Source organism: Haloferax larsenii (genome assembly GCF_024730625.1).
Taxonomy (GTDB): Archaea; Halobacteriota; Halobacteria; order Halobacteriales; family Haloferacaceae; genus Haloferax; species Haloferax larsenii.
The window spans coordinates 2,859,354-2,913,825 of the sequence record NZ_CP078063.1 but is presented as its reverse complement, the minus strand read 5'-3'; the positions used below and the strand labels follow the sequence as shown (position 1 = coordinate 2,913,825).

The window sequence follows — 54,472 nt, the reverse complement described above, 5'->3', positions numbered from 1 at the left end:
GTCGTATTCGTACCGGCGAAGGAACCGCTCGTTGCCGCCGGCGAACTGTTGCATGCTCATAATATCTCTAACCCAAGGTTAGTGTTTATGGTATTAATATCTTTCGCCGATGAATCGGGTGACGGGGTGGGGAATCCCTAATTTCAGTTGTATTGCGGTTCACACCAGATTCACCTCAATTCGTAGTTCGTGATGGGGTCATGTCAAACTAGTGGCTCGACATAGACAGGTCCGCGGCGAGAGCGCACAGCGCCGAGAAAGACGACCACAATCCCAGAAGCGCACACTCCCAGTCGAACGAGGACACAACTCACCGTATCGCCCGATTGGTGGGGGGAACTCACCACGTCGTAGGGGTTTATTCACACAGCGGCCACACGTTCATACATATGGAGACTGCGACGGTTGACCACCACGGACGGACGACGAACTATCGCATCCGTGACGCGGGCGGCGACGACCCGACGATTCTGTGTATCCACGGCAGCGGCGGCGCATTGGGCGCGTGGCGCGGACAGTTCCGACTGGCGAGCGATTACCCTGTCGCCGCACTCGACCTCAGCGGCCACGGAGAGAGCGACGACGTGGACGCCGATGCGGGGTACGAAGCGCTTTCGGCCTACGTCGACGACGTGGTCGCCGTCGTCGAGGAGACGGGTGCGAGCGTCCTCGTCGGAAACTCACTCGGCGGTGCCGTCGCGATGACGTTCGCTCTGGAACGCGACATCGACCTCGACGCGCTCGTCCTCGCAGGAACCGGGGCGAAGCTTTCGGTCCTCCAAGACCTGCTCGAATGGCTCGACGACGACTTCGACAGGGCGGTCGAGTTCCTCCACGGCGACGACCACCTGTTTCACACGACCGACGAGCGGTTCATCGAAGGCTCGAAGCAGGCGATGTACGACGCGGGACAAGCAGTCACCAGTCGCGACTTCCGGTCGTGCCACACCTTCGATATCCGCGACGAAATCGACCGTATCGACGTGCCGACGCTCGCGCTCGTCGGAGAACACGATAAGTTGACGCCACTGAGCTATCACCAGTACCTCGCCGACGAGATGCCGGACTGCGAACTCGCGACGATAGAAGACGCTGCGCACCTCGCGATGCTCGAACAGCCCCGCGCGTTCAACGCGGCCGTACAGGACTTCCTCGACCGGCGAGTCTGAACGCGCTCTCGACGCTCGATTTCGACGATTCCCTCAGTACAACTCGTCGAGGTCGTCTTCGACGTGGCTGTGTTCTTCGGCTGGGAAGTCGCCGGACTCGACGGCGTCGCGGTAGGAATCGACTGCGGACTCCATCTCCGATTTCACGTCGCCGAACTGCGCCGCGAACGGCGGGACACTGTCGCCCATGCCGACGACGTCGTTGATGACGAGCACCTGCCCGTCGCAGTCGGGTCCGGCACCGATACCGATTGTCGGGATGTCGATTGCCTCCGTGACCTGCCGTGCGAGGTTCGCGGGGACGTGTTCGAGGACGAGCGAGAACGCGCCGGCCTCGGCGTGTGCCTTCGCGAGGTCCATGATTTCGCGGGCGTCGTCGCGGTCGGTTCCCTGTCTGCTGAGTCCGAGTTCCTTCACGCGCTGCGGCGTGAGACCGAGATGCGCCATCACCGGGATACCGAGTTGGACGAGGCGCTCGGTCAGTTCGACGGTGTGGGGGCCGCTCTCTAATTTGACCGCGTCGGCGTCCGCCTCCTTGAGCATGCGGCCGCAGTTCTCGATGCTCGCAGCCTCGTCTACGCCGAACGAGAGAAACGGCATATCGGCGACGACGAGCGCGTCGTCGGTCGCGCGGGCGACTGCCGCGGTCCGGCTGTGCATCTCTTCGACCGTGACTGGCAGTGTCGAGTCGTAGCCGAGCGATGCGTTGCCCATGCTGTCGCCGACGAGGATGATGTCGATTCCGGCCTCGTCGACGATGCGTGCTGTCGGCGCGTCGTACGCCGTGAGCATTGTGATTGGCTCGTCTCCAGCCTTCGCCCGAAGGGAACGTACCGTGGCCATAGTTGCCATTCATCCGTCCGGGTTATGAGCGTCCCCCTTTGTCGACGCGACGCCGGGCAGTAGTGGGACCGAAGCACGCAAACTGTGGTGAGAGAGCCGAAGCGTGCAAACTTGGGGTAGACGAGTAAGATAGGATTATACCGATTGCAGCCACTCCATTGAGGCACGTATGCCCTCCCTAACACCTGCGCGCCGTGGGGTCTCTCCAGTCATCGGCGTCGCACTCATGCTGGTCGTCGTCGTCCTCCTCGCGGCTACCGTCGGTATCATGGTCACAGGATTCGGCGACACGCTTCGCGAACCACGACCGCACGTCGCGTTCGACGTGGCGTACCATCCTGACGGGGAGGGAAACAGCGGAAATGGGGCGTACATCAATATCTCCCACGACCGCGGCAGTTTCGAAGACGGCGATAGCGTGTTCGTCGTCGACGACAGCGGCAACCGACTCGCGTGGGAGGACGTCTGGACCGGCGGCCCACAGGTCGGGCCGGCTGGAGAGTACGCCCACATCGATGGCGAGGGGTCAGACAGTGTGCTGAATCCAATCTGCACCGCTGGACAGCACTACCGTGTCATCATCGAGTACGAAGACGGCTCGTCACAGATACTCGTCGACTACGAGATTCCGTCCGACCCGACATCGACCAGCAGCAACTGTTGAACTCGACGCGCTCCGAGCGACGGGAATCGGCACGCATTAGCCCCCACCGTGATACCACTACCCGTGCAACCTGTCGAGCGCTCGAATCCCGACGGTGTCGACTACGGCTGGGTCATGCAGACGACCTTCGTCACGACGATTCTCGTCGGCTCCCCAATCGTCGCCCTCCTCTCGTTGAACGCGACGCTCCCGACGTGGGGCGACAAAGCCGAGTTCGCCATCCGTGTCGGTGCTGTCATCTGGTTCCTTACCGCAATCGCCGTGTACGTCTACGCGAAGCGAACCGATGCAGGCGACGGCGGCACCAAGCCGGACGACGACATCAACCCAGAGAAGGCCAGTAATCCGGACAGTACCCCGACCACCAGCGAGTCCGAATCGGACGCGAAGGCGGACGCCTGACGGTACGTCAAGGCGACCCGCTTCCCGAGGCTGTTCTCTCCCATCGGCTGGCGACTCCCGGAAACTCTTTCACACGATACGGCGACGTTCGCGTATGATAGACGAGACCATCGAGGAGATTCGCGAGATGCAGACGCACAGCTCCTCGGTCGTCGCCGTCAAGGCAGCGCAGTCGCTCGCGGAGTTAACCGAGCGCGACTACGTCACCGTCGAGGAGTTCGAACGCGACCTCGAACGGAACGTCAGCGCACTCAAGCGTGCGAACCCATCGCACGCCTCTCTCTACAACGCCTTACAGGAAGTCCTCAACGACGTGCAGGGCGAGGCCGACGACATCGACGAGGCGCGCGAACGAACGCTTTCGACTATCGACCGCGTCGTCGAAAAAGTCGAGACGGGCAAACACCGCGCTGCGAAGAACGCCGCCGAGACGTTCGAAGACGGCACGACGTTCCTCACGCACGACTACTCCTCGACGGTCATGGAGGCCGTCGAACTCGCCGTCGAAGACGGGGCTGACTTACACGCGTACGTCACCGAGGCGCGGCCGCGCTTCCTCGGCCGGAAATTCGCCCGCGAACTCGCCGCCATCGACGGCGTCGAGCCACACCTGATGGTCGACGGTGCCTCGGGACTCTTCCTCCCGAAGTGCGACCGCGTCGTCATCGGCATGGACTGTATCGTCGACGAGACGCTCTACAATCGCGTCGGTACCTTCCCGCTCGTCGCCGCCGCGAACGAAGTTGGCGTGCCCGTGACTGTCGTCGGGTCGAGCGCAAAGCTCGTCGATGGCGGCTTCCGCTTCGAAAACGAGATTCGGTCGCCCAGCGAGGTCATGCTCGAACCCGTCGAGGGCATCGAGTTAGAGAACCCCGCCTACGACGCTACGCCTGTCGACCTCATCGACGAGGTCATCACCGACGAAGGCGTCGTGGAGTACTAACCGAGGTCGCCATTCGGGGTCTGTTTTTCAGGAGTCTCTGGTAGCAACCAGTTACCCCTGAAGTTGACTTCACAGGTGGGTAGCTTCCGTTGAAACCTGGCGTGGTTCCCGTGAAGCAATTGGTGAACAACTAAATGCCTCGGCGTATCTTATTCAGATACGATGGCACACAAACCCCGGAAAGAGAACCACGACGATGAGGGTCACGAAGAGTTCGTCCCTCAGGAGGTTCTCGACGGGATCGAAGACTTCGTAGAGGGACGCGTGTCCTCGAAAGAAGACATTGCCAGTGTCCTGAAATTCTGAATTCGGGAGTATTTTTTAATTTGTTATCGTCGGCACGTGTTGAGTGAGTTCCGTTCCCCTCAATAGTGAAGAGACGGTCGCGATATTCGCAGACCAGTTCACGAAATCACTTGGTGGTCTCGATGCAACGGAACAGCGACGCGTACTCAAGAAAATCCGTCGTGTGTTGGAGAGCGATACCCCATCTCGACACGTCTACGAAATTCCGACCGGGTGTGACACGCTAGAGATTTTTCGCGAAGGGAACATCCTCCGAATCTACGGCAAACTCGTTCTCGGCGTGCCCAAGGACAACAAGGAGTACAACATCTTACATCTGTTTTACGTAGACAAGCACAAGTACCGCCAACGAGACCTCGTGCGGTTCGACGAGTTGGCGGAGAGAGCACTCAAGCAAGCGACCGTTATATCGTCGCTACAGCGGATAGAGGAGTATCTAACATCGAACAAAGCGCTCGACGCCGGTGATGTCCAGCAACTTCTCGACGAGGGCAACAGCCTCTCCTGAAAAATCGGTAGACAGAGGAATCCCATCGCGCGTTGGCGGCGCGGGAACAGATACTGCTGGCGACGCGTTGTTTCTCACCTAGTCCAGACTGACCCACTCGCCGCTGTCGTCGGAGCGCTCGATTGCGTCGAGAATCTCCTGTACTTCGTAGGCTTCCTCGAACGAGGGAGAGAACTCACTTCCCTCGGCGGCCGCCGACAGGAACTCGTAGTTCTCGTGGACGAAAGTGTGCTCCCAGCCGATGACGTGGCCCGGCGGCCACCAGTGGTCCACGTAGGGGTCGGTTTCGTCGGTGACGAGCACGGTTTCGTATCCGCGTGAATCACCCGTCATGACCTCCAGTTCGTTGAGGCGTTCGAGCGAGAACTTCAGACTCCCGTCCGAGCCCTGAATCTCGATGGTGTGGTCGTTCTTGTGGCCGTTGGCGAAGCGCGAGGCCTCGAACGACCCGACCGCGTCGTTTTCGAACTCTGCCTGCGCGGTGTAGGCGTCGTCGACGGTGACGGGCTTGTACTCGTCCGTGCCGGGAACCGGGCGCTCGTCGACGAACGTCTGGAGGTGTCCAGAGACGCGTTCGATATCGCCCGCAACCTCGCCGACGAGGAAGCGCACGAGGTCCACGGTGTGCGCGCCGAGGTCGCCGAGCGCCCCGGACCCGGCGTACTCCTTCTCCATGCGCCACGCCCACGGTGCCTCGGGGTCGACCAGCCAGTCTTGCAGGTAGCGGCCGCGAACGTGGTGAATGTCGCCGAGTTCGCCGTCTTCGATGAGGTCTTTCGCGTACTGGATAGCCGGGACGAAGCGATAGTTGAACGCGCATCCGGCCACGCCGTCGGCGTCGCGGGCGGCGTCGCGCATCGCTTCGGCTTCATCCAGCGTCGGCGCGAGGGGTTTCTCGCAGAAGACGTGCGCCCCTGCTTCGAGCGCCGCAATCGAGGGTTCGGCGTGGAGGTGGTTCGGCCCGAGGTTGTAGAACACGTCCACGTCGTCGACGACGTCGCGCCAGTCGGTCGCCGTCGATTCGAAGCCGAATCGGTCGGCGGCGTCGGCGAGCGCCTCCTCGTCGCGGCCGATGATGACCGAGCGTTCGACGTCCGGCGCGTCGGGGAAGAACATCGGGAGGCGAGCGAGCGCGTTGGAGTGCGCTTTGCCCATAAAGCGGTAGCCTAAGACGCCGACTGTGAGGGGTTCAGACATGCAGAATCACTCCGCCCAGTAGGCATCGCCGGGTTGCGTCTCGAAGACGGCGCGGTCGAGCACGTCGACGGCCTTTTCCAGCCCCTCGTTCGAGGACGTGAGCGCGTCTTCGTGTTCGATAGAGAGCGCACCCTCGTAGCCGACCATCCGGAGCGTCGAGACGACGTCTTTCCAGTGTTCTTCGCCGTGGCCGTAGCCGATAGACCGGAAGAGCCACGAGCGGTCGGCGGTGTCGGCGTAGGAAGTGGTATCGAGGACGCCCTTGACGCGCGATTCGGACTCGTACACCTTCGTGTCCTTCGCGTGGAAGTGGTGGATGGCGTCGTGTTCGCCGAGGAATCGAATCGCGTCGGTGATGGAGATATCCTGCCAGTAGAGGTGCGAGGGGTCGAAGTTCGCGCCGATGCGCTCGTTTGTCGCCTCGCGGAGTTTCAGCATCCCCGTCGGCTCGTAAACGAGCATGTTGGGGTGCATCTCGATTGCCATGTCGACGCCGTGGTCGTCGGCGTATTCGGCGAGGTCGGACCAGTAGTCGATGGCGACGTCCCACTGGTACTCGTGGGCGTCGGCGTGCTCGGTCGGCCACGGGGCCGTAATCCAGTTCGGGACTTCGTCGTTCGGGCCGCCCGCGGGCAGGCCGGAGAAACAGGTGACGGTGTTCACGTCGAGCGCGTCGGCGAGTTCGATAGCCTCGCGGAGTTCCGTGTCCGCCTCGGCCGCCGTCTCCTCGTCCGGGTGAAGCGGGTTGTTGTGGGTTGCCAGCGCGCTAATCTGCATGTCTCGGCCTTCGACGGCCGCGAGCAGGTCGGCCTGTGCGTCTTCGTCGCCGAGGACTGCTGTGCGGTCGACGTGGTCTTCGCCGGGCCAGCCACCGACACCGAGTTCGACACCTTCGACGCCGATACTCGACAGGTAGTCGAGCGCGTCGTCGAGGGATTCGTTCCCGAGCGGGACAGTGAGCACTCCGATGTACATACACAGACATACTACTACGAAGCGAATAAAAATTAAGGATACGAGCAAAGTCGGTGCTGCACTCCGAGAGCGTGGCGCGTCGGGTACGGTCTCTCGTTTCTAGCGTCGGAGGAACTCCGAGAGGCGTTCCCGGAGCCCAGCCTCTTCACCGAGTCGGAGATAGTACGCCGCGCCGCCGTCTTCGTAGTAGCCGTCGATGCGTCGACGGACGGTAAAGCCGAGATTTTTGTAGAATTCGAGCGCGTTCGTGTTCGTCGTGCGGGCGTGGCAGGTGACGACCGGATGATTGTTGGCGACTTTGGCGACGAGTCGTTTCCCGTGGCCTTCGCCTCGTGCCTCGGGAGAGACGGCGAGAAAGAGAATGTAGCCGTCGCGTCGTGTGGAGGCGAACGCGACGAGCGTGTCGTTTTCGAAGAGAAGATACGTGGTCGAGCGGCGATAGGCGTCCATAAAGAACCCGCGGCGTTGTTTTAGGAGTCCCTCGTCGACCCGGATGACCTCCTTGAGGTCCCACGCCTCCTCGGCGTACGCTGTCTCGCCGGGCCCGTCGACCCGTATCTTCACGTTGACGCTCACAAATCGAGGTAGCCGGAGGGAGAATATAACTCCACCGTCCGTGTGAACGGCGCACACGATGTCTGTTTACGCTGCCTCCCGCCGACCGAAAAGACGAGGGGTGCCTGTCACCGACGAGTCGGTATGAGCTTCACACTCCGGGAACACACTGCCGACGTGGCCGTCGAGGCGGCGGGGGACAGCCTCGGCGACGTCTTCGCCGCAGTCGCAAACGGTCTCACGGCCGCGATGTGCGACGAGGTTGCGGCCACCGGCGACCGATTCTCGCTTTCCGTCCGCGCCGAGAGCAGAGAAGCGGCGCTGTTCGACTACCTCGACGAACTCATCTACGAGCGCGACGTGCGCGGCGTCCTCCCCGCCGACCACGACGCGACGGTCCGACAAGAGGGAGCCGAGTGGGTCGTCGACGCCTCGGCGCGCGGCGTCCCGTTCGCAGACGTGACCGCCCGCGACGTGAAAGCCGTCACGTACTCCGAGATGCGACTGGAAGAAGGCGACGACGGGTGGGACGCGTACGTCGTCTTCGACGTGTGAGTACGGTCCGCCCGCAACCCGCTTGTTTTCTGGCCCTCGACCCACCCGACTCGTGACGGAATCCTATTGAATCGCCATCTCGAACGTTCGGATATGACCACACGCGAGTTCGGAGACATCGAACTGCGACGAGTTCGCGAGCACGTCTGGGAGATTCCGCAGGAGGGCGAGATGAACGCCCCGGCGCGGGTGCTTGCCTCCGAGGCGCTGCTCGAACAGATTGGCCAGGACAAGACGCTCGAACAGTTGCGAAACGCGACGCACCTGCCGGGCATCACGAACCACGCCATCTGCATGCCCGACGGCCATCAGGGGTACGGCTTCCCCGTCGGCGGCGTCGGTGCGACGGACACGACAGACGGGTGTATCTCGCCGGGCGCGGTCGGCTACGACATCAACTGCGGCGTCCGCATGATGACGACGAACCTCACCTACGAGGACCTCCAAGGGAAGGAAGCGGAACTCGTCGAGGCGCTGTTCGATGCCATCCCGAGCGGTCTCGGCGGCGGCGGTGTCGTGACCGGCGACGCGGAGACTATCGACGACATTCTCGCGCGCGGGATGGAGTGGGCGGTCGATGCGGGCTACGCCACCGAAGACGACCTCGCACACTGCGAAGACGAAGGCTTCCGCGACGACGCGCGCCCCGAGTTCGTCTCGCAGAAGGCCAAAGACCGCGGGCGCAATCAGATTGGCAGTCTCGGCTCCGGCAACCACTTCCTCGAAGTCCAGCGCGTCACCGACGTGTACCGCGAGGACGTTGCCGAGTCGTTCGGGCTCGAAGCCGACCAAATCGTCGTCCTCATCCACTGTGGCTCTCGCGGCCTCGGCCACCAGACCTGTACGGACTACCTCCGGCGCATCGAGAAGGAACACGCCGACCTGTTCGACGACCTGCCGGACAAGGAACTCGCCGCCGCGCCCGCCGGGTCGGAACTCGCGGAAGAGTACTACGGCGCGATGTGCGCCGCCATCAACTTCGCGTGGGTGAACCGACAGCTCATCATGCACCGCACGCGCGAGGTGTTCGCCGACGTGTTCGACCGCGACTGGCGCGAGATGGACATGCGTCTCCTCTACGACGTGGCGCACAACATCGCGAAGAAGGAAGTCCACGAGGTTGACGGCGAGGACCGAGAACTCTACGTCCACCGCAAAGGTGCGACCAGAGCGTTCCCCGCGGGGCGACCCGAACTTCCACCAGCGTACGCTGACGTCGGCCAGCCTGTCATCATCCCCGGCAGCATGGGTGCCGGAAGCTACGTCCTCCGCGGCGGCGACTCCTCGCTCGACCTCACGTTCGGTTCGACGGCCCACGGCGCGGGTCGGCTGATGAGCCGAACCAAGGCGAAACAGGAGTACTGGGGCGAGACGGTACAAGAGGAACTCCGCGAGCAACAGAAAATCTACGTCAAGGCGCAGTCGGGCGCGACGGTGGCCGAAGAGGCACCCGGCGTCTACAAGGACGTCGACGAAGTCGTCCGGGTCTCCGACGAGTTAGGCATCGGTGACAAGGTCGTTCGGACCTTCCCCGTCTGCAACATCAAGGGCTGAGTTCGAACGCCCCCGGTTCGGCGGTTCTCAGACCGCCGCCGTCGCGGCCGCCGCCCGGCGCTTGTAAAAGTAGTACGCGAGCGCCGCGAGGCCGACGAAGACGGCAGTGACGCCCTCGCCGACGGCACCGCTACCGCCGGAGAGGAACGACGAGACGACGCTCCCGAGACCGAGTGCGAGCAACAGCAGTCCGCCGCCGAGAATCCACGCCCGCGAGTCGCGGTCGGCGTCGGCGTACTGGCCGCTCTCGATGAGCGCCATCTCCTTTTTGTGGTCGAGGTAGACGGCCACAGCGCCGAATCCGAGGATTGCGATTCCGAGGAGGACGAACGGTGCGAAGAACAGCGCGTCACCGATACCGGAGGCGGTCTGAAGTGGGAACATACCAGACTATCGCTACGTGACGTCTTGAATTACCAGTGACAGTCGCTATCTCGGGGAGAATCCGCCGGGGCCGCGCGGCCCAGTATCCGGCCCCCGTGGTCCTGTCGGACCCTGCCCGCCGATGACGACGTAGTCGCTCTCGGGAACTGACTCCACCTCCCGCCCGTTTTCGTACCGTACGAACGAGAGATAGAAGTCGCGACCGCACGGCGACGCCAACCCGGGATTCTCCACGTCGTCGGCCTCGCTGACTACGTCTGTCCACGTCAGACCGGGCGCATCGCTCTCGCCGCAGACGAAGTGGACGCCGTCGGCGTCGTCCGCCTCGAAGTCGTCGTCCGGGTCGACGTACGCCCACCCGGCCAGCGGATACGGCGTCACCGACTTGTCTGCGAGGTAGCCGTCGCGTTCGACTTCGACCACCGCGCCGCAGTGCGGGCAGTAGTACGAGACCGGATATCCCATATTCGGGTGGTAGGAGGCAGCGGGCTTAACCCACACGGCGGGTCGAATCCCAATTCTCCTGAGGTTTATATTCGAGTCCGCGGCCAGCCACCTCGTGCGTTGACCATCGCCGCGGGGCGGACTGCGGGTGTGCGGCACACCGCTTCGCGGAGCAGTCGTGCCGCCTGTTCGCCCTCGATGCCACCTGCAGAGACGTCGATTCAGACACCAGACGGGCCGTCGCCGACGTACCTGAACGCGACACCGGCGCGTTCGGCAGTCACCTCGTCGCGAGCGGAATCACCGACGAACACCGCCGAGTCGGGGCTAACACCCATCTCCTCCAGCGTAGCGAGCAGCGGTTCAGGGTCCGGTTTCTCGGTTGCCACGGAGTCGCGGCCGACGACGGCATCGACGTGGGGTTCGAGTTCGTGCACGTCGAGCGCGACACGGCAAGCATCCTCTGCGTTGAGCGAGCAGACGCCAGAGGGAACACCGTCTTCGGGGAGGTGGTCCGCAAGCGGCAGGCGGTCTGATGTCCACGCGCCCTGTCGTTCGTGTGCTGCGAGTTCGCGTTCGAGGTCGTCGCGAACGCCCTCCTCGTCGGCCACGTCGAGCATGCCCCAGAGGTCCATCGCGTCTGCCTCGACGCCAACCTCGCGGAGAACGAGCGCGGCGTCTCGGGCCGCCTCGTCCCAATCGACACGGAGATTGACGAGCGTACCGTCGAGGTCGTAGACGACGGCGTCGAAACCGGAGAGGTCCGGGAGCGTCATTGCCCGGTCTAAGACAGCGGAGAAAAAAGGCGCTTCGGGCGAGTCGTCGACTCAGTCCAGGAGCGACCGCGCGATAATCTCCTTTTGAATCTCGCTCGTGCCCTCGTAGATGGTCGTAATCTTGGCGTCGCGGTAGTAGCGTTCCACGTCGAAGTCGGTCGTGTAACCGTAGCCACCGTGGACCTGCACGGCCTCGTTGGTCACGTCGACAGCGGCCTCGCTCGCGTAGTACTTCGCCATCGCGGCGGGCGTGCGCGGGTCCTCGCCAGCGTCAGCGACGCGGGCGGCCTCACGGACCAGCGTCCGCGCGGTGTGGACCTGCGTTCCCATCTCCGCAATCTTGTGGCGGATGGCCTGAATCTTCGAAATCGGCTTGTCGAACTGCTCGCGTTCGTTCGCGTACTCGACCGCCTCGTCGAGCGCGGCCTGCGCGAGACCGGTCGCCTGCGAAGCGATACCGATGCGGCCACCGGTGAGGATGTGGAACGCGGCAGAGAGACCGCGACCTTCCTCGGTGAGCTGATTTTCCGCCGGGATGCGCACGTCGTCGAAGAGAAGCGCCGTCGTGTCGGAGGCGCGAAGCCCCATCTTCTCTTCTTTCTTGCCGACTTCGTAGCCGGCGTCCTCGGGGACGAGGAACTGCGTGACGGAGCCGGGGTCCTCCGGGTCCGTCTTCGCGAAGAGGATACAGACGCCACCGCGCTGGCCGTTCGTAATCCACTGTTTCTTGCCGTTGATGACGAACTCGTCACCCTCGCGGCGCGCGACAGTGGACATCTCCGCCGGATTCGACCCTGCTTCGGGTTCCGAGAGTGCAAACATCCCGACTGGGCGGCCGTCGGCCATCTTCGGGAGCCACTCTTCTTTCTGCTCGTCAGTCGCGAACTCGGCGATACACTCGGTCGCGAGACAGTGGACCGAGAGAGCGGTCGCGACGGCGAGTTGGCCGTAGGCGACCTCCTCGTTGACGACGGAGTACGTCATTCGGTCGGCACCGAATCCACCGTACTCCTCGGGGACAGTCAGTCCGGTCAGGTCGAGTTCGGCGAGACCGTCCCACACCTCTTCGGGGAACGTCTCCGTCTCGTCCGCCTCGCTGGCGGTCGGGCGAATCTCCTCGACCGCAAACTCGCGGACGAGGTCGCGGATGGCCCGCTGCTCGTCGGTCAGCGCGATGTCGGACCCTACTGTTACCATGGTCTCTTCTACGAACCATAATTGAAAAAGATGAGTGAATTGTCCCGCGACGGGTTCAAAATCCGACAGTGATGGGCGCTATCAGTACTCGTGGAGGAACGCGAGTACCTCGTCGGCGGTCGCGCCGAGCCCACCGCCCTGTGCGAACGTCGGGCCGCCACCACCGCCGCCACCGAACTCGTCTGTCACGTCGTCGACGATATCGCCCGCCGAAACGTCACCCGCGCTGGCGACGACGACGAATGGGGCGTTCGAGCCACCGACGGCGACGAGGACGTCTGCCTCGCCGCGGGCGTCCTTCGCGGCCTCGCCGACATCGTTCGCTTCGAATCCTGCGACCGACCCGACTTTCCACATTCCGTCGTCGCGTTCGAGCGTCTCGAAGTTCGCGAGGCGCGTCCCGAGTGTCTCTGCTTTCAAATCGGCAAGTTCGTCTTCGAGCGCGGCGCGCGACTCGACTGTCTCGGCAGCGACGTCGCCAAGGGCTTCGAGGTTCGTACCGAGCGCCCGCGCCGCGTCGTAGGCGGCCGTCTGGAGTTCCGCGCGGTGGTCGATGGCCGACGGGCCGACGGCGAGTTCGACGCGCGTGAGTCCTTCGCCGGGGTTCGAGCGACCGAGGACCTCCACGGGACCGATTTCGATAGTGTTCGAGACGTGAGTTCCGCCGCAGGCACCCCAGTCCCATCCCTCGACGGTGACGACTCGAACCTCGTCGGCGTCGGCGAAGACTCCTTCTTCGGTCTTCACGTTGAACGCGATTTCCTCGCGCTCTCGCGCTTCCGCGACCGGAATCTCCTCCCACGACACCTTGCGAGAGTCCCAGACTGCGCGGTTGACCAGTCGCTCCAGTTCGACCAGTGCTGCGTCGTCGACGTCCGTACTCGTCTCGAAGTCGACGCGGACTTTCTCCTCGGTGATGTCGAAGCCACCGTATCCGAGGTCGTCGAAGATGTGCCGCGCCGCGCCATAGAGGACGTGACTCGCGGTGTGCGCCCGCATGCAGTAGGTTCGGTAGTCGTCGTCGACGACGCCAGTGACGTCGTCCCCAACATCGAAGGTGGGAGTCTCCGCGAGTTCGTGGACCACAACGCCGTCTTCCGCGTAGACGTGGGCGAGTTCGACACCGCCGAGGACACCCCGGTCGGCGGGTTGTCCGCCGCCTTCGGGATAGAAGTACGTCTCGTCGAGGACGACAGACCGCTCGTCGACGCTCGTGACCGTTGCCTCGAATGCCCGGACCTCCGGGTTCGACGGTGCGAGAGAGAGTGGCATGGGAGCGTCGAGACGCCCGAGAAAGAAAAGTCGTGCTACTCGTCGACGAGTGACACGTCGAGGCGTTCTTCGAGCGCGCGAATAACCGACCCACCGACGTTCGCTCGCGTCGCCCGTCCCTGTTCGATTGCGAGCAGTTGCTTCTCGTCGAGTTCGAGTTCGTCGGCGAGTTCGGCGAGTTGGAGGCCGGCATCCTGCCGCGCGGATTCGACTACGCCGCCGTAGCCGGAGACGAGGTACGGAAGCCGGTCTTTCTCGTAGTTCGTCCCTTCTTCTTCCCAGTGTTTCGAGTCGCCCTTGGCGCTGTCGTACATCTTTGCGGTCCGTTGGGCGGCGCGTTTGCGACGGTTCTGCTCGGAGTAGTCGCGGGAGGACGACGACTTCTCGCGCTTCTTCTCAGCGTGGCGGTTGTCGCCGTGCGGTGCGCAGTCAGAACAGACGAGTAAGTCGGCACCAGCGACGTTCGCGCGCCGGAGTTTCCCCGTCGTTCGGCCGCAGAGTTCGCAACTATCGCCGTCGGAGCCGCCTCCACCCCGATTCGTCGAGTACTTCGCCATGGGGCGTGTTACTCGTTCGACCCTTTTAAACTCGCGGCCCCGGACGGGGCAGGTGATCGACCACTGTGAGCACTTGGCACTCTGACTACTCATCAGTAGGTGGCGACAGAACAGCGTCGTCACTGTCTTTTGCCGTGGTATTGTGTTGGTCTCTGATGAATCACTGGACGGCGGCGGGTCATTCATTAATTCAAAGGAGTTGACACGGGGGACTGTCAATGACTATGTCCAAAACCTCCGGCTTCACGATCAAAGCAGCCAAGTTGGAGACTGAGGCGAAGTCGCCGCCCTCGAAGGGGATGGTGGCTTCGCTGACTACGCTCTTGTATCGCTGCACAGTCTGTAAATACACTTTGATGGGTCGTACCGCAATGCTCTCGACCTGCCGAGCGAGATACCGCTATTTGTGGGGAGATCGGTCTCGAAGAGGTCAATCTCCCTGATCACTCGGCGTTGGACAAGACATTTGATGGGTTTCAGTGAAGGTTTGGTGAGTGCTGCTCCAACGAGAGTCGAAACTGCACGACCTCTCGGATAACGCCGCCACTGATGCCACATTTTTGACCGCGAAAACAATAGTAATCACTACTGCCGCCGCACGGATTATCGCGTTCAGATGCTCAAAGCGACGGCTCTCGTCGATAATCAGACCCAAGCTGTTCTGACGTTCATTGAACGACCGAGAAAGCTCACGACACACAACTCGGCCGACAGGTCGCCTCCTGCAACGCAGGCGACCTGCACAGCCTCGCCGCGAACAGAGGCTACGACAGGATGCAGTTACGCAAAAAACTACGGGAAGATGGCTTGAAACCGGTGATTAAACGTCTATCACCAGGCACATCGACCGCGCGAACAACGCGCGAGTCGATGGACCTCGCTACCGCTAGGTGTGTGAAACCATCTTCTCGTCGATCAAGTTCGCGCACGGAGATATTCCGTGCGTGCGCAAAAGTGCAGAGAATTTCGTGAACTTGTTTTGAAATATGTCGTTCACGATATCAATCGTGCCGCAACATAGCCAAATCAACCGCAGTATGGCGATTCACCAGAACCGAAATTTGTGGCGACTTCTCGCTCGCAGACGGGGCCAGCGACAGTGTTGAGGTCACCGCCGGGCTGACGCTCCGAGCCTGTGCGGACCCGTGTCCTGGCTTCACGTGTTCGTACTGCTTGCCGTTCTCGGCAAACATGAGCGGGAACGTCACGCCGCCCGAACTCTGAGACGCGACACCGTGGCCGAAGTGATACTCTGACTGCACTGTATTTCCACGAGACGAAGCGACGGATTCTCTCCGAGTCCGTGCCCCTCCGTCACGCTTAATGATATTCGGCAGACACTCAGAAACAGTGGTCTCCGTAGCGGCCGCTGTGGTTGGTGGTGCACTCACACTGCTGTGTCTGTACTACGCATACCGGTTGACGAACGCCATGCGGCTGTACCGCTCCCTGTCCGGGGTCATCCCTGATGAGTCGCCCACCATCGTCGACGGCGAGCGGGTGACGGTCGAAGGAGACGTCACGGTCGACGAGGAGGCCCCTGCGAGCGACCGCGCGACCGACGGGTTGTCCGCCCCGGTCGGGATGTACGTCTGGCAGGCAGCGTTCCCGCGGAGCGGACAGAAGGTGATCGACTTCGAGAACAGGACAACAAGACAGGCGAGAGCGACGTTCGCCTCCGGCGTCGAGTTCGGATCGTTCACCGTCGCGACCGAGAACGGGGAGCTCCGGGTCGACCCGGAGTGGCTGCGAGACACCCACGACGCCGACCAGCTGGCGGAGGTACGGCCGGTTGGCTTCCTCCCGAGCCGGACGTGGCACGTCTACCTCTGGAATTCGCCGTACGTCCAGCTGGCCGACCACTCGACTGAACTGCCGCTCGAACGGCTCCGAGGCGTCATCGACGACGACCCGGACATCGATCTGAAGAACGACTACTTCCTGTCGAAGGCTGTCCCCGAGGGGACCCAACTGACGGTTCACGGCGAACTGTCCGTCGACGCGGGGACGCCGACCATTCGGGGGAGCGAGAAGACGCCGCTTTTCCTCTCCGACGGCGGCGTCGACGCGATCCGCCGTTCCCTTCGGGGTCGGGCGCTCACCTACGGCGTCTATCTCGCGTTGGCGGCGGCGGCCACCGCGGTTTCGGTCGTCGCCTTCTCCTGAGCTGTCGGCACCGATTGCGACGCCGGAAGGGCAGCGGCACCCGCGCCGGTCATGGCTCGTTCGCCACCGACCTCACTCGCCGGTACTCGTGATACAGTACTGTGATTTCGTGACAAAATCAACCACAGTATGGCGATTCACCAGAAACTTGTGACGGAGAAGAACCCACAGAGAGGTGTCTCTCAGGGGCGTAGTGATCGGAAGGATTGTGCGTGGGTGATGTCCGTGTAGGGACGTCACCTGCATCATTCGGCGGCTACGCCGCCTCATTGCGGACTTTCAGTCCGCACATGCGATGCGTGGGACCGGATTTGAACTTCCGAGACTCGTTTCACTCGTCTCGACGTTCGCAGTCGGTATACCGACTGCTCACCGGCGGACCGCTACAGGACAGCGCCCTCAACGCTACTGGTGAATTACAGAAAGGCCCACCGAGAGGCGTCTCTCAGGGGCGTAGTGTTCGGAAGGATTGTGCGTGGGTGATGTCCATGTAGGAAATCACCTGCATCATTCGGCGGCTACGCCGCCTCATTGCGGACTTTCAGTCCGCACATGCGATGCGTGGGACCGGATTTGAACCGGCGGACCTCTACAGGACAGCGCCCTCAACGCTGCGCCGTTGGCCTGGCTTGGCTACCCACGCTCGCTGTGTCTTGCTGCACTCTTCGTTACCCCGCGGTAATTTAAATGACTTTCCTTTCGACGCGGCAATGTCGGGCGTTTGCAGACGCCGTGGGACTGCGTTCGGACAGAACGATTTTGCGTACGCAGGCCTCCAGTACGGGTATGGAGTTCCGTGCCCGCAACCACGTCGGCGGCCTGACTGCCGCGCTTTCGGTCGTCTCGCTCGCGCTCGTCTTCGGTGCAGTTCTCGGGGCGATTCCACGCGCAGCCATCCCGCACGCATCCGATGAGGTGCTGCGCGCGATTCCGCACGTGAACGCCGTCATCAGCACCACCGCTATCGTGACGATTCTCGCCGGGATTCGGTTCGTCCGACGCGGCGAGATAGCGCGCCACCGCCAGATGATGCTCGCTTCGTTCGCCCTGTTTGCGACGTTTCTCGTCCTCTATCTCTACAAGGTCGTCGTCCAGGGGACGACGGAGTTCCCCGGGCCAGAGACAGTCTACCAATTCGTCTACCTCCCGACGCTGGCGATTCACATGCTTCTCGCAATCGTCTGTGTCCCCGTCGTCTACTACGCCCTGCTCTTGGCGATGACGCGCCCCATCTCCGAAGTGTTCGGAACGAACCACGCTCGGTTTGGACGTCTGGCGGCGTCGCTGTGGCTCGTGTCGTTCGTCCTCGGCAACGTCGTCTACCTCCTCCTCTACGTACTCTACTAGCCTGCGTGTAGGGAGAGTCCCGTCTGCACCGTGGCGCTGGTGGAGTGTCCGTCACCGCGCGCGGTGAGCAGGCGGGAGTGGTACGTGGACGCGACCGGCAGGTCACTAAGACGAAGGCGCTCGAACAAACGTAAGAGAGACGAGCGCCTCGTCGGTGTCGCACTCCGTACTCCATCCCAAAACCCGGTCTGGATGGGCTGAAGTACGATTCCACAGACGGACGCATGGGTGAAGAAACGCCGCGTTGACTATGCTATCGTCGAATTCGTGACCGTCTCGATGGGTGATAGAATGTCGTAGCGGGAGCGACTCGGGCCCGTGAATCGCGTCAGTCGCTGACCGGTACGTCGACACCGACAGCAGGGCGGGTAACGTCGCGGTCGGTCGTTTCGCCGTCGATGTCGTACGGGTACTCGCCGGTGACACAGCCGAGACACAGGTCTGCGCGGGACTTCCCGAGCACCTCGGAGATGGCGTCGATAGAGAGATAACTGAGGCTGTCGGCGGCGATGGTGTCGCGGACGTCCTCGACGGACTTGTCCGAGGCGATGAGCTCTTCGCGGGTGGCCATGTTGATACCCATGTAGCACGGCGCGACGATAGGCGGGGCACCGATACGCATGTGAACTTCCTCTGCACCCGCCTCGTAGAGAAGTTCGACGAGTTGGGTCGAAGTCGTCCCGCGGACGATGCTGTCGTCGATGAGCGTGACCGACTTTCCTTTGACGGTGCTCTTGATGGGGTTGAGCTTCAGGCGCACGGCACGCTCGCGTTCGTCCTGTGTCGGCATGATGAACGTCCGGCCGACGTAGCGGTTTTTCATCAGGCCCTCGGCGAACTCGACGCCTGCACCGTCTTCCTGTGCAGCGTCGGCGTAACCGGAGGCGAACGCCCGCCCGGAGTCGGGGACGGGCATGACGACGTCTGAATCTACACCCGCTTCCTCCCAGAGTTTGCGACCGAGTCCGCGACGGACTTCGTAGACCAGCGTGTCGTTCATCACGGAGTCGGGGCGCGCGAAGTAGACGTGTTCGAAGAAGCAGTGGGCCGTGTTCTCGCGTTCGACGAGTTGATACGAGTCGAATCCGGAGCCGTCGGGAGACAGAACGACGAGTTCGCCCGGTCGAACGTCGCGGACGAGTTCTCCATCGAGTGTGTCGATGGCCGCAGATTCGGAGGCGAGAATGTAGCCGTCGTCGACTTTGCCAATACAGAGCGGGCGATTACCCTCGGGGTCGCGCACGCCGAGGACTGTCTCGTCGTGCATGATGGTCAGCGCGTAGGAGCCGTGGATACGCTCCATCGTTCGCTTGACAGCACGGACGAGGTCTTCTTCGAGGAGGTTGCGCGCGAGGTCGTGAGCGATGACTTCGGTGTCGCCCGTCGACGTGAACGCGTGCCCGTGATTCTCCAACTCGTCGCGCAGTTCGTCCGCGTTGACGAGGTTCCCGTTGTGTGCGAGCCCGAGCGACCCGGACTTGAACGAGACGGCGAACGGCTGCGCACAGGACTTCGTCACGTCGCCGGCGGTTGGGTACCGAACATGACCGATGCCAGTCGTCCCCTTCAGCCCGTCGAGGTCGTCAGGACCGAACGCGTCGCCGACGAGGCCCATCTGGACGTGGCTGTGCTGTTGAAACCCGTCGTGGGTGACGATGCCTGCCGACTCCTGTCCCCGATGTTGGAGGGCGTATAGGGAGTAGTACAGGGGTCGTGCGGCGTCTCGACTGTCGAGTGCGACGCCGACGACGCCACACTTCTCAGTCAGTCCGCCGATGTGGTGGGAGTCGTCCCGCCCAGTTGCCATACCAGATGGTAGGGAATCCATGGGGTAAAAAACCCGTCCTTATGCAGTAACCACGGGTTTTCTAACCCTGAATTATCCAAGTTCTTGTATATTATTGCTCGGGAGCGACAAATCTGTGCGGCGAACATTTCCCGGACGGAGCACTCCCTCGACGGCCTGCGTGCTATCCAAGTGACAAAAACACGTGGCAAAATTGCCGCGTCGAGAGGACGTTCCGTTGGAACAGGTGTGCGACGCTTCCCGAAGGAGAGGTAGTAGCCCGGCTAGTGGTAACTGGTAACACAGTTGCAGAACGAACCGGGTGTCAGGAAAGTTGCTGTCGGTGCCCGCCGAAAGCGGCGAGACAAAAGACAGAAACGGTCGAATCGACCGTCAGTGTGTTCGTTAGTTGTCGCCGGACTTCGACTGCCAGGCGTAGCTACGACGCTTCTTCGACTTGCCGAAGCCACAGGACGAGCAGACCTTCTTCTTCACGTGGTAGGACTTCTCGCCACAGCGACGGCACTTGACGTGCGTCGTCTTGTTCTTCTTTCCTTGGCTAGGGGTTCCTGCACCCGTCATGCTTTGATGGTCACGACGTTATCGCCGCGTATAATGGTTGTGTCTTCGACTTGCTCGAGTTCGATATCCCCGGGCATGGTGTCGTCGAGTGACTCTTCGAGAACGACGTTCATGTGCTGGTCGTAGCCAGCGAGGACGCCGTAGTATGCGCTGCCGTCCTTGAGAGTAACGGTCACCGGTTCGTCCAGTGACTCTTCGAGGACGTCGAGAGGTCGACCGCTCATGTTTGAACTCCGTCTCGTGGTTATCTTAAAGGTGCCGGACCGAAGGTCACGTCACCCCACGTTCACGCCCATTTGGTAGGTGATAATCCCAGTTAGTGACGACCTCCGTCTCGCAGTTTGTCCGTATCGGCCTCTCGATGTGTTGCTTGAAAACTTAGTTCGAGACAACGTTGCTTGCGATTCACAATCATGTGTCCGGGTGGGACTACATTATCGTCCAGCAGCAGTTCACACCAATTCACGAACATATTCCGGCGTCGTCGGGCGAGCAGGCGGGCGCAGTGAACCCACGTAGTTTTTAGTACCCCCGTGAGTAGTTGGGAGTACCACAAACCCGCGGGTAAGTGCGGGTGTGCCCGATTCGAACCAGATGCGGGCCGCCTCGCACGCGGGGTCATTCGACCGACGAGCTGCAAGACGCCGGGGCCGGTGGCCCCCAGACACCCGTCTTTCCGTGAGCACCTTCGCCACATCGTGGCTTTCGATGCTCGGAATATCGAGAGATAAACCATGGAAATTGAAATTGCAACCATAGGCGGATACGAAGAAGTTGGCCGTCAGATGACGGCAGTCCGTGCGGGCGACGACGTCGTCGTCTTCGACATGGGCCTCAACCTGTCGCAGGTTCTGATCCACGACAACGTTGAGACCGAAAAGATGCACAGCCTCGACCTCATCGACATGGGCGCCATCCCGGACGACCGTGTCATGAGCGACCTCGAAGGAGACGTGCAGGCAATCGTGCCGACGCACGGCCACCTCGACCACATCGGTGCCATCTCCAAGCTGGCACACCGCTACGATGCGCCCATCGTCGCGACACCGTTCACCATCGAACTGGTGAAACAGCAAATCGAGGGCGAGAACAAGTTCAACGTCAACAACGACCTCGTCAAGATGGAAGCGGGCGAGATGATGTCCATCGGCGACTCCGGACAGGTCGAACTCGAGTTCGTCCACGTCACCCACTCCATCATCGACGCCATCAACCCGGTCCTCCACACGCCGGAGGGTGCCGTCGTCTACGGTCTCGACAAGCGGATGGACCACTCGCCGGTCCTCGAAGACCCAATCGACATGAAGCGCTTCCGCGAAATCGGCCGCGAGGGCAACGGCGTCCTCGCCTACATCGAGGACTGTACGAACGCCGGTCGAAAGGGCCGCACGCCCTCTGAGTCCGTCGCTCGTCGCCACCTCAAGGACGTCATGACCTCCGTCGAGGACTACGACGGCGGTATCGTCGCGACGACGTTCTCGTCGCACATCTCGCGTGTCTCCTCGCTCGTCGAGTTCGCCAAGGACATCGGTCGTCAGCCGGTCCTCCTCGGCCGCTCGATGGAGAAGTACTCCGGCACGGCCGAGCGCCTCGGCTTCGTCGACCTGCCGGACGACCTCGGCATGTACGGTCACCGGAAGTCCGTCGACCGCACCTTCAAGCGAATCATGAAGGAAGGCAAGGAGAACTTCCTGCCAATCGTCACGGGCCACCAGGGCGAGCCGCGCGCGATGCTCACCCGTATGGGCCGCGGCGAGACGCCGTACGAGATTGAAGACGGCGACAAGGTCATCTTCTCGGCACGGGTCATCCCGGAGCCGACCAACGAGGGCCAGCGCTACCAGTCCGAGCGCCTCCTGCGCATGCAGGGAGCTCGCATCTACGACGACATCCACGTCTCTGGCCACCTTCGTGAGGAAGGCCACTACGAGATGCTGCAGGCACTCCAGCCCAAACACCTCATCCCGGCTCACCAGAACCTGAAAGGCTTCGCTCCGTACGTGGACCTCGCGGAGAGTCAGGGCTACGCCCTCGGCCGCGACCTCCACGTGACGCGGAACGGCAACATGATTCAACTGGTGGACTGATGAGCCCTGACGCGACGGAACAGCGAGTGCTCGAAGCGATTCGCGAGCGACGCGAACTCGTGAACGAGGCACTCGACGAGGACGTGCCGATGGCGGAGCCGGAGCGGCTCTACGAAGCCTCTCGGTACCTCCTGAAGGCTGGCGGCAAGCGCCTTCGCCCGACAGTCTCGCTCTTGACGGCCGAGTCCCTCGCCGACGTCGAACCGATGTCGGAAGACTACCGCGCGTTCCCGACGCTCTCGGGCGACGCCATCGACGTGATGGTCGCCGCCGTCGGCATCGAAGTCATCCAGTCGTTCACGCTCATTCACGACGACATCATGGACGACGACGCCCTTCGTCGCGGCGTTCCGGCGGTCCACAAGGAGTACGACACCGAGACCGCCATCCTCGCGGGTGACACGCTGTACGCGAAAGCCTTCGAACTGCTGACGAAGACTGGGTCGGACCCGGCAGACGGCCTCGAAGCCGTTCGTCGACTCGCGACCACGTGTACGCAAATCTGCGAAGGGCAAGCGCTCGACATCGAGTTCGAACGCCGGACCGAGGTGCTCCCCGACGAGTACCTCCAGATGGTCGAACTCAAGACGGCAGTGCTCTACGGCACTGCGGCCGCCATCCCGGCGGTCCTCATGGGTGCCGACGACGACGTGGTCGAGGCACTCTACCAGTACGGTCTCAAGTCGGGCAGCGCGTTCCAGATTCAGGACGACGTGCTCGACTTGACGGTCCCGTCGGAGAAACTCGGCAAGCAGCGCGGTTCTGACCTCGTCGAAAGCAAGGAGACCATCATCTCCCTCCACGCGCGCCAGCAGGGCGTCGACGTGGACGACCTCGTCGAGGCCGAGACGGCCGAAGAACTCACCGAAAGCGAGGTCGAATCCGCCGTCACCGACCTCGAAGCGGCCGGTAGCATCGACTTCGCGCGCGACATGGCCCAAGACCTGACCGACCAGGCCAAGGCCCACCTCGACGTCCTCCCGGACAACGAGGCCCGTGACCTGCTCCGCGATATCGCGGACTACCTCATCACGCGCGGCTACTGAGGACGCAGCCCGCGGCGACCACCGAGTCCGGCTCGGTGGGAAGCGTCGCACTCGCCGTTTCTCTCTTGAACGTGCCAAGTGAGCCGTGCAGTTGCTACCACGCGACTCGTGCAGTAACTGAAAACGAGTTGTAACGCTGTCGTCGCAACACATATCTATTCACAAATGCTAACATGTGCCGTACCCCTGCCCGCGCGAGAATTACCCTTCCCGCAATCCGGGCCTGTTTTTACGCGCGCCGCGGAATCGGACGATAATGGACGACGAGCTTCGAGAGCGCGTAGAGCGAGAAGCGGAGAAACACGCCCTCCTCAACGCGGTCAAACACGACAGCGACGCCGACGTGGGTGCCATCATGGGCCCACTGATGGGCGAGAACCCCGACTTCCGTCAGCACGGCGGTGAGATTCCGGGCGTCATCGGCCCGGTCGTCTCGGAGGTCAACAGCCTCTCGAACACCGAAAAGCGCGACCGACTGGAAGACCTCGCGCCCGAGGAACTCGCCGAGATGGAAGCGGAAGACGAAGAAGACGACTCGCTGCTTCCGGACCTGCCGAACGCCGACGAGTACGACGAGGTTCGCATGCGCGCCGCGCCGAACCCCAACGGCCCGTGGCACATCGGTCACGCCCGCATGCCGGCCGTCATCGGGACCTACAAGGAGATGTACGACGGCTCCTTCATCGTCCGGTTCGACGACACCGACCCGGAGACGAAGCGCCCCGACCTCGACGCCTACGACGCCATCCTCGACGACATCGACTTCCTCGGCTTCGAACCCGACGACGTGATTCGCGCGTCGGACCGTGTCGAGACCTACTACGACCACGCCCGCGAACTCATCGAGATGGGCGGCGCGTACACGTGTTCGTGCTCGGGTGAGGACTTCTCGAACCTCAAAAACGACGGGAAGCCGTGTCCACACCGCGACAAGGACGCCGAGACGACCCGCGACGAGTTCGAGGACATGGTCGCAGGCGAGTACGCGTCTGGCGAGATGGTTCTCCGCGTCAAGACCGACATCGAGCACAAGAACCCCGCGCTTCGCGACTGGGTCGCCTTCCGCATGATTGACACGCCGCACCCACGCGAGGAAGCCGCAGACTACCGCGCGTGGCCGATGCTCGACTTCCAGTCCGGCGTCGACGACCACCTCACGGGCGTCACCCACATCATCCGCGGCATCGACCTGCAGGACTCCGCCAAGCGCCAGCAGTTCGTCTACGACTACTTCGACTGGGAGTACCCCGAGGTCATCCACTGGGGCCACGTGCAGGTGGACGCCTACGGCGTGAAGATGTCCACCTCGACGCTCAAGCAACTCATCGACGACGGCGAACTCGACGGCTGGGACGACCCGCGCGCGCCGACGCTCAAGAGCCTCCGCCGCCGCGGCATCCGCGGACAGGCCATCGTCGATGCGATGGTCGCGCTCGGCACGTCCACCTCGAACGTGGACCTCTCGATGAGTTCCATCTACTCGAACAACCGCGACCTCGTGGACGACGAGACGGACCGCTACTTCCTCGTCCGGGACGGGGAAGAATTCGCCGTCGAGGGCGGCCCCGACACGGCCCACCCGCCACTCCACCCGAGTTTCGAAGACCGCGGTACCCGCGACATCCCCGTCGGCGACAGCGTCCTCCTCGAATCGGGCGACGTACCCGCCGAAGGCGACCGCGTCTGGCTCAAGGGCTTCGGTGCCGTCCGCCGCGAAGACGACACGCTCGTCGCTACTGGCGACGACCTCGACGTGGTCCGCGAGGGCGACGTCGACGTGATTCACTGGGCACCCGCCGACGGTGTCTCGGTTCGGATGCGCACGATGGATGGTGACGTGACGGGCGTCGCGGAACCCGACTTCGCCGACGTCCCTGTCGACGAACTCGTCCAGTTCGAGCGCGTCGGCTTCGTCCGCGTGGACGACCGCGGTGACGACGAGACTGTCGTCTACTTCGCGCACAAGTAACGCGGCCTCACTCGGGTCAGGTGCAGAGCCTCGACCGGGTGTTTCTACCTACCTTCCCGCAGCAGTTCTTTCGAGCGCCGCAGAACCCCAGAACCAGTTACCCACTGGGATATATTTTAAGGTTTCATTCAAGCAACAAACAATATATAGGATGGCTATCAAGTCAATGGCAAGATGGGATTTCGCTCTGCGAGTGAGAAGACGAGCGAGGGCCAACAGTCCTCGGTCGTCCCGTCGATTCAGGAGTTGACAGGTAGGTCTGACCGTAGTCAGCGCGGTGGTGGGTCGCCGACGGCACAGGACTCCACAGCTCAGTTCGGCTTGGAGATGTATCGCCCCGGAATGGAGGTCCAGGTGCAACGCCTCGTCCAGAGCCACGGCGCAAGCCAAGTGAGACAGTGGGCCGACGAAGGCATGACCGTGGACACGATGGGCAAACCGCGGGACATGCGACAGTTCCGCGAGCGTCAGCAGGAACGCCCTGCTGAGGTTCCGAAGGATATCGAGCGCCGGAACGCGAAGTCGGTTCAGCGCAGTCGCGGCGCGCATCACGAAGCGTCGAAAGCCGGTGACGCGCAGGTTCCCGACTCGGTTCGAGACGTGATTTCCTCGCCCGGCCAGCAACTCGATACGAGCATCCAGCGCGCGATGGAAGAGCGCATGGGTGACAATCTGGGTGACGTTCGGATTCACACCGGCCCGAGTGCTGCGAAAGCCTGTGAGGACATCAACGCTCGTGCCTTTACCGTCGGCAATCACATCGCGTTCAACCACGGCGAGTACGACCCGAGTTCGGCGGAGGGACAGCACGTCCTCGCGCACGAGTTAGCGCACGTTCGCCAGCAGACCGGGGGCGCGGTGTCGATGCTGCCGCAGAAGGGTGAGTTAGAGATTGACCCGGACGAACGTCTGGAGCGCGAAGCCGAAGAAACCGCTCAGCGTGTGATGCGTGGCGGTAAAATCGGCGTTCATCGGATGCAGCAGTCCGATGTCCACGTTCAGCGGATGACTGGCGCAGAAACCGTTCTTGGCGGTGCAACTGCACTGGTGGCCAGTCAGATGATGATTCCGAAGATGCTGGAGGAAGGCGAGCAGTTGCAGGAGATCAAGGAAAACTGGGATGATATCGACGGCCACGAAGTTGCCTATGAAGGATTCAAAGCTCAAATGGCGGCTTACGCAAACATCATCCCGGGCGTCAAAGGCGTGCGCGCCGCGAAAAACAACGCGCAACAGCAGTTAAAAGATATCAGCTTCCAAGACCGGCTCGCCGAGGCCAGCTTCCCGGAATCGTGGATGAAGCAACTCGGTGAGATGGACCCACCAGAAACATGGCTCGACGAAGCCAGACGAGTTGCCCAAGAGGTGTCTGATGGGACTGGGTCGGAAACTGTGCTCGGTGAAGGAGGAAATGTCTAGAAATGAAAGCCGTAATTACTGGAGAGAATGACAAATTAGTTGGCGTCAACCTGCGAGATAATGCTGGTGCTGAACACATCCTTGACGTAAGAAAGAGGGATGGGCAAATAACAGGACATCAGCAAGACGGCTACCCGGACGACCCGAGTGAGCGGACAAGAGCCGAAAACATCCACGTCAATCAGGCTCGCCGCTTTGCGAAGTACTGGGTGTACCGCAAGCGGGGATACGACACGGTTCCTCCAACGGAGAATCCGGATCGCATCACAGCAGCCGCAATTGCTCTGACACCGCTGGCACCCGAAGTTGCGGAGGCGCATTTGGGAGACTATTATCAGCACTTCCAGAGTATCAATGGAACTGTTGATTCGCCCATCGAGATGCCCGAGGGCGTCCCCGAACAGGGTGGTGGAACAGTCTACCAGAAAGACATCTACGTTGGTCTCGAAGATGAGACTCTGGGGACAATCGCGGCCGATATCCTTGCTGACCCCAAACTGATGGAACTGGTCAGCAAGTCCGTCGGTGTTGGCGGAGAAACTCCGGTCGGAGCAGAGTTCGTTCCGACCTTCAAAGAGCTAATCGCAGAGGCATCCGACCGAGACCCTGACTCACTCCCAAGTCTCAGCGAGGGACTCCTACTGGAAGCTACCTCGGGCATTCACGTACACTGGGATGACCCGCCGGGAGAGTACCATACCCAATGGGGAGACCAACCCGACCTTAATCGTGACCCGGCCGCCCGCATCGAAATCTTCCCCTTCGAGCCGGACTCGATTACCGAACTGCAGGCCCAAGTCGCCAGACACCTGCTGTGCCAGATTCGGGATTGCTATCTCACGATGGGAATCGCGCCACCCGAGCAGTTCCGTATTCTCGGCCACGGTCGCCACGAGGCTACGGGGCTATACGCCAGCTACGACATCTACGATGAATACTTCGACCCCAACGCCGAGATTGACACGTGGTACGTAGAGAACACACCCGAAGGTGCCTACGAACACGAGCCCGCTAACAAAACCGTACAAACCAAGGCCTGACCCTCGGCGAATTTATCCTCCGGTATCTCGGGGACCGATTGGCTAGTTCGACTGCTGAAAGCTTCTGAAGACATCAACGCCCGAGCATTCACCGTGGGCAATTACTTCGCGTCCACTTACTGGGGCAAACACAGATAGCGAACACTCGTTTTACCGCCGACGCCATCATACCACCACTCGTGACGCTCGTTGACCTCACCCGCCTCGTCGAATCCGGGATGCCGACCTATCCCGGCGACCCGCCAGTCGCCGTCGAATCGCACGCCGACTTCGACACCGACGGCTATCGTGTATCGCATCTCGAACTCGGAACACACGCCGGGACGCACGTCGATGCACCATCTCACACCGAACCGGACGGGCGAACACTCGACACCTACGCGGTCGAAGACCTGCGCTTTACCGCGCGAGTAGTCGACTGCCGTGGCGTCGGCGCGGGAGAACTCGTCGGACGCGACGCGGTTCCCGATGGGGCGGTCGACGACGTGGACTTCCTCGTCTTCCGAACTGGCTGGGAACGCGAGTGGGGAACCGAGCGAATGACCGACCATCCGGCACTGGCACCCGAGACCGGGCAGTGGTGCGCGGACCACGGAGTTTCGGTCGGTATCGACGCGCTCAGTCCCGACCCGACCGGTGGCGACGGCGTTCCAGTTCATCACGCGGTCTTGGGGGCAGAACTGCTCATCGTCGAGAATCTATGTGGGTTGGAGGCGCTTCCAGTGGACCGCGAGTTCGACCTCTTCGTGATGCCGCTTCGGGTCGACGCCGACGGAGCGCCTGCGCGAGTCGTCGCGGAAGTGTGAGTCGGGGGCAGGGTGAAGTGCGAGTCAGAACACGACAGCGAGGACGAACCCGACCAGCATCGAGAAGGTCAGGAACACCTGCACTGCCGACGAGGCGAGGACGCCCACGGTCGCGTAGAGTGCCCGAAGACCGCTCTGTTCGGCGTCTTCGTGTTCGAGATACTCGACGACGAAGACGGTCCCGGCGACGCCGACGAAGATGCCGAGCGGGCCGAGGACGAACATGAGGACGAACCCGACGACCGCCGCGAGCAGCGAGGTTCGGTTCGACGCACCGCCGACGCGGGCCGCGACGAAGCCAGCCCCGTAATCGGCCGCGAGAGCCACGACACCGACCAACAAGAGGCCGACGACGCCGAGCAGACTGGGGTCGCTGAAGCCGGTCGACCACCAGTAGAGGAGGACGGCGACGACCGAGAAGAGCGCACCCGGGAGCAACGGGAGCACACTCCCGACGATTCCGAGGACGAGGAGGGCGATAGCAATCCAGAAGAACAGGTCCATGTCGGGTCAGTTCGAGCGGGAGGGTAATCACGTATTCGACCGGTGGTGAACGAACACACTTCCTGGGGTACCGACGGTTATTCGGGGTATGATTTATTGTCTCGTCGATGAATGGTACTTACTAACATGGCTATCGACCCTAACTTCGAGCAGAACCGAGAGAAGGTCGGCGAAGAGAACGGCGTCGCCGTGTGGGGACCGGTCGACCCGCCGGAGAAACTCGGCATCCACGGAACACACGTCGCCGTCGACTTCGACATCTGTCTCGCCGACGGTGCCTGTCTCGAAGACTGCCCCGTCGACGTGTTTACCTGGGTCGATACCCCGGGACATCCCGAGTCAGAGTTGAAGGCCGAACCGACACACGAAGACCAGTGTATCGACTGTATGCTCTGTGTCGACGTCTGTCCGGTGGACGCTATCGACGTCGACCCGGGGCGCGCAGGGCGCATCTGAGCGCGCTGTCCTGACACGGTACGCCCACTATTTCGATGTTTCGCGGCCGTTGAGCCGCTGCCTTCGCTGAATTTCCGCACGAGTTGCACAAAAGATTATTATGAATCTGAGGTCACACTAATGTGAGGGAAGTTCTCAATGCACACAGTCGTACTCACGAAAGGCGTTCCTGACTTCCGGGAAGGCCAGGTATCGTTCGACGAGGATGGGCACCTCGAACGGGGGAAGACGCCCACAGTGATGAACCCGAACGACCAGTTCGCTCTGGAGGCCGCGCTGCAAACACGGGTTCGACACGGGGGTCGGGTCAGCGTGATGAGCATGGGACCGCCGGGATACAAGGAGGTGCTACAGGAGGCGATGGCATCGGTGTACGCCGACGACCTCTTTCTCGTCTCCGACCGTGAGATGGCCGCTGCCGACACGTGGGCGACGGCGATTACACTCAGCGCGGGCATCGAGAAACTCGGCGAACCCGACATCGTATTTGCTGGATTCAAGACGGCTGACGGGGAGACAGGCCACACCGGACCACAGGCAAATTGGTGTCTCGACATGCCGCTTGTCACCCACGTCATCTCGCTGGATGTCGACGAAGAGGAGGGTATCCTGCGAGCGAAACGTCTCGTCGAGGGCGATATCGAAGAGATAGAGACGGTCGAGACGTCGCTTCCGGCGTTCGTCGTCACCGACCCGGAGTTCGTCCCGTCGTATCGCTCGGCGGGCCACCGACTCACACTGAAGGACCTCCGCGAAGAGACGAAAGAACGCGCCGAACACTACGAAGACCACCTGACGGTCTGGGACCACACCGACGTCAACCTCGACCCGGACTACATCGGTCTCGATGGGTCGCCGACTATCGTCTCCTCCGTGGACCCGATACCGAAGGCACCTGCCGAGCGCGAGGCGACGATGGTCGACCCCGACGACTCGGAGGCTATGGACGACGTGCTGGAGGCGATGCAGTCTGCACTTGCCGGTGACGCGGCCGCCGCAGGAGGTGACTGACCGTGACCGACTTCGACCCGGGAGACCACGAGATTGCAGAGCTCGGGCCAGCTATCAAGGACATCGATAACGTCGCCGAGTTAGAGGAGATTCTCCAGAAGGAACACCGCGGCGAGAACCGCGCCGGAGCCATCGCACTCATCGAGAGTCGTATCGAGAAGTTCTCCGAGGACGACGAGGAACCGGCCGACGCCGACGGTCTCGACCTCTCGGAGATGAGCGCGGCCGACGTCGGAAACGCGCTCCAAGGCATCGACGACATCTCGGACCTCGAATCACTCCTCGAACGCGAGGAGTCGGGTGAGGACCGCGGGTCGGTCAAGCGTCTCATTCAGAACCGTATCGACTCGGTACAGGGAAGCGACGAGGAGGCCGCGGAGGCCGAAATCGACGAGCGCCCGCCCGAGGAGCGACACCCGGACCTCGACCACCCGACGCGGGACAAACGCCACGTTCGGGCGCTTCGCGGCGGTGTCTACCGCGACATGTGGGTCTACTGCGAGACGCAGGCGGGCGAACTCATCGACGTGTCCAAGGAGATGCTCGGCAAGGCCCGCCAACTGATGGACCAGTACAACGACGACTACGACGAACAGGAACGAGTCGTCGCGGTCCTCATCGGCGACGACGTGTCGAAACACGTCGAGGACGTCGTCGCGTACGGCGCAGACGTGGTCGTCGTCCGCGAGGACGACCGACTCGGCCGGTTCCAACACAAGGCCTACACGGAGATATTCTGCGACATGGCGCGGGCCGGCGCGAGCCACGACGGCGGCGAGGTGACCGGTGGCCGCGACGAAGACTGGCGCGACTACGACAAGCCACGATACGTCCTCTTCCCGGCGACGAACAACGGCCGCGACCTCTCGGCGCTCGTGCAGGGCGAACTCGACTCGGGTCTCGCGAGCGACTGCTCCGGGCTCTACATCACAGAAGAAGTCATCTCGAACCCCGTCAAGACCGGCGTCGCCGGGGAGAAAAAGGAGTTCGAGCGCATCCTCCACATGAAGCGCCCGGACTTCTCCGGGTTCGAGTACTCGACGATTCTCTGTATCGACAACCCGACCAGAGAATTCCACCCGCAGGGTGCGTCGGTCATCCCCGGAAGTTTCGACGTTCCGGACCCCGACCCCGCGCGTGAGGGACTCGTCGTCGAACACGACGCGCCGCTCGACGACGACTGGTTCCCCGTCACAGTTACCGACTTCGACCAGTTAGACGAGGGAATCGACCTGACCGGCCACGACGTTATCGTCGCGGTCGGCCGTGGTATCGGCGACGACCCGACGCGCGGCATCGAACTCGCCCAAGAACTCGCGGGGCAGTTCGACGACGCCGAAATCGGCGTCACACGCGGTATCGTCACTGGCTCGTACCAATTCGACGGCCACGTCGAGCAGTACACCCACGAAGACAGACAAATCGGTGAGACGGGCCAGATAGTCGCGCCCAAACTGTACATCGCGGCGGGCATCTCGGGTGCCGTCCAGCACAAGGTCGGCATGGACGAGTCGGACACTATCGTCTCTATCAACACCGACCCGAACGCCCGAATCAGGGACTTCTCCGATTACTTCATCGAGGGCGACCTCTTCGAGGTGCTCCCGCGTCTGACCGAGGCGCTGAAAGAAGGGCAGTTAGGGGAGGCAATCGCCAGCGACGGGGGAGACACGGCGGCTGAGGGAGGTGACACGCGATGACTGAATACGAACACTACGAAGCACTCGTCGTCGGGGCAGGCCCCGGCGGTGCCGCGGCAGCAGCGACGTTCGCCAACTACGGAATCGAGACGCTCGTCCTCGAACGCGGGGTCGAAGCGGGGTCGAAGAACGTCTCCGGCGGACTCATCTACGCCGAGGAGTCGGCCCCGTACACCATCGACGACCTCTTTCCCGGCTTTCGGGAGGAGGCGGCAGAGCGACCAATCACCACCTACCGAATCCACAACATCGCGGGTTCGAAGGTGGAGTCGTTCGACCTGACGCGACTACACGAACACGACACCGAGTGGTCCGACGCCGTCCTCCGCCGGAAGATGGACTCGTGGCTGGCCGAGCGCGTCCACGAGCGAACGCGCGAGACCGGCGGCGGCCTCTTGACCGACGTTCACGTGAACGGCCTCCTCCGCGAAGACGGGAAGATAGTCGGCGTCACGACGGACGAACTCGACCCGATTACGGCGGATGTCATCGTCGCCGCCGACGGGGTGAACTCGGAACTCGCCCGCGACGCGGGGCTGATGGACTGGGACGAACCCGAAGAGTGGTTCCAGGGCGTCAAAGCCGTCGTCAATATGCCCGCCGACGTCATCGCCGACCGGTTCGACGTGGGCGAAGACGAGGGCGCGGCCCACCTCTTCTCTGGCGACCTGTTTTCGGGCGTCCGCGGCGGCGGGTTCCTCTACACGAACCGCGAGTCGCTGTCGCTGGGCACCGTCTTCCACCTCGACAGTCTCGTCGCGGAACGGGCCGAACCACACGAACTGCTCGACGCCATGCTGACCCACCCGCTTCTCGGGCAGTGGTTAGACGAAGACTACGTCGAAGTCGAGTACAGCGCCAAACTCGTCCCCGACTCGAAGAAGGTCGCACTCCGCGAACCGCACTTCGGTCGGCTCATGGTCGTCGGCGACGCGGCCGGGCAGATGCAGGCGCAAGGCCCCATCATCAAGGGGATGAACCACGCTGTCAGCGCGGGGGCGCTCGCAGCAGAGGCGTACGCGCAGGCGAAGTCCCGAAACAGCCCGGAAGACGCCGGGACACTCTACGCGAAAAAGCTCAAGCGCGAAGGCGTGATGCAGAAACTCCGCCCGCAGGGATACGAGCTGATGCGCGGCATCACCGAGCGCGACTCGGTCACTGACCTCGTCGACGGCGTCCTCACCTCGTCTGTCGGCCGGTTTGGGATTCGGGCGCTCTCGGGGCAACTCGAACGCCTCTACAACACGCCTGCGCTCTCGTCGATGATTCCCGACACGCGGACGCCGTACGTCACGCTCCCGACGGTCATCGCCGAGGAACTCGGCACGAAAATTCGGGAGACGAACGACGTGTCACCGCCGGACCTCGAAGCCCGCATCGAGAACCTCACCTACGACACCGACATCGGAAACCCCCACATCACGGTTCTCGACAACTCCTTCGAGGCGAGTGGGGCTGCTGTGTCGGCCTGCCCCGTGAGTGCGGTCGACTTCGGCGGCGGCTGCTACCGCGAGGAGTTCGTCCGAACCAACGGGTCCGAAGAGCGTGTCGTCAGCCTCGACACACAGCCCTGTGTCGAGTGCGGCACCTGCGCCGTCGTCGCCGACACGGAGTGGACCCACCCGCGCGGCGGGAAAGGCGTCGAGTTCAATCAGGGGTGAGTCGATGCCGGGAGACACCACGCCGCGCCCACCGACCGATGTCGACACTGACCGGGACCCGGAACACGTCCGGTTCGGCCAGCGCGCCCGCGACCTCGCTGCCGAGGCGCGTGAGGCTCGCGAGTCGTTCGAGCCGCCGGACGACGAACGCGCAGACGAGCGGGCGATATCGTACGCCCGCGAGGGCGTCGGTCCGGCCGTGTCTCTCTACATCGAGGCACGAACCGGTGGCACCATGGTCCGGTTCACAGAAGACGAGTTTCGGCTCCTCCACCGCGCCCTCAACGATTGGCTCTCGCTGTATGCCCGGTGTTACGGCGTCGAACTCGATGCCGACTTCACCATCCGCGAGGCCGCGGAGATACTGCTCAAGACGCACAACGTCCGCGACACGGCACAACTGTTGACGTGTGTTCCGACGCGGCGGTGAACGCGTCGGCGGAAAAGCTCTCCTGAGTCCGACACCGAAACCGATTCCTACGTGGTAACTATCACGAACAACAATTATTAACCATGGGTGTTATTGTGTACCATGGAAGTCACAGACAGTCTCAACTTCGACCACAAGGACCGCAAGGACATCTACGAGTACATCGAGCGCCACGGGACCGTCCGCGAGGACGAGGTACGCCGTGCGCTCAACTTCGACCCGGCGGCGCTGGGGACACATCTGACGATTCTGCGACGAGACGGCTACATCCGAAAGGTCGGCAACCACGTCCAGGTCGCCTACGCGCCCGGCGAAGAGGAGGTACACATGCTCGACGACCTCGACGTGACCATTCGGATGGCCCAAGACGTGGACCTCGAAAGTCTCGTCGACGCCATCCACGAAGTCGCCGACGAGGGGACCTACATCGAAGCCGAGACGGTCGCGGACATCATCGACCACGAGGAGGTCGTCCTGCGACACAACGAACTCAGTTCTCGCATGGTGTTCGTCGCGACGACCGACGACCACCTCGCCGGGTGGGTCCACCTCGACCTGCCGGAAGCCGAGAAACTGAGCCACACGGCCGTTCTGACAGTCGGAACGCGCTCTAAGTTCCGCGGCCACGGCATCGGGAGTAAGCTCCTCGACCGCGGCGTCCGCTGGGCGCGCGAACACGGCTTCGAAAAACTGTACAACAGCGTTCCCGCCACCAACGAGGGCGCAATCACGTTCCTCGAAGAACACGGGTGGGAGACCGAGGCGGTCCGCGAGAACCACTACAAGATAAACGGTGAGTACGTCGACGAAGTGATGATGGCCTTCAGCCTCCGGTGAAGCCAGCCACCCCTACGACCAGTTTTCTTCTGCATCGTCGAGCGGAATCGCGACGACGCCATCCTGCTGCGCGAGCGCCCGAGCATGTCCCGGACAGACGTCTCTATCGGCAGCCCACGGAATGTGGAGTCTGACCGCCGCGACGTTGTCGCAGTCGGGTTCGGTGCATTCGGACATGATTACTCGTATCGCCCCCGTTCGGCGACTGCAACGTCGCTGCCGTAGTAGTCCACGAGCGGTTCGAACGCGTCGCCGAGGGCGCGCATGCACTGCGCGGTCGAATGGAAGCCGAGTTCATCGGCGACAGGTGTCCACGGCCGCGCCTGCAACACCTTCCTGACGAGGAGTCGTTCTTCCAGCTTCGTGAGCGAGACGTTTTTTGGTGCCGTGAGGTGGGCGAGCGCGAGTTCTCGAAACGCCCCCGGTGCAGACGTGTACTGCCCCGGGCCGTACGAGGCTCCGACGACGACTCGCCATTCGTAGGGAGACAGCGACGGTGCGAACTCGGGGTCGACCGCAGCGAGCGCCGCCCGCGCGACGTCGGGGTCGAGGTCTGAGAGCGCGTCAGTCAGCACGTCGCCGATGCGGCCGAGGAACCAGCGTGCGTGCCGGTCGTGGAGCGTCTCACCGGCTTCTGACAGCGGGTGCATCATCAGCGCGGAGTACTCGCCACTGGTGTCGTTGCGGGTCGTCGAGAGGTGGACGGTTCGATACCCGTTGTCGCGCCAAAACGAGAGCAGTTCGGGTGTCGCACCGAAGCCAACCCCGAGATAGTCCGCGTCGTCTTCGAACTCGTTTCGGATGGACGAGAGCAGGTGCGACCCGAGCCCGCGCGAGCGAACCGCGTGGTGGGTGGCGATGCGCATTACGCGATAACCCACGGGGACACCGGCCTGCTCGTCTCGGAGTTGACTCGTGAACACGTCGGGAAGCATGTTCCCGCGGATGCGACCGCCTTCGTACATGTGCTGGCGCGTCTCGGCGTCCAAGCCGCCTTCTCGCGCGAGGAGCGCAACCGAGACAACTCGGTCGTCGAAGGTGAGCGCCCGGAGCGTCAGATTCGGCGCGTCGAGGAGGCGCGCGAGGTCGTCGGGCTCGGTTCGGTAATGCGCGAGCACGAGCAGGCCGAACGCTTCCCGAAGCAGGTGCTCGTCGGCGAGCAGGTCGTCTGGCGTGAGTCGGCGGTACGCGACGGTGCTGTGGGCCGCGTCCTCGATTAACTCCTCGACCGGCGGCCGCGCATCTAAGAGGAGCGCGCGGAAGGTCCACGACTCCACGGGGTCGCCGACAGCGTATCGAATCGGGTGGTCGAGACGCACGTCAGTCACCTCGTGTGACGACTCGTCGAGTCGGTCGCGGAACCGGACGGAAAAGCCGCGCCCTGCGCCTTCGTAGCCCCTGACAGTCGTACAGAACGCGACTGCGGGCGCGTCGAGATACGACGAGAGGAGTCTGACGGGGAGTGCAGCGGCTTCGTCGACGATGAGGACGGTCTCGTGGCCCGCTTCGGCTCCAGCCTCCGTCGGCGGGACGTACCGGACTCGACCGCTGCCGCGTGCCGAGAGGTCGAACGCGTCGGCGCTTCCGCTGGACAGTGCGCCGAGGTCGTCCAGCAGTCGCTCGGCCCGGACGAACACTTCGGCAGCGTTCCGTTTTCCGGGGGCGGTTACGACGACGTCCCGTCCCTCGGCCGCGAGAGAGCCGGCGGCGAGCCCGGCAGCACTGGACTTGCCACGGCCGCGGTCCGCTTCGACGACGACTGCGGCGTCGTCTCCGTGGAGGACTTCGAGGGCCGCGAGCGCGTCGGACTGGTCGGCTGTGAGGCAGTCCTCGTAGGCGCGTCGCGGGAAGAGCCGGTCGCGCGGAACCGGCGGCAGCGGGATGTCGAACGTGATTCCCTGTTCGTACGCGCCGTCTCGCTCGACAGTACCGGTGTCGAGGTTCACGAGCGCGACACCCGGGTGGTCGCGGAGTGTCGAGACGAGTCGCGTGCGGAAGCGCCCCGACACGTCTTCGACGGTCGCTGGCGGGACAGCGAGTCGCTCGTCGAACGAGTTTCGGTCACTCGCCCACTCGTCGAGCGAGGGCGTGAGAAGTACGAGCAGACCGCCGCCGTCGATAGCGCCCGCGACACGACCGAGCGCGTTCGGAGCGAAGTCGTCGTGGGCGTCGAGGACGACGACGGTTCGGGTGGTCCCGAGGAGGTTTGCTGCGTGTCGCGGCTCGATGCGTTCGAACCGGAACCCCTCGCGGGTCGTGACGAACGTCACCTCGTCGTCCGGCACGTCGGCACCGCGAACCACGTCGAAGGCGGCGTCGATGCCGCTGTCGCGGTCGCCCGAGAGGACGACCAACCGGCGCTGGTTGGTCGCCAGCGCCTCGTCGCGCCGGGCGGCGGCGAGCCTCTCGATGTCGGGTGTACCGGCGGGCGAGTCGGAGACGGACGGGTCGCCGGAACGAGTCATACGAATGGATAGTCCACGAACGTATTCACTTCCTTCGGTCGAACCATGGTGTCTCTCCTTTCGTCGGTCACGACGCGTCCACCGTCGGTCACGGGGGTGACGTGAGTCGGTTACGGGGGTGACACAAGTCGGTCACGGGATGATGCGTTGTCAGATTATGTGGGTGCGACACGAGTCGGAGTTCTCAGCGCGTGCGGACCCGTCGCACGCCGTCGAGATTTTGAAAGCGCTTTTATGGGGGCCAAAGCAAGGGATGTGTACAGCCTGTCCGGGGTTGATGAACCTCCTCGCCGTAGGGATTGTGCCTGCCGGTCAGTTTCGACCGACCGGTGCGCCGGCGAGGGAGTCGAGCCCGCGAGCAGGATATAGGTGAACAACAATGGCTGTCTACGTAGAATTCGACGTACCGGCCGACCTCGCTGACAGCGCCGTCGAGGCGCTCGAGGTCGCCCGAGATACTGGTATCGTGAAGAAAGGAACCAACGAAACGACCAAGGCAATCGAGCGTGGCAACGCTCAGCTCGTCCTCATCGCCGAAGACGTCTCCCCCGAGGAAATCGTCATGCACCTGCCCGAACTCGCAGACGAGAAGGGCATCCCGTTCCTCTTCGTCGAGACGCAAGACGACATCGGCCACGCCGCCGGCCTCGAAGTCGGCAGTGCGGCCGCGGCAATCGTCGACGCCGGTGAGGCGTCGGACGATGTCGAGGACATCGCGACCAAGGTCGAGGACCTTCGATAACTGACCATGAGCGCGGACGAACAAGCCAGCGACTCGACCTCTGCTGAAGTCATCGAAGTCGTTGGAAAGACAGGGATGCACGGCGAGGCCATGCAGGTCAAGTGCCGCATCCAAGAGGGCTCCAACAAAGGGCGCATCATCACGCGAAACGTGCTGGGTCCCGTCCGTGAGGGCGACATTCTCCAGCTGCGCGAGACCCAGCGTGACGCCGACTCCATCGGAGGTCAGTGAACATGGTTGAGAAGCGAACCTGCGACTACAGTGGTGAAGACATCGAGCCCGGCACGGGCACGATGTACGTCAAGAACGACGGTACCATCCTCCACTTCAAGGACTCGAAGGCCGAGAAGAACTACTTCCTCGGTCGCGAGGCCCGTGACCTGGAGTGGACGGAAGCCGGTCAGCGCGCACGAGGGGAGGACAACTAAATGTCCGACGCAGAGCGCACCTTCGTGATGGTCAAGCCTGACGGCGTCCAGCGCGGTCTCATCGGCGACATCGTCTCTCGCTTCGAAGACCGCGGTCTGAAGATGGTCGCCGGCAAGTTCATGCAAATCGACGAGGAACTCGCCCACGAACACTACGGCGAGCACGAGGGCAAGCCGTTCTTCGAGGGTCTCGTCGACTTCATCACCTCCGGTCCCGTCTTCGCGATGGTCTGGGAAGGTCAGGACGCGACGCGACAGGTCCGCCGCATGATGGGCGAGACCGACCCCGCCGAGTCCGCTCCCGGTACCATCCGCGGTGACTACGGTCTCGACCTCGGTCGGAACGTCATCCACGGCTCCGACCACGAGGACGAGGGCGCGAACGAGCGCGAAATCGACCTGTTCTTCGACGACGACGAACTGGTCGACTACGAGCGCATCGACGAAACCTGGCTCTACGAGTAAGTCGGGTCGCGGTTTTTCGATTTTCTTTCCCCGAGAGGAGCGGCCGCCACGTCTGTACGGCATCCTCTCGTCCGCGCTCTCGATCACCTATTGGCGACACTCCGTCGAAGTGTGTGAATTGGCCACAGTAGACGCAGCCGAATCGATACCCCCGTCAGGAACTGGACTCGTCGGTCCCGGAGTGGGGCGGGCGCGAATCGAGCGAGAAGGGCTCGTCGACGTACGTCACGTCTGAATTCACGGGCGTCTCAGGGGAGTGACCGGTTGCGAACGGCGGAGAGTCCCGCTCGTGAACCGTCTCGTCGGTGAGTTGAGTCAGAGCGTCAACCGCCGCTCGAATCGAGCGAACCTGTTCGTTCTGGTCGTCGCACTCCGATGCGACGTCACTGATACGGTCTGCGACTTCCGCGGCTTGGTCGGCGAGTTCCGAGACCATACTGGTGACTTCCTCACTCGACGTGGCCTGCGAATCGGTCGCGTCGTTTACCTCTGCCAAGGAGGCGTCGATGTCACGAACGGCGGTCGAAATCTTGTCGAGTGTCGTCATCGCGGACTCGACCTCGGCCGACGTGTGGGTCATCTGCGTCGTCGTGTGGTCGAAGCTCTCGGCCATCGCGTCGCTGTTGTCGGTGATATCCTCGACGAGTGCGTCGATTTCTTCGGCCTGCTCTTTCGCCGAACTAGCCAAGTGCTTGACTTCGTCTGCGACGACAGCGAATCCCCGACCTGCGTCACCGGCGCGGGCGGCTTCGATAGAGGCGTTCAGAGAAAGGAGGTTGGTTCGGTCGGCGATAGAGTCGATAATCTCGACGAGCGAGGTGATGCGTTCGGTTTGGTCGCGAAGGGACTCCATATCAGACGCCAGTTCCTCGGCTGCGACGCTCATATCCGACATGGCGTCGAGTGCAGTCTCCGCCGACGCCTGTCCGTCGTCTGCCAGTGTCGCCGCTTCGCGCGAGGTCGAACACACCTCGTCGGTCGTCGCCGCAATCTCTTCGATAGTCGCCGAAAGGTTCGACATCTCCGTCGTAATCGTGTCCATGTCCTTGGTTTGCTGGGTCGCGATGGACTCGATGTTACTCGCATCGTTGGCGACCGACCGAGACGACTGTTCGAGTGTATCGAGAGACTGTCCGACGTCGACTTCCATGCGCGTCGTGAGTTCGAGTTGTCTGTCGAGTGCCTGCTCGGTCTGCTCGGCGTACGAGTGGATGTACGTATCCATCGCAATTTGCTGGTCGAGGCTGAGTAGTCGAAACACCGACAAGAGGTTCTCACAGAGCGTTTCGACGGCCGCCGAGGCGTCGTTGGGGTTCGATTCGAGCGAGTCGTCGGCGAGTGCGCGAATTAACCCCTCGTAGTAGATGGTGAACGCTCCGAGGTACACCTTCGGACCGAGGTCGAGCATGTCGTGAATCTTCCCGATACGGGCGCGCTCTTGGAAGTACGACGGCCCGTAGTGTCCGTTTGAAAGCGACAAGAGATACTCGGTCTGTGTCGTTTTCAGTTGGTCGACGGTTCGAGTCGACCGTCCAAGGATGGCACGCGTCTCGGGATACTGGTGTAAGTGGTCGTAGAACTCTTCGACGAGGTCGGGACTGACCGCCTTCAATGTCGGGTCAAGTGACGAAAGTCGCCGTTGGTCAGTTGCACTGAACCCCGTAAACGACTTCCGCCACTCTATTTCGTCTCTGTCGACGTCGAGCGCCGCGAGCAACGCTTTGCCATCGACGAGGTGTCGAAGAGCGGTCGGTGAAGAGCCATCTCTAGTCATGTCAGCTTAATAATTCCATCAATGAGAATGAATGTTTCTCTGATATTCACAAATATGATACCCAGAAAAATACGGGTAACTGGGTCGATTGAGCCTCACCTACGTTGTGCCGAGTCGCGAGCGAATTCGATGGGCAACTATCTTCGCGATGACGCGTGGGCCCGGTGGCATCATCCCGAGGTCGCGAGCAACACCCATCAGATTCACCATGTTCCACTGCTCGACGATGCGGCCGTCCTCGACGCGGAAGAGGAAGAACGCCGGTTGCTCGAACGACTTCCCCGTCGGCACGAGGTTCCCCCACGCCTTCTGCGGCGTTCCGCGAGCGGTTATCCGAAACATGACGCGGTCGTCCTGTGCGATGGTGTCGTCTATCGTCAGGTGCCAGTTCGGTACCGCATCGCGGAAGGCGAGTAACTGGTCGACGAGCGGGTCGCGTCCCTCTCGGACCACGTCGACGCCTAACTGGTGTGAAACCACGTCTGTGTGAAGCGTGTCCGCGGCGACTGCGCGGTCTCCGGTGTTGATGAAGTCCTCTACGTACCGACGACAGAGTTCGACGTTTTCGGTGGTCGGCGCGACTGATTCGGATGCCATAGCACCCAATATGCAGTGTTTCGTGTTAACAATTCACAAATATTCTGTGAAACGAGAGTACCGCGCTGCGCGAGTTGGCACCGTTCAAAAAATCAGTCAACCGGCCGGCTGGTTCCGACAGTTAGTCAGCCTGCGGGACGGGCGCAGCGAGGTCGATTTCTCCCGCGTCGAGTTCGGCTTCGACTTCGCGGGCGGCCGTGACCATGTTCTCCATCTTCTGGTACGCCACTTCACGGGGAAGCAGTTTCACACCGCAGTCGGGCGAGATGGTGAGTTTTTCCGGTGGGACGACCTTCAGCCCTTGCTTGATGTTCTCCTTGATTTCCTCGACGGTCTCGACGTCGGCGGTGTGGACGTCGACGACGCCGAGCGCGAGGTCCGGTTCGAACTCGGGTTCGGTGAACACGTCGATTTGCTCGTAGCCGCCGTTGCACAGTTCGACGTCGAACTCGTCGATGGGGTAGTCGTTGAGTTCGGGGTAGATGCGCGAGTAGTCGCCGTAACAGACGTGGAGACCGACGCGCACCTCGTCCGGGACGCCCGAGACGATGCGTTCGAGACACTCACCGACGATAGCGTGGTCGTCGGGCGTCGTCGCCAGCGCGGGTTCGTCGATTTGGATGTAGCGTGCGCCCGCCTCGACGAGTTGCTCGATTTCCTCGTTGACGAGGTCAGCAAGCGCGTACGCGAGTTCTTCCTCGCTGTCGTAGTGTTCGTTGAACGACCAGCTCGCGAGGGTGTACGGTCCCGTGATGGGCACCTTGACGGGCTTAGATGCCACGTCGCTGGTGAATTCGAACTCGTCGACGAGCCACGGTTCGTCGTACTCGACTTTGTCGATTACCGAGGGCTTGTCGAAGTAGTTGTGGCCCCAGACTTTCACCGGGCCGTTGAACTCGTAGCCCGGAATCCGATGGGCGAAGAACTCGACCATCTCGTTGCGGCGCATCTCGCCGTCGACGACGGTGTCGAGGCCGGCGCGTTCGTGTTCGTGCGTGATGACGCGACAGGCGTCGTCGTGCGCCTCGTGGAGGTGTTCTTCGGTGAACTTCGAGTCGGGGTCCTCCGCGAGGTCGGTCGCGCGGTTGAGCCACTTGGGCTTCGGGTACGACCCGACGACGGTCGTGAGCAGGAAGTGCTCGTTGTCGTGGTTCTCGGGGCGGAACTGCTCGCGGTTTTCGACGTCGCGGCTCATGCTTCCACCTCCACTTCCGCGTCGGCGACAGCGGCGAGCGCACTGAGTTTCTCGGTCGCGCGGTTCTCCGGCAGGTAGAACAGTTCGGTGTTGGAAGTCACGTAGGCGGTGTCGAACGTCTGGCTCTGCACCTGGTCGAGGGTCCAATCGACGCGCTCGCGAACCGTCTCGGGGCTCTCGACGAGCGTGTTCTGTCCATCGACGAGGCCGAGCGCGATGTCGTCTTTCGTACCGTACTCGTTGATGTTGTAGAGCGTCTGGTTGCGGTCGCCGGCGACGAAGTCGAAGCCGAGTGCGTCCACGTCGGCGTCCATCAGGTGGGCGTACACTTTCTCTTCGAGTGCGCCCCAGTACGTGTGGACGACCACGTCCGCGTCGGTCGCGTCGGAGATGGCGGAGATGGCCTCCGGGACCTGCGCGTCGACGTCCTCACCCGGTGGCGAGAACACCAAGGACGGTTCGAGGAGGAACAGCGTCTCGTGGGTGGGGAACGCGTCCACCTCGTCGGCGAGGAAGTCGCCGACGGCGTCGAGGAACTCGGCTTCGTCGCCGTAGTACTCGTCGGTCGCGAGTTCGGCCAGCGTGTACGGGCCGGGGAGGACGGCCTGCAGCGAGTCGTCGTCGCCGAGGAGGTCGGCGGTGGCGTCCAGTTCGGCCGCGACGTCGCCCGAGAAAGTGAGTTCGCCGCGGACCTGCGGGTCGCGGTAGAAGTTGTTGTTGTCGTAGTAGCGAACGATACCGCCGGTATCGACGTTCTCGTGGACCGTCAGCGGGTGCGCGAGCATGTCGTCCCAGCGAAGTTGCCCCTCGACGACGCGGTCGAGACCCGCGTCGACTTGCTCGGAGACGACTTCCTCGCGAGCGCGGTCGTACGCCGCGACGATATCGGACCCTTCGTTGCCGGAGATAAGGTCGTGTTTCTGGTGGCCTTTCAGGTCGGAGAGCTCCTGTTTCGCCCAATCCGGGAGCGGATACAGTCCCGGTGTGGTCGAGACGAGTTCGGTCATCACTCCTCGTTTCGAAATGACGGGCTATAATATTTCCTGTATCAACAAATGCGCCAGAGTTATTTTAGTGCGAGGACGGTCAGCGTCTCGAACGGGTACGACTCCTGGACGACGACTTCGTGCGAAAAGCCGTTTGCCTCGGCGCGGTCCAGCACGTCGTCGTAGCCCGAAAGACTACTGACGAGAAGCAGCGCCTCCCCGTCCGGCTTAAGAACGCGTCCGACCGCGTCGAGGAAGGGGTCGATGACGGCGCGTCCGTCTTCGCCGCCGGTGAGCGCCGTCTCCATCCAGTCGTCGCGCTCGGCGTCCGGGTCCGCCGGGAGATACGGCGGGTTGAACGCGACGGCGTCGAACGAGTCGTCTCGGAATGGACTGACGAGGTTCCCGCGAACGACCTGAAAGCCGCGTTCGCCCTCTTGTCGGAGCGCGGCGGCTCGTTCTGCTGCCTGTCGGCACGCGTGAGGGTTCAGGTCGCTCGCGACGACGTCGGCGTCGGTCTTTCGGACGAGTTGTTCCGAGACCCATCCCGACCCTGTTCCGACTTCGAGGACGCGTCCCGACACGCGACTGACCGCTGCCTTCGCGAGCAGTCCAGAATCCTCCGCGGGCTGGTAGACGGTGGTGTTCACACCGCGGCGGTCTGCGAGGTCAGTCATCGGCTGTCCTCCGGGTTCGCATCGGCCTGCTCCGCACTGGTGTCGGGTTTCTGGTCATCTGCTTTCCTCTCATCTGCTTTCTGACCGTCTGACTGCTGGCCGTTTCTCTCCGCGGGCGACTCCGCCGGTTCCGTGAGCCGAACTGGGCCGGTCCGCTCACGCGACGAGAGTTCGCGCTGCGGGAACGGTATCGTGATACCCTCCGATTGGAACTCCTCGTGAATCGTGCTGATGACCGCCGTCTGTGCGCGCCACTTCCGGCGTGCGCTCGGCCGGTCTATCCACGGGCGCACCCCGAGAACGACTGCGGAGTCGGCGAATCGCTTCGCGACGACCTGTGGCTTCGGCACCGAGAGTACTTCGTCGAGGTCTTCGACTGCCTCCTGTGCCACCGTCGCGGCCCGTTCCAAGTCGGTGCCGTAGTCGACGCCGACCTCGACGTCGAGGCGGAGACGCCCCTTTCGACTCCGGTTGACGAGGCTCTCGGAACTCACCACGTCGTTGGGAATCATGACGTACTCGCCGTCGAACGTCTGGATGCGAGTGTTCACGACCGTGATTTCGGTGACGATACCCTCGTGGTTTCCGACTTCGACCCAGTCGCCGATTTCGAACGGGCGCGAGAACATGAGGACGAAGCCCGCGAGCAGGGCACCGAGCGTCTGTCGGGCAGCCATCCCGACCACGATGCCGAGGAATCCGGCACCGACGAGGATGCCACCGAGGTTCGCATTCCAGACGCCGAGGATACCGACGAGTGCGACGAGATACGTCGTGACCTGCGTCAGTCGATAGATAATCTCCCGCTGGTGGTCAGATATCTCCGGGCGAGTACTCGCAATCTCCCTGATGAACCGGCCGATGACCGTCGTCAACACGTACGCGCCGACGGCGAGTATCATCGAGAGCGCCAACCGAGCGAGCGTCTCCGTGCCGAGGCCGTACTGCTCGGATATCGCACTGAACTCGGCGCTCGTTGGCCAGATGACGACAAGAAGGCTGCCGCCACCGATAGCCACGACGAGTCGTAAGAGCGTGACTCCGAGGTGCCACACCGGCGACGAAATCGCGTCGATGTCGCGGTCGTGGAGGCGCGCGAGGAGTCGCCAGATAACCGCCACAGTGATGGTGAGAACGACGCTAGCAGCGGCTCTGGCTTCGAACGACGAGAGAATGGTGGAGAGAGGTGCCTCGCCTTGGAGGAGCGACGATACGAACACGGTGGACCAGGCGGCGAACAAGGAAGTGAACATAACCTACAGGCCGACGTCGGCGGCGAGTTGCGCGAGTTCGGCGAACTCCGCGGGCGCCATGTTTCCGGCGCGCTTTCGAAGGACGTCCTCGTCCGCGGCCTCGACGACCGCGTCCGGGTCCGAGAGTCCGGAGATGTGTGGCGTGTTTCGAATCCCGTTTCGGATGGTCTTCCGACGCTGGGTAAACAGCGCCTTCACGAAGTCGAGGAAGAACTCCTCGTCGTCGACCTCGTAGTCGGGCGCGCGCGGTTCGATACGTACGATAGCGCTCTGCACAGCGGGTTGCGGGTCGAACGCCTCGCGCGGCACGATTTCGCAGACGTCGACGTCGCCGTAGTGCTGTGCGCTCACCGAGAGGCGGCCGTACTCCGAGGTGCCGGACTCGGCGGCCATCCGTTCGCCGAACTCCTTCTGGAACATGAGTACGAGCGGCTTACCCTCCGGAAGGAGGCGGAACGAAATCTCCGAGGAGATACCGTACGGGAGGTTCGAGACGCACGCCGAAAAGTCGGGGAGGTCGATTTCGAGGGCGTCGCCTTCGAGCACTGTGAGACGTCCGGCCTCGACTTCCTCGGCGAACTCACGGCGCAGGTGGTCGGCGAACGTTCGGTCCTGTTCGACGACGGTGACGCGGTCTGCCACGTCGAGCAGACGGTCCGTGAGGACGCCCGGCCCGCCTCCGATTTCGAGGACGTGAGACAGGTCTGTGTCCTCGGGGAGGTACGTCGGGATTCGGTCGACGACGCGGTCGTCGACGAGAAAGTGCTGGTCGCGGTCGGGGTCACCGCTGGCCCCTGCACGTCGGATGAGCGCGTCCGGGTCGCGCGCGGCGTCTCCGTGGGTCTGGCCACGTCCGTCGCTCGTCATTGCCAGCAGTAACAGGCGGGCGCGGGTAAAAGTCCCGTTCCGGTTATTGGTCGTTTCGCACGAACGTCTTGTACTTCACGTCGTCGTCGTGGAGTTCGTCGATAATCCGTTCGACGATGACTTCTTTCGGGTGGTGGAGTCCAGAGACACGCTCTTCGAGGTCTTCGAACGACTCGAACGGGCCGTAGCGCTTGCGCTCTTCGAGAATCTTGTCTCGGAGCTTCTTCCCGATTCCGGGGAGGAGATTCAACTGGTGGAGTCGGAGCGTGATAGGTTGGGCGTCGTTGTAGAAGTCGACGAACCGCTTCTCGTCGGCGTCGACGATGTCCTCGACGACGTACTCCACCTCGGAGGAGGCCGTATTAGAAAGGTCGCCGAACGACGACTCCTCGACGCGCTGCACCAACTCGCGGTCTGCGGTCGGTGCGATGGCGACGCGGTCGCCGATGCTCACGTCGGCGTCCTCTTCGAGTGTCAACTCCAAGAGCCGGAAGTTCGTCTCACCGAGTGCGTACGCTATCGGAGCCGAATCGAATCGCCGGTCGTCGTTTCGACGCCCATGTCTGAGTACGTCCAGCAAGACAGCGTACTCAACCGTCGCATCGGCGTCACCGCTCTCCGAAGCTGTCATGCAAGTAACTACGGTGAGCCGATATTTAAATAGTTGGCCGCGCCGTCGCGCGGTCAGACGTACTTCGCGACGACGTTGAGAATCTCGTCGAGTTCGTCGCCCGATAGCGCGTAGCGCTGCTGAGCGTAGACCGCACGGAGTTCGTCGCGGTTCTCCGGGAGGAGGTCCGCGATTTTGATCGCCGTCGGTGCGTCGACCTTCTCTAACTCGGCGAGCTCCTCGACGAGTTCACGAGATTCCTCGGGGTCGAGGTGGGCAAACCGGTTGACGTGCTCGATTGCACGCGCCAGCTCGTAGCGCATTTCGCGCTCTTCGTCGGCAGCGCGGTCGGCCTCGACCTCGGCGAGGAGTTCTTTGACCTCTGAGATGGTCAGATACTCCTCGTCGAGCTTCTCTTTGAAGATGGTCATCGCTTACTGTTGGGCGCGCAGGTGGGCAGGCCGGACGATGACGGTCTTTTCTTTGCCGCCATCGTTGATCTGGACCTTGAATGCGCGACCCTGCTTACCGACGACCTCACCGGTGAGACCGTTGAAGCGCGGGTGGAAGCGACCTTCGCGCACGCTCGGGTCGAGGTTGAGGTGGACCTTCTGACCCTCGTCGAATTCGGCGATAGAGCGCTGCGGCGGGGAGGTACCGCGTTCGCGTGGTTTGTTCGAAAGCTTTCCTCGCGTCCCCTTCATCGGACCGTTGGAGCTCGGCATAGTCGTGAGAACGAGTACTTGCGTCGCCGTTATAAATTGCACGTTACGAACCGCGCGTGTGGGCGAGGCGCGTGGTCGTGTCACACCGTAGTCGGCGGTCGGCAGGCCGTAGTCGGCGGGTCGGCGGGTCGACGGCGCAGTGAGAGGGACGGACTTAACCCGAGTCGGTGCGGCCGTTCGCGTATGGCTGAAGACGAGCGACGCATCGAGACGCGCGCTATCCACGCCGGACAGGAACCGGACGAGGAGACAGGGGCGCTCATGACGCCCATCTACGCGAACTCGACGTACGCACAGGACGGCCCCGGCGACCACCGCGGCTACGAGTACTCGCGCACTGGCAACCCGACGCGGACCGACCTCGAATCGAATCTCGCAGCCCTCGAAGGCGGCGAGTACGGCCGCGCCTTCTCCTCGGGGATGGGCGCAATCAACACCGTACTCAACCTGCTCGAAGCGGGCGACCACGTCGTCGCTGGCAACGACGTCTACGGCGGGACCCACCGCATCTTCACGCAGGTCTACGAGAAGTACGACCTCGAATTCGACTTCGTCGAGACGACCGACCACGACGCCGTCCGCGATGCAGTGCGCGACGACACCGAGCTCGTGTGGGTCGAGACGCCGACGAACCCCCTCATGCGCGTCAACGACATCGAAGCGCTTGCGGACATCGCCCACGAGGTCGACGCGCTCTGCGCCGTCGACAACACCTTCGCGACGCCGTACCTCCAGCGCCCCCTCGAACACGGCGCAGACATCGTCTCGCACTCGCTGACGAAGTACCTCGGCGGCCACTCCGACATCGTCGGCGGCGCGCTCGTCACCGACGACGAGGAACTCGACGAGGAAATTGCGTTCTACCAGAACTCGGTCGGCGCGACGCCCTCGCCGTTCGACTGCTTCCTCGTTCTCCGCGGGACGAAGACGCTCCCCGTTCGAATGGACCGTCACTGCGACAACGCCCGCGAACTCGCTGCGTGGCTCGACGACCACGAGGCCGTCTCTGAAGTCTTCTACCCCGGTCTCGACTCGCACCCGCAGCACGACCTCGCGGCCGAACAGATGGACGACTTCGGCGGCATGCTCTCGTTCGAACTAGACGGCACGCTCGACCAAGCGTCCACCGTCGTCGAGGAGACGGAGGTGTTCACCCTCGCCGAGAGTCTCGGTGGCGTCGAGAGCCTCATCGAACAGCCCGCTGCGATGACGCACGCGGCTATTCCCCGTGAGGAGCGCCTCGAAGCCGGCCTGACCGACGGCCTCATCCGAGTCTCTGTCGGTATCGAACACGTCGATGACATGAAAGCCGACCTCGAACAGGCGTTCGACGCCGCATTCTGAGGGACACGACCCTCTTTTTGAATTGTTTAGACGCGGTCTAGAAGTCCTGTAAGTCTCGTATTCGGTTATTTTCGCGTCGTGGGAACCCGAGTAAGGGTTATTGAGTGTGACGGACAATCACTAGCTATGTCTCAAGAGTCCGTGTCCGTGAGTGGAGAGGTACTACAGAGTCAACAGTCTACGGAGCCGACCGAGCACGTCGACGTGGACTCCGACGAACACGCGGAGTCGAGTCACAAGGCCGAACAGTTCGGCGTCGGCCTCTCGATTGGGTTCCTTCTCGGCGGCATCAGTGGCGTCGCCGTCGGGTCGTTCCCGGTAGCGATACTGCTCGGGCTCTCGCTTGGCGTCGTGCTCGGTCTCTACATGATGGAGCGCCGCTGACCGACCGTCGCGACCCACGACGGGCATCGAGTCGAACGAAAAGCTGCCCGGCGCAGCCGCTCTGCGGCATGGAGTTTTTGAAAAGGTCGGACGTCAGTTCAGATACGGCCGACGTTTTCGACAGAGACGCTTTCGACACCGTCGACTTCGGTGAACGCCTCTTCGACAGCTTCGGTGCCACCGGCATCGTCGGGGACGATGACCGTCGGCAGGAGGGCGACGAGACCGAACGCGACGTCGTCGCGCTCGAAGCCCTTGATCTTGGCTCCCTCGGGGAGGGAATCTTCGAGCTTGTCCTCGAGGTCGTCGAGGTCCAGCTCGGGGCTGTTCGGCATGACCTTGATTTTAGCAGCTACTTTTCCCATCGTTATGGACCCAGGAAACTGCAGTCGGGGCACTCGTAGAGGTTACTCTGCTTGCGGCACTTGGAACAACGCGAAATCTCCTTGCCACAATCCGGACACTTGAAGGTCGCGGCGCTCATGCCGGCAATGTTGATGCCACAGGACACGCACTGGTGAGCGTGTCGCTGTTCTGCCTCGCTCATACGATGACTAACCGAGGCGCGACTTTTAACCGTTGTCTTTCCGGGTTCCAAATGGTGTGTCGCGGTCACACGCTTCCCGGCAGGGATGTCCTCATCCGAGTGCGAGCGGTGTCACGAGCACGCACATCAGGTGGACGCGCCGACATCCGAGTCGCGGTGGAAGGTGTCCGACGGCGGCGGCGACGACGAGCACCACGACGCCAACGGCGCCCGCGAACGCCCACGACAAGGCGACGAGGAAGACACAGACCACCGCGACGAGTCGCCGTTGGTCGAGTCGTCCGACGAGTGCCAACACGCGGTCGCCGAGCGTTGGGACGAGGAGCGCCCCGCAGACGCCCGCGACGAGGGTGACGGGGAGTGCAATCGAGAGTCGCGACGGGAGGTCGGCCGCCACGAGCGCCACGAGCGCACCAGTTCGCGGCGTCCCCAACCCGGCCAACGCGAAGAGCGCGAACACTGACGTCGCTGTCGTCGCGGCGCTCGTGGCCACGACGTACGACCGCGCGGCTGTATCTTGGTCGGCACTCGGCAGTGCAGCCAACGCGAGCGTCCCCGCCACGCCAGCGGAGACACCCGGCAGGTACCCGACGAGCGCACCGCCGCCGCTTCCGGCGAAGATGCTCCGCGCGAGCGTGGCCGGGGATATCGCAAGCGCGGCATCCCCCTGTGGTGGCACTCCCGCCCCGTCTTTCGCGTCGAGGAGGACGGGAACGCCGAACAATCCGGCGAACAGCGGGCTCAACAGTCCGCCGACTGGAAGCGGCCCATTCGTGGGCCAATCGAGGACAGCAAGCCCCAGTGCCGATGCGGCGACGATGGTGACGACTGCGGCCACGCGCGCTCGCGTCGACGCTTCGGTCCACACGAGCGCGACCACGACTGCGAGTAAGACTGCCCAGAGGTGCTCGCGAACCACCGGGTAGACCTGCGTCGCCGCCGCTGTGAACGGGACTGCAATCGGAACGGCGAGACACAGCGCGACGCCGCTTCCGACAGCCGAGAGACGGAGCGCTTCGCGTCCGCGCCCGCCGAGGACGAGCCGGTGTCCCGGCAGCGACCCGGCTGCGAGTCCTGCGTCGGGGACGCCGAGCGCGAGCGACGGAACGATGTCGAGGAACGTGTGGACGGTCGCGGCCGCGAGGACTGCTGCTGCGACGGCCGTCGGTGGGCCCGGAACGCGAGCCGCGACACTCGCCACGAGGAGTGCGAAGGCGTTCGCGTGAAGCCCCGGCACGAGCCCGGAACACGTGCCGAGGAGGATACCCACGGCGACGCCCGCGAAGACGGGTCCGTCCGAACCGAGCATCTCCCACATCGGACCGCGATGGCCCCGGCTTGGGATATGAAGCTACGCAGTGGGGCGGCACAGACTGTAGCGAGTACTGTCGCTCTGCGCGCAGTGTCGAAAGAAATCAGAGTTGTTCGACGAGTTACGCCGCGTGTGCGGCGGAAGACTCGTGGCGTTTAACCGAAGAGCGCGCCGAGGCCTTCGCCGTCTGCCTCTTCGTCTTCGTCGTCGCCTTCGTCTTCGTCGGCAGCCTCGTCTTCGGCTGCGTCGGCTTCGTCGTCGTCGTCAGCCGTCTCGACTTCGCCACCAGCGCCGCCCGCAGCGGGAGCGGGGGCAGCGGCGGCCGTCTCGATGGCCTCTTCGATGTCGACGTCCTCGAGCGCGGCGACGAGCGCCTTGACACGGGACTCTTCGACATCGACACCGGCAGCGTCGAGCACTGCGGTGATGTTCTCTTCGTTGATCTCTTCGTCCGTCTCGTTCAGGATGAGAGCAGCGTAGACGTATTCCATTGTTGTGTTCCTCGTAGTGTGTTGTTAGAACAGAGAGCCGAGCGCGTCGCCTGCGTCTTCGTCGCCGTCGTCATCGTCGGCGTCCTCGTCAGCATCGGCGTCCGCTTCGGTCTCTGCGGGTTCTTCGTCAGTCGATTCTTCTTCCTCTGCGGCGGGCGCGCTAGGCGCGGAGACGCCGCGGAGTTCCTCGGGAAGCGCCTCTTCGTCGTCGATCTGTGCGGCGAGCGCCCGAAGCTGGGCGTCTGCCTTCGAGACGAGTTCCGGCATGAAGTCCGGACTCTCGATGTTCGCGAACAGACCGACGGATTTGGCTTCGCCAGTCGCCTTCGCGATGAGCGTCGGCGCGGTCTGGGCGGTCGGGTAGACCGCGTTGACCGAGAGGTTCGTCGCGGCGGCGACGGCCGACTGGATGTCGGCGCGGTACTCGTCCACGTCGATTTCGAGTTCGTCGGGTTCGAACAGGACGCCTTCGGAGAAGACGCCACGAAGGTCGAGACCGACCTCCTTGGGTTCGATACCGAGTTCGGCGAGAACGTTGGAGAGTTCCTCGGAGACTTCCTCGCCCTCGTCGAGGACCTGGGAGTCTTCGGTCACCTTGATGGAGCCGTCCATAATGCGCGCGGACGCACCGACCTGCTGGAGTTCGCCAACGAACGGACCCGGGTCCACACCCGTGTCACCCTCGGGGATGACGATGTCGTTCGGAGCGACCTCACCAGCGTTGATGGGCGCGGGCGTCTTCGACGCTTCGAGCTCCTTGAACAGCGCGAACGGATTGTCGTTCGTGCCGATGAGCGCCACCTGTCCGGCGACGTACTCTTTGAGTTCCTCGAATCCGTCGTCGACTTCGTCGAGCGCGCGGTTCACGAGCGTGTTACGGCTCATGCGCACCTGGGCCGAGCCGTGCAGCTCGCGGCGCATGGCCTGGAGCTGTCGGCTCGGGATGCCCGCGACGCCCACGACGCCGACGGATTCGTAGCCTTCGATGAAGTCGACGAGTTCGTCGACTTCTTCACGCTTCCACTGAGGGATCTCTTCCGTCTGTCGGACACCGGACTCGCTCATGCGGGCACCTCCACGGATGGGCCCATCGTGGTCTTCACGAAGACCGAGTCGATGTTCAGGGGACCCTTTTCGAGGGTCGCCTCGAGACGACGGATGATGACGTCGATGTTCTCCGCAATCGAGTCAGGATCCATGTCGTCCGCGCCGACACGCGTGTGGAACGTGCGTCGGTCGCGGGAGCGGAGTTGCACCGTGTTCTTCATCCGATTCACCGTCTCGGCGACGTCGTCATCAGGCTGAAGCGGGGTCGGCATCTTACCGCGGGGACCGAGGACGGTACCAAGGTAGCGACCGATGTCCTGCATCAGTGCTGCCTCGGCAACGAAGAAGTCGGTCTCGTCGGCAAGGTCCTTCGCCGCATCGGTGTCGTCACCGAGGTCTTCGAGCTCGTCGGGCCCGAGAACCTCGTCGGCGACACTCTCAGCTTGGAGCGCGGTCTCACCGGTCGCGAACACCACAATCTGGGTGTCTTGGCCGGTGCCAGACGGGAGCACGATGCTCTCGTCAACACGCTTTGACGGGTCGTTAAGATCCAAATCGCGCAGGTTCACGGCGAGGTCAACCGTTTCGCGGAAGTTCCGCCCGGGTGCCTCGTCGAGTGCGCGAGAGACTGCGTCAACTATTGTATCTGCCATTATTCACCTCCGTAGTACGCAGGATTGCTCCTACGGGTCAGTGAAACAGGCTGCTGCCTGCCTCGTCCGGCAGGACGAGTAGGCTCGACTTAAGTCCGTCGAAGAAAGGGCGTCGAAACGCCCGAATTCGGGCGTTTCGCGTGGCAAGAGACCACACGCGGACTGCGCAGCCGCTGGCCGCGACGTGGTGGAGAGGAGAAAACGGGTCGAGAGAACCGACCCGACGGAAAGGGCGATTCGACGCGGTCGAGACGATTATTCGTCGTCGAACTGGTCGTCGAACTCGCCGCCGTCGATACGCTCCTTGAATTCACGAGCGTCCTCGCCCTCGATGGTGACGCCGAGGGACGCACACGTCCCGGCGACTTCCTTCGAGGCGTTCTTGAGGTCGTACGCGAGCAGGTCAGAGGACTTCTGCTCGGCGACCTTCTTCAGCTGTTCGATGGACATGTCGGCGACGAAGTCCTTCTGGGGTTCGCCGCTGCCGGTGTCGAATCCGACTTCGTCCTTGACGAGTGCAGCCGTCGGTGGGACACCGACTTCGATAGAGAACGAGCCGTCGTCCTCGTACTCGACGGTAACGGGCACTTCCATGCCGTCGAACGCTGCCGTCTGGTCGTTAATCTGGTTGACGACGTCCTGCACGTCGACGGGGGTCGGGCCGAGTTCCGGGCCGAGCGGCGGGCCGGGGTTCGCCTTCCCGCCGGGAACGAGTACTTCGATAGTTCCAGCCATACGTGGAAACACCGTGTGGCGACTTTT

Annotated in this window: 62 protein-coding genes, 1 tRNA gene and 1 pseudogene (1 of these 64 running past the window's edge); 29 read left to right on the top strand and 35 right to left on the bottom strand. The window is 62.8% G+C overall.

Annotation, left to right across the window (positions count from 1 at the left end):
* Positions 1–60: the 5' portion of an Hsp20/alpha crystallin family protein gene (locus KU306_RS15155; RefSeq protein WP_258302408.1), read on the bottom strand. It extends 189 nt beyond the left edge of the window; 60 of the gene's 249 nt are visible here — the first part of the coding sequence; it begins with the start codon at positions 58–60; its stop codon lies beyond the left edge, outside the window.
* 329 nt (positions 61–389) lie between these two features.
* Here KU306_RS15155 and KU306_RS15150 point away from each other — a divergent pair, with 329 nt between their 5' ends.
* Positions 390–1,169 (top strand): alpha/beta fold hydrolase, encoded by a 780-nt coding sequence (locus tag KU306_RS15150; protein ID WP_258302407.1) that lies wholly within the window; start codon positions 390–392, stop codon positions 1,167–1,169.
* A gap of 33 nt (positions 1,170–1,202) precedes the next feature.
* Here the strand turns inward: KU306_RS15150 and panB are convergent, their stop codons facing one another.
* A complete protein-coding gene (gene panB, locus KU306_RS15145) occupies positions 1,203–2,012 on the bottom strand; it encodes a 3-methyl-2-oxobutanoate hydroxymethyltransferase (protein ID WP_258302406.1) in 810 nt (269 codons plus the stop codon).
* Between the two features lie 169 nt (positions 2,013–2,181).
* Between panB and KU306_RS15140 the strand changes: the two genes are divergently transcribed.
* From KU306_RS15140 to KU306_RS15120, 5 genes are all read left to right on the top strand, one after another.
* On the top strand, positions 2,182–2,676 hold the full coding sequence (locus tag KU306_RS15140) for a type IV pilin domain-containing protein (RefSeq protein WP_258302405.1): 495 nt from the start codon (positions 2,182–2,184) through the stop codon (positions 2,674–2,676).
* A gap of 63 nt (positions 2,677–2,739) precedes the next feature.
* Positions 2,740–3,078 carry a DUF5822 domain-containing protein gene (locus KU306_RS15135; protein WP_007543397.1) on the top strand — a complete coding sequence of 113 codons (339 nt, stop codon included), beginning with the start codon at positions 2,740–2,742 and terminating at the stop codon, positions 3,076–3,078.
* Positions 3,079–3,172: 94 nt separating this feature from the next.
* Positions 3,173–4,021 (top strand): eIF2B alpha/beta/delta subunit family protein, encoded by an 849-nt coding sequence (locus KU306_RS15130; RefSeq protein ID WP_007543398.1) that lies wholly within the window; start codon positions 3,173–3,175, stop codon positions 4,019–4,021.
* Between the two features lie 162 nt (positions 4,022–4,183).
* On the top strand, positions 4,184–4,327 hold the full coding sequence (locus tag KU306_RS15125; RefSeq protein WP_160163442.1) for a hypothetical protein: 144 nt from the start codon (positions 4,184–4,186) through the stop codon (positions 4,325–4,327).
* A gap of 43 nt (positions 4,328–4,370) precedes the next feature.
* Positions 4,371–4,835: a hypothetical protein gene (locus KU306_RS15120; RefSeq protein WP_007543400.1), complete on the top strand. Its 465-nt coding sequence runs from the start codon at positions 4,371–4,373 to the stop codon at positions 4,833–4,835.
* A gap of 78 nt (positions 4,836–4,913) precedes the next feature.
* On the opposite strand, the gene KU306_RS15115 is transcribed toward KU306_RS15120, so the two are convergent.
* The 3 genes from KU306_RS15115 to KU306_RS15105 form a co-directional block, all read right to left on the bottom strand.
* The gene (locus KU306_RS15115; protein ID WP_258302404.1) at positions 4,914–6,032 is read right to left on the bottom strand and encodes a Gfo/Idh/MocA family protein; all 1,119 of its coding nucleotides are present in this window, start codon (positions 6,030–6,032) and stop codon (positions 4,914–4,916) included.
* Between the two features lie 6 nt (positions 6,033–6,038).
* Positions 6,039–7,007, bottom strand: a complete 969-nt coding sequence (locus KU306_RS15110; RefSeq protein ID WP_007543404.1) for a sugar phosphate isomerase/epimerase family protein — start codon at positions 7,005–7,007, stop codon at positions 6,039–6,041.
* A 99-nt stretch (positions 7,008–7,106) separates the two neighbouring features.
* Positions 7,107–7,583 carry a GNAT family N-acetyltransferase gene (locus tag KU306_RS15105; protein WP_007543406.1) on the bottom strand — a complete coding sequence of 159 codons (477 nt, stop codon included), beginning with the start codon at positions 7,581–7,583 and terminating at the stop codon, positions 7,107–7,109.
* Between the two features lie 123 nt (positions 7,584–7,706).
* Between KU306_RS15105 and KU306_RS15100 the strand changes: the two genes are divergently transcribed.
* Positions 7,707–8,117 carry an archease gene (locus tag KU306_RS15100; RefSeq protein ID WP_007543408.1) on the top strand — a complete coding sequence of 137 codons (411 nt, stop codon included), beginning with the start codon at positions 7,707–7,709 and terminating at the stop codon, positions 8,115–8,117.
* Positions 8,118–8,210: 93 nt separating this feature from the next.
* Positions 8,211–9,671: an RtcB family protein gene (locus KU306_RS15095; RefSeq protein WP_258302403.1), complete on the top strand. Its 1,461-nt coding sequence runs from the start codon at positions 8,211–8,213 to the stop codon at positions 9,669–9,671.
* A 27-nt stretch (positions 9,672–9,698) separates the two neighbouring features.
* Here the strand turns inward: KU306_RS15095 and KU306_RS15090 are convergent, their stop codons facing one another.
* From KU306_RS15090 to KU306_RS15065, 6 genes are all read right to left on the bottom strand, one after another.
* Entirely contained in the window at positions 9,699–10,055 is a 357-nt protein-coding gene (locus tag KU306_RS15090; RefSeq protein WP_258302402.1) for a DUF6249 domain-containing protein, read from the bottom strand.
* 45 nt (positions 10,056–10,100) lie between these two features.
* Positions 10,101–10,520: a DUF7969 family protein gene (locus tag KU306_RS15085; protein WP_258302401.1), complete on the bottom strand. Its 420-nt coding sequence runs from the start codon at positions 10,518–10,520 to the stop codon at positions 10,101–10,103.
* Between the two features lie 200 nt (positions 10,521–10,720).
* The gene (locus tag KU306_RS15080; protein WP_007543416.1) at positions 10,721–11,275 is read right to left on the bottom strand and encodes an HAD family hydrolase; all 555 of its coding nucleotides are present in this window, start codon (positions 11,273–11,275) and stop codon (positions 10,721–10,723) included.
* 51 nt (positions 11,276–11,326) lie between these two features.
* Positions 11,327–12,472: an acyl-CoA dehydrogenase family protein gene (locus KU306_RS15075; protein ID WP_258302400.1), complete on the bottom strand. Its 1,146-nt coding sequence runs from the start codon at positions 12,470–12,472 to the stop codon at positions 11,327–11,329.
* Positions 12,473–12,553: 81 nt separating this feature from the next.
* Entirely contained in the window at positions 12,554–13,744 is a 1,191-nt protein-coding gene (locus KU306_RS15070; protein WP_007543420.1) for an alanyl-tRNA editing protein, read from the bottom strand.
* Positions 13,745–13,779: 35 nt separating this feature from the next.
* Entirely contained in the window at positions 13,780–14,301 is a 522-nt protein-coding gene (locus KU306_RS15065) for a helix-turn-helix domain-containing protein (protein WP_258302399.1), read from the bottom strand.
* Between the two features lie 224 nt (positions 14,302–14,525).
* On the opposite strand from KU306_RS15065, the pseudogene KU306_RS15060 reads away from it, so the two are divergent.
* Together KU306_RS15060 and KU306_RS15055 are read left to right on the top strand one after the other, a co-directional pair.
* A pseudogene (locus KU306_RS15060) lies at positions 14,526–15,322 on the top strand (IS5 family transposase).
* 329 nt (positions 15,323–15,651) lie between these two features.
* Entirely contained in the window at positions 15,652–16,467 is an 816-nt protein-coding gene (locus KU306_RS15055; RefSeq protein ID WP_258302398.1) for a hypothetical protein, read from the top strand.
* A gap of 558 nt (positions 16,468–17,025) precedes the next feature.
* Here KU306_RS15055 and KU306_RS15050 read toward each other — a convergent pair.
* Positions 17,026–17,110 (bottom strand) — tRNA-Leu (locus KU306_RS15050).
* A 143-nt stretch (positions 17,111–17,253) separates the two neighbouring features.
* On the opposite strand from KU306_RS15050, the gene KU306_RS15045 reads away from it, so the two are divergent.
* Positions 17,254–17,814 carry a DUF420 domain-containing protein gene (locus tag KU306_RS15045; protein WP_258302397.1) on the top strand — a complete coding sequence of 187 codons (561 nt, stop codon included), beginning with the start codon at positions 17,254–17,256 and terminating at the stop codon, positions 17,812–17,814.
* 328 nt (positions 17,815–18,142) lie between these two features.
* Here the strand turns inward: KU306_RS15045 and purF are convergent, their stop codons facing one another.
* The 3 genes from purF to KU306_RS15030 all read right to left on the bottom strand — a co-directional run bounded on the left by purF (position 18,143) and on the right by KU306_RS15030 (position 20,406).
* Complete coding sequence (gene purF, locus KU306_RS15040) at positions 18,143–19,621, bottom strand: amidophosphoribosyltransferase (RefSeq protein ID WP_007543426.1); 1,479 nt, start codon at positions 19,619–19,621, stop codon at positions 18,143–18,145.
* A 384-nt stretch (positions 19,622–20,005) separates the two neighbouring features.
* Positions 20,006–20,182 (bottom strand): 50S ribosomal protein L37e, encoded by a 177-nt coding sequence (locus tag KU306_RS15035; protein WP_004042936.1) that lies wholly within the window; start codon positions 20,180–20,182, stop codon positions 20,006–20,008.
* The gene (locus KU306_RS15030; RefSeq protein ID WP_007543428.1) at positions 20,179–20,406 is read right to left on the bottom strand and encodes an LSM domain-containing protein; all 228 of its coding nucleotides are present in this window, start codon (positions 20,404–20,406) and stop codon (positions 20,179–20,181) included. The genes KU306_RS15035 and KU306_RS15030 overlap by 4 nt, the downstream gene beginning before the upstream one ends.
* Positions 20,407–20,916: 510 nt before the next feature.
* On the opposite strand from KU306_RS15030, the gene KU306_RS15025 reads away from it, so the two are divergent.
* The 6 genes from KU306_RS15025 to KU306_RS15000 all read left to right on the top strand — a co-directional run bounded on the left by KU306_RS15025 (position 20,917) and on the right by KU306_RS15000 (position 28,549).
* Positions 20,917–22,269, top strand: coding sequence for a ribonuclease J (locus KU306_RS15025; RefSeq protein WP_007543429.1), 1,353 nt, complete (start codon positions 20,917–20,919; stop codon positions 22,267–22,269).
* Positions 22,269–23,315 (top strand): geranylfarnesyl diphosphate synthase, encoded by a 1,047-nt coding sequence (gene idsA3 / locus KU306_RS15020; RefSeq protein WP_007543432.1) that lies wholly within the window; start codon positions 22,269–22,271, stop codon positions 23,313–23,315. Before KU306_RS15025 ends, idsA3 begins: the two co-directional genes overlap by 1 nt.
* 256 nt (positions 23,316–23,571) lie before the next feature.
* A complete protein-coding gene (locus tag KU306_RS15015; protein WP_258302396.1) occupies positions 23,572–25,284 on the top strand; it encodes a glutamate--tRNA ligase in 1,713 nt (570 codons plus the stop codon).
* A gap of 342 nt (positions 25,285–25,626) precedes the next feature.
* Positions 25,627–26,703, top strand: a complete 1,077-nt coding sequence (locus KU306_RS15010) for an eCIS core domain-containing protein (protein WP_425499529.1) — start codon at positions 25,627–25,629, stop codon at positions 26,701–26,703.
* Between the two features lie 2 nt (positions 26,704–26,705).
* Positions 26,706–27,743 carry a DUF7958 family protein gene (locus tag KU306_RS15005; RefSeq protein WP_258302394.1) on the top strand — a complete coding sequence of 346 codons (1,038 nt, stop codon included), beginning with the start codon at positions 26,706–26,708 and terminating at the stop codon, positions 27,741–27,743.
* A gap of 179 nt (positions 27,744–27,922) precedes the next feature.
* Positions 27,923–28,549: a cyclase family protein gene (locus KU306_RS15000; RefSeq protein ID WP_258302393.1), complete on the top strand. Its 627-nt coding sequence runs from the start codon at positions 27,923–27,925 to the stop codon at positions 28,547–28,549.
* Positions 28,550–28,573: 24 nt separating this feature from the next.
* Here the strand turns inward: KU306_RS15000 and KU306_RS14995 are convergent, their stop codons facing one another.
* Positions 28,574–29,053, bottom strand: coding sequence for a DUF456 domain-containing protein (locus KU306_RS14995; protein WP_007543452.1), 480 nt, complete (start codon positions 29,051–29,053; stop codon positions 28,574–28,576).
* A 126-nt stretch (positions 29,054–29,179) separates the two neighbouring features.
* Between KU306_RS14995 and KU306_RS14990 the strand changes: the two genes are divergently transcribed.
* From KU306_RS14990 to KU306_RS14965, 6 genes are all read left to right on the top strand, one after another.
* Positions 29,180–29,509 carry a 4Fe-4S dicluster domain-containing protein gene (locus KU306_RS14990; RefSeq protein WP_007543453.1) on the top strand — a complete coding sequence of 110 codons (330 nt, stop codon included), beginning with the start codon at positions 29,180–29,182 and terminating at the stop codon, positions 29,507–29,509.
* Positions 29,510–29,647: 138 nt separating this feature from the next.
* A complete protein-coding gene (locus KU306_RS14985; RefSeq protein ID WP_258302392.1) occupies positions 29,648–30,520 on the top strand; it encodes an electron transfer flavoprotein subunit beta/FixA family protein in 873 nt (290 codons plus the stop codon).
* A gap of 2 nt (positions 30,521–30,522) precedes the next feature.
* Positions 30,523–32,220 carry an electron transfer flavoprotein subunit alpha/FixB family protein gene (locus KU306_RS14980; protein ID WP_258302391.1) on the top strand — a complete coding sequence of 566 codons (1,698 nt, stop codon included), beginning with the start codon at positions 30,523–30,525 and terminating at the stop codon, positions 32,218–32,220.
* Positions 32,217–33,881 carry an FAD-dependent monooxygenase gene (locus KU306_RS14975; protein ID WP_258302390.1) on the top strand — a complete coding sequence of 555 codons (1,665 nt, stop codon included), beginning with the start codon at positions 32,217–32,219 and terminating at the stop codon, positions 33,879–33,881. Before KU306_RS14980 ends, KU306_RS14975 begins: the two co-directional genes overlap by 4 nt.
* A gap of 4 nt (positions 33,882–33,885) precedes the next feature.
* Complete coding sequence (locus KU306_RS14970; protein ID WP_258302389.1) at positions 33,886–34,311, top strand: DUF8055 family protein; 426 nt, start codon at positions 33,886–33,888, stop codon at positions 34,309–34,311.
* A gap of 102 nt (positions 34,312–34,413) precedes the next feature.
* A complete protein-coding gene (locus tag KU306_RS14965; RefSeq protein ID WP_258302388.1) occupies positions 34,414–35,148 on the top strand; it encodes a GNAT family N-acetyltransferase in 735 nt (244 codons plus the stop codon).
* A gap of 12 nt (positions 35,149–35,160) precedes the next feature.
* Here the strand turns inward: KU306_RS14965 and KU306_RS14960 are convergent, their stop codons facing one another.
* A complete protein-coding gene (locus KU306_RS14960; protein WP_007543459.1) occupies positions 35,161–35,325 on the bottom strand; it encodes a DUF8014 family protein in 165 nt (54 codons plus the stop codon).
* Between the two features lie 2 nt (positions 35,326–35,327).
* Positions 35,328–37,613 (bottom strand): tRNA(Met) cytidine acetyltransferase TmcA, encoded by a 2,286-nt coding sequence (gene tmcA, locus KU306_RS14955; RefSeq protein ID WP_258302387.1) that lies wholly within the window; start codon positions 37,611–37,613, stop codon positions 35,328–35,330.
* Between the two features lie 379 nt (positions 37,614–37,992).
* Here tmcA and rpl7ae point away from each other — a divergent pair, with 379 nt between their 5' ends.
* From rpl7ae to ndk, 4 genes are read left to right on the top strand one after another with little or no spacing between them, the layout of a single operon-like run.
* Entirely contained in the window at positions 37,993–38,355 is a 363-nt protein-coding gene (rpl7ae, locus tag KU306_RS14950; RefSeq protein WP_007543462.1) for a 50S ribosomal protein L7Ae, read from the top strand.
* A gap of 6 nt (positions 38,356–38,361) precedes the next feature.
* The gene (locus tag KU306_RS14945) at positions 38,362–38,586 is read left to right on the top strand and encodes a 30S ribosomal protein S28e (RefSeq protein WP_007543463.1); all 225 of its coding nucleotides are present in this window, start codon (positions 38,362–38,364) and stop codon (positions 38,584–38,586) included.
* Between the two features lie 2 nt (positions 38,587–38,588).
* Positions 38,589–38,783 (top strand): 50S ribosomal protein L24e, encoded by a 195-nt coding sequence (locus KU306_RS14940; RefSeq protein ID WP_007543465.1) that lies wholly within the window; start codon positions 38,589–38,591, stop codon positions 38,781–38,783.
* Positions 38,784–39,248 carry a nucleoside-diphosphate kinase gene (gene ndk, locus KU306_RS14935; RefSeq protein ID WP_007543467.1) on the top strand — a complete coding sequence of 155 codons (465 nt, stop codon included), beginning with the start codon at positions 38,784–38,786 and terminating at the stop codon, positions 39,246–39,248.
* 154 nt (positions 39,249–39,402) lie between these two features.
* On the opposite strand, the gene KU306_RS14930 is transcribed toward ndk, so the two are convergent.
* From KU306_RS14930 to KU306_RS14885, 10 genes are all read right to left on the bottom strand, one after another.
* Entirely contained in the window at positions 39,403–41,022 is a 1,620-nt protein-coding gene (locus KU306_RS14930; RefSeq protein WP_258302386.1) for a globin-coupled sensor protein, read from the bottom strand.
* 99 nt (positions 41,023–41,121) lie between these two features.
* The gene (locus KU306_RS14925; protein WP_007543470.1) at positions 41,122–41,619 is read right to left on the bottom strand and encodes an ester cyclase; all 498 of its coding nucleotides are present in this window, start codon (positions 41,617–41,619) and stop codon (positions 41,122–41,124) included.
* A gap of 121 nt (positions 41,620–41,740) precedes the next feature.
* Positions 41,741–42,814 (bottom strand): methionine synthase, encoded by a 1,074-nt coding sequence (locus KU306_RS14920; protein ID WP_007543473.1) that lies wholly within the window; start codon positions 42,812–42,814, stop codon positions 41,741–41,743.
* Positions 42,811–43,821: a vitamin-B12 independent methionine synthase gene (locus tag KU306_RS14915; protein WP_007543474.1), complete on the bottom strand. Its 1,011-nt coding sequence runs from the start codon at positions 43,819–43,821 to the stop codon at positions 42,811–42,813. Before KU306_RS14915 ends, KU306_RS14920 begins: the two co-directional genes overlap by 4 nt.
* Positions 43,822–43,880: 59 nt before the next feature.
* Positions 43,881–44,477 (bottom strand): HemK2/MTQ2 family protein methyltransferase, encoded by a 597-nt coding sequence (locus KU306_RS14910; RefSeq protein ID WP_258302385.1) that lies wholly within the window; start codon positions 44,475–44,477, stop codon positions 43,881–43,883.
* Entirely contained in the window at positions 44,474–45,730 is a 1,257-nt protein-coding gene (locus tag KU306_RS14905) for a mechanosensitive ion channel family protein (RefSeq protein WP_007543478.1), read from the bottom strand. Before KU306_RS14905 ends, KU306_RS14910 begins: the two co-directional genes overlap by 4 nt.
* Before the next feature lie 3 nt (positions 45,731–45,733).
* Positions 45,734–46,597, bottom strand: a complete 864-nt coding sequence (locus tag KU306_RS14900; protein ID WP_007543480.1) for a 16S ribosomal RNA methyltransferase A — start codon at positions 46,595–46,597, stop codon at positions 45,734–45,736.
* 43 nt (positions 46,598–46,640) lie between these two features.
* Positions 46,641–47,228 carry a DUF655 domain-containing protein gene (locus KU306_RS14895; protein ID WP_007543482.1) on the bottom strand — a complete coding sequence of 196 codons (588 nt, stop codon included), beginning with the start codon at positions 47,226–47,228 and terminating at the stop codon, positions 46,641–46,643.
* A gap of 53 nt (positions 47,229–47,281) precedes the next feature.
* Positions 47,282–47,638, bottom strand: coding sequence for an RNA polymerase Rpb4 family protein (locus KU306_RS14890; RefSeq protein WP_007543484.1), 357 nt, complete (start codon positions 47,636–47,638; stop codon positions 47,282–47,284).
* A 3-nt stretch (positions 47,639–47,641) separates the two neighbouring features.
* Complete coding sequence (locus KU306_RS14885) at positions 47,642–47,932, bottom strand: 50S ribosomal protein L21e (protein WP_007543486.1); 291 nt, start codon at positions 47,930–47,932, stop codon at positions 47,642–47,644.
* A gap of 183 nt (positions 47,933–48,115) precedes the next feature.
* On the opposite strand from KU306_RS14885, the gene KU306_RS14880 reads away from it, so the two are divergent.
* A complete protein-coding gene (locus KU306_RS14880; RefSeq protein WP_258302384.1) occupies positions 48,116–49,276 on the top strand; it encodes a cystathionine gamma-synthase in 1,161 nt (386 codons plus the stop codon).
* 126 nt (positions 49,277–49,402) lie between these two features.
* The gene (locus KU306_RS14875) at positions 49,403–49,660 is read left to right on the top strand and encodes a glycine zipper domain-containing protein (RefSeq protein ID WP_007543489.1); all 258 of its coding nucleotides are present in this window, start codon (positions 49,403–49,405) and stop codon (positions 49,658–49,660) included.
* Between the two features lie 98 nt (positions 49,661–49,758).
* On the opposite strand, the gene KU306_RS14870 is transcribed toward KU306_RS14875, so the two are convergent.
* From KU306_RS14870 to KU306_RS14840, 7 genes are all read right to left on the bottom strand, one after another.
* Complete coding sequence (locus KU306_RS14870) at positions 49,759–50,025, bottom strand: elongation factor 1-beta (protein ID WP_007543492.1); 267 nt, start codon at positions 50,023–50,025, stop codon at positions 49,759–49,761.
* Between the two features lie 2 nt (positions 50,026–50,027).
* Entirely contained in the window at positions 50,028–50,207 is a 180-nt protein-coding gene (locus KU306_RS14865; protein ID WP_007543494.1) for an HVO_2753 family zinc finger protein, read from the bottom strand.
* A gap of 91 nt (positions 50,208–50,298) precedes the next feature.
* Complete coding sequence (locus tag KU306_RS14860; protein WP_258302383.1) at positions 50,299–51,525, bottom strand: tripartite tricarboxylate transporter permease; 1,227 nt, start codon at positions 51,523–51,525, stop codon at positions 50,299–50,301.
* A 149-nt stretch (positions 51,526–51,674) separates the two neighbouring features.
* A complete protein-coding gene (gene rpl12p / locus KU306_RS14855; protein ID WP_258302382.1) occupies positions 51,675–52,010 on the bottom strand; it encodes a 50S ribosomal protein P1 in 336 nt (111 codons plus the stop codon).
* A gap of 24 nt (positions 52,011–52,034) precedes the next feature.
* Positions 52,035–53,075, bottom strand: a complete 1,041-nt coding sequence (locus tag KU306_RS14850; RefSeq protein ID WP_007543499.1) for a 50S ribosomal protein L10 — start codon at positions 53,073–53,075, stop codon at positions 52,035–52,037.
* Positions 53,072–53,710, bottom strand: coding sequence for a 50S ribosomal protein L1 (locus KU306_RS14845; RefSeq protein WP_007543501.1), 639 nt, complete (start codon positions 53,708–53,710; stop codon positions 53,072–53,074). Before KU306_RS14845 ends, KU306_RS14850 begins: the two co-directional genes overlap by 4 nt.
* A gap of 255 nt (positions 53,711–53,965) precedes the next feature.
* The gene (locus tag KU306_RS14840; RefSeq protein WP_007543503.1) at positions 53,966–54,445 is read right to left on the bottom strand and encodes a 50S ribosomal protein L11; all 480 of its coding nucleotides are present in this window, start codon (positions 54,443–54,445) and stop codon (positions 53,966–53,968) included.
* Between the last annotated feature and the right edge of the window lie 27 nt (positions 54,446–54,472).

Excerpts from the sequence above, each read along its gene's own strand:
- KU306_RS15150 (WP_258302407.1), top strand. The coding sequence starts at position 390 with ATGGAGACTGCGACGGTTGACCACCACGGACGGACGACGAACTATCGC.
- panB (WP_258302406.1), bottom strand. The coding sequence starts at position 2,012 with ATGGCCACGGTACGTTCCCTTCGGGCGAAGGCTGGAGACGAGCCAATC.
- KU306_RS15140 (WP_258302405.1), top strand. The coding sequence starts at position 2,182 with ATGCCCTCCCTAACACCTGCGCGCCGTGGGGTCTCTCCAGTCATCGGC.
- KU306_RS15130 (WP_007543398.1), top strand. The coding sequence starts at position 3,173 with ATGATAGACGAGACCATCGAGGAGATTCGCGAGATGCAGACGCACAGC.
- KU306_RS15125 (WP_160163442.1), top strand. The coding sequence starts at position 4,184 with ATGGCACACAAACCCCGGAAAGAGAACCACGACGATGAGGGTCACGAA.
- KU306_RS15115 (WP_258302404.1), bottom strand. The coding sequence starts at position 6,032 with ATGTCTGAACCCCTCACAGTCGGCGTCTTAGGCTACCGCTTTATGGGC.
- KU306_RS15110 (WP_007543404.1), bottom strand. The coding sequence starts at position 7,007 with ATGTACATCGGAGTGCTCACTGTCCCGCTCGGGAACGAATCCCTCGAC.
- KU306_RS15100 (WP_007543408.1), top strand. The coding sequence starts at position 7,707 with ATGAGCTTCACACTCCGGGAACACACTGCCGACGTGGCCGTCGAGGCG.
- KU306_RS15095 (WP_258302403.1), top strand. The coding sequence starts at position 8,211 with ATGACCACACGCGAGTTCGGAGACATCGAACTGCGACGAGTTCGCGAG.
- KU306_RS15090 (WP_258302402.1), bottom strand. The coding sequence starts at position 10,055 with ATGTTCCCACTTCAGACCGCCTCCGGTATCGGTGACGCGCTGTTCTTC.
- KU306_RS15085 (WP_258302401.1), bottom strand. The coding sequence starts at position 10,520 with ATGGGATATCCGGTCTCGTACTACTGCCCGCACTGCGGCGCGGTGGTC.
- KU306_RS15080 (WP_007543416.1), bottom strand. The coding sequence starts at position 11,275 with ATGACGCTCCCGGACCTCTCCGGTTTCGACGCCGTCGTCTACGACCTC.
- KU306_RS15075 (WP_258302400.1), bottom strand. The coding sequence starts at position 12,472 with ATGGTAACAGTAGGGTCCGACATCGCGCTGACCGACGAGCAGCGGGCC.
- KU306_RS15070 (WP_007543420.1), bottom strand. The coding sequence starts at position 13,744 with ATGCCACTCTCTCTCGCACCGTCGAACCCGGAGGTCCGGGCATTCGAG.
- KU306_RS15065 (WP_258302399.1), bottom strand. The coding sequence starts at position 14,301 with ATGGCGAAGTACTCGACGAATCGGGGTGGAGGCGGCTCCGACGGCGAT.
- KU306_RS15045 (WP_258302397.1), top strand. The coding sequence starts at position 17,254 with ATGGAGTTCCGTGCCCGCAACCACGTCGGCGGCCTGACTGCCGCGCTT.
- purF (WP_007543426.1), bottom strand. The coding sequence starts at position 19,621 with ATGGCAACTGGGCGGGACGACTCCCACCACATCGGCGGACTGACTGAG.
- KU306_RS15035 (WP_004042936.1), bottom strand. The coding sequence starts at position 20,182 with ATGACGGGTGCAGGAACCCCTAGCCAAGGAAAGAAGAACAAGACGACG.
- KU306_RS15030 (WP_007543428.1), bottom strand. The coding sequence starts at position 20,406 with ATGAGCGGTCGACCTCTCGACGTCCTCGAAGAGTCACTGGACGAACCG.
- KU306_RS15025 (WP_007543429.1), top strand. The coding sequence starts at position 20,917 with ATGGAAATTGAAATTGCAACCATAGGCGGATACGAAGAAGTTGGCCGT.
- idsA3 (WP_007543432.1), top strand. The coding sequence starts at position 22,269 with ATGAGCCCTGACGCGACGGAACAGCGAGTGCTCGAAGCGATTCGCGAG.
- KU306_RS15015 (WP_258302396.1), top strand. The coding sequence starts at position 23,572 with ATGGACGACGAGCTTCGAGAGCGCGTAGAGCGAGAAGCGGAGAAACAC.
- KU306_RS15010 (WP_425499529.1), top strand. The coding sequence starts at position 25,627 with ATGGAGGTCCAGGTGCAACGCCTCGTCCAGAGCCACGGCGCAAGCCAA.
- KU306_RS15005 (WP_258302394.1), top strand. The coding sequence starts at position 26,706 with ATGAAAGCCGTAATTACTGGAGAGAATGACAAATTAGTTGGCGTCAAC.
- KU306_RS14995 (WP_007543452.1), bottom strand. The coding sequence starts at position 29,053 with ATGGACCTGTTCTTCTGGATTGCTATCGCCCTCCTCGTCCTCGGAATC.
- KU306_RS14990 (WP_007543453.1), top strand. The coding sequence starts at position 29,180 with ATGGCTATCGACCCTAACTTCGAGCAGAACCGAGAGAAGGTCGGCGAA.
- KU306_RS14985 (WP_258302392.1), top strand. The coding sequence starts at position 29,648 with ATGCACACAGTCGTACTCACGAAAGGCGTTCCTGACTTCCGGGAAGGC.
- KU306_RS14975 (WP_258302390.1), top strand. The coding sequence starts at position 32,217 with ATGACTGAATACGAACACTACGAAGCACTCGTCGTCGGGGCAGGCCCC.
- KU306_RS14970 (WP_258302389.1), top strand. The coding sequence starts at position 33,886 with ATGCCGGGAGACACCACGCCGCGCCCACCGACCGATGTCGACACTGAC.
- KU306_RS14965 (WP_258302388.1), top strand. The coding sequence starts at position 34,414 with ATGGAAGTCACAGACAGTCTCAACTTCGACCACAAGGACCGCAAGGAC.
- KU306_RS14960 (WP_007543459.1), bottom strand. The coding sequence starts at position 35,325 with ATGTCCGAATGCACCGAACCCGACTGCGACAACGTCGCGGCGGTCAGA.
- tmcA (WP_258302387.1), bottom strand. The coding sequence starts at position 37,613 with ATGACTCGTTCCGGCGACCCGTCCGTCTCCGACTCGCCCGCCGGTACA.
- rpl7ae (WP_007543462.1), top strand. The coding sequence starts at position 37,993 with ATGGCTGTCTACGTAGAATTCGACGTACCGGCCGACCTCGCTGACAGC.
- KU306_RS14945 (WP_007543463.1), top strand. The coding sequence starts at position 38,362 with ATGAGCGCGGACGAACAAGCCAGCGACTCGACCTCTGCTGAAGTCATC.
- KU306_RS14940 (WP_007543465.1), top strand. The coding sequence starts at position 38,589 with ATGGTTGAGAAGCGAACCTGCGACTACAGTGGTGAAGACATCGAGCCC.
- ndk (WP_007543467.1), top strand. The coding sequence starts at position 38,784 with ATGTCCGACGCAGAGCGCACCTTCGTGATGGTCAAGCCTGACGGCGTC.
- KU306_RS14930 (WP_258302386.1), bottom strand. The coding sequence starts at position 41,022 with ATGACTAGAGATGGCTCTTCACCGACCGCTCTTCGACACCTCGTCGAT.
- KU306_RS14925 (WP_007543470.1), bottom strand. The coding sequence starts at position 41,619 with ATGGCATCCGAATCAGTCGCGCCGACCACCGAAAACGTCGAACTCTGT.
- KU306_RS14920 (WP_007543473.1), bottom strand. The coding sequence starts at position 42,814 with ATGAGCCGCGACGTCGAAAACCGCGAGCAGTTCCGCCCCGAGAACCAC.
- KU306_RS14915 (WP_007543474.1), bottom strand. The coding sequence starts at position 43,821 with ATGACCGAACTCGTCTCGACCACACCGGGACTGTATCCGCTCCCGGAT.
- KU306_RS14910 (WP_258302385.1), bottom strand. The coding sequence starts at position 44,477 with ATGACTGACCTCGCAGACCGCCGCGGTGTGAACACCACCGTCTACCAG.
- KU306_RS14905 (WP_007543478.1), bottom strand. The coding sequence starts at position 45,730 with ATGTTCACTTCCTTGTTCGCCGCCTGGTCCACCGTGTTCGTATCGTCG.
- KU306_RS14900 (WP_007543480.1), bottom strand. The coding sequence starts at position 46,597 with ATGACGAGCGACGGACGTGGCCAGACCCACGGAGACGCCGCGCGCGAC.
- KU306_RS14895 (WP_007543482.1), bottom strand. The coding sequence starts at position 47,228 with ATGACAGCTTCGGAGAGCGGTGACGCCGATGCGACGGTTGAGTACGCT.
- KU306_RS14890 (WP_007543484.1), bottom strand. The coding sequence starts at position 47,638 with ATGACCATCTTCAAAGAGAAGCTCGACGAGGAGTATCTGACCATCTCA.
- KU306_RS14885 (WP_007543486.1), bottom strand. The coding sequence starts at position 47,932 with ATGCCGAGCTCCAACGGTCCGATGAAGGGGACGCGAGGAAAGCTTTCG.
- KU306_RS14880 (WP_258302384.1), top strand. The coding sequence starts at position 48,116 with ATGGCTGAAGACGAGCGACGCATCGAGACGCGCGCTATCCACGCCGGA.
- KU306_RS14875 (WP_007543489.1), top strand. The coding sequence starts at position 49,403 with ATGTCTCAAGAGTCCGTGTCCGTGAGTGGAGAGGTACTACAGAGTCAA.
- KU306_RS14870 (WP_007543492.1), bottom strand. The coding sequence starts at position 50,025 with ATGGGAAAAGTAGCTGCTAAAATCAAGGTCATGCCGAACAGCCCCGAG.
- KU306_RS14865 (WP_007543494.1), bottom strand. The coding sequence starts at position 50,207 with ATGAGCGAGGCAGAACAGCGACACGCTCACCAGTGCGTGTCCTGTGGC.
- KU306_RS14860 (WP_258302383.1), bottom strand. The coding sequence starts at position 51,525 with ATGTGGGAGATGCTCGGTTCGGACGGACCCGTCTTCGCGGGCGTCGCC.
- rpl12p (WP_258302382.1), bottom strand. The coding sequence starts at position 52,010 with ATGGAATACGTCTACGCTGCTCTCATCCTGAACGAGACGGACGAAGAG.
- KU306_RS14850 (WP_007543499.1), bottom strand. The coding sequence starts at position 53,075 with ATGAGCGAGTCCGGTGTCCGACAGACGGAAGAGATCCCTCAGTGGAAG.
- KU306_RS14845 (WP_007543501.1), bottom strand. The coding sequence starts at position 53,710 with ATGGCAGATACAATAGTTGACGCAGTCTCTCGCGCACTCGACGAGGCA.
- KU306_RS14840 (WP_007543503.1), bottom strand. The coding sequence starts at position 54,445 with ATGGCTGGAACTATCGAAGTACTCGTTCCCGGCGGGAAGGCGAACCCC.